The sequence below is a fragment of the Pseudoalteromonas sp. Of7M-16 genome, from assembly GCF_022347805.1.
Classification (GTDB): Bacteria; Pseudomonadota; Gammaproteobacteria; order Enterobacterales; family Alteromonadaceae; genus Pseudoalteromonas; species Pseudoalteromonas luteoviolacea_F.
In genome coordinates, this window is sequence record NZ_JAKRFY010000010.1 from 115,343 (window position 1) to 173,013 (window position 57,671).

The 57,671-nt window shown below is 42.7% G+C and carries 41 protein-coding genes (2 of these 41 running past the window's edge); 21 read left to right on the top strand and 20 right to left on the bottom strand.

The window, feature by feature from the left end:
• Positions 1 to 18: the 5' end (the start) of a cytochrome c peroxidase gene (locus MHN81_RS12540; RefSeq protein ID WP_023398976.1), read on the bottom strand. 1,479 nt of this gene lie to the left of the window's left edge; the window shows 18 of its 1,497 coding nt (coding positions 1-18); its start codon is at positions 16 to 18; its stop codon lies off the left edge, out of view.
• A gap of 1,400 nt (positions 19 to 1,418) precedes the next feature.
• Between MHN81_RS12540 and pabB the strand changes: the two genes are divergently transcribed.
• The 10 genes from pabB (at position 1,419) to MHN81_RS12590 (ending at position 17,278) form a co-directional block, all read left to right on the top strand.
• Complete coding sequence (gene pabB / locus MHN81_RS12545; protein ID WP_239425854.1) at positions 1,419 to 3,566, top strand: aminodeoxychorismate synthase component I; 2,148 nt, start codon at positions 1,419 to 1,421, stop codon at positions 3,564 to 3,566.
• Positions 3,567 to 3,733: 167 nt separating this feature from the next.
• Positions 3,734 to 4,567 (top strand): aminotransferase class IV, encoded by an 834-nt coding sequence (locus MHN81_RS12550; RefSeq protein ID WP_023398974.1) that lies wholly within the window; start codon positions 3,734 to 3,736, stop codon positions 4,565 to 4,567.
• Positions 4,568 to 4,724: 157 nt separating this feature from the next.
• Complete coding sequence (locus tag MHN81_RS12555) at positions 4,725 to 5,459, top strand: SDR family NAD(P)-dependent oxidoreductase (RefSeq protein ID WP_239425855.1); 735 nt, start codon at positions 4,725 to 4,727, stop codon at positions 5,457 to 5,459.
• Between the two features lie 279 nt (positions 5,460 to 5,738).
• The gene (locus tag MHN81_RS12560) at positions 5,739 to 7,340 is read left to right on the top strand and encodes an AMP-binding protein (protein ID WP_239425856.1); all 1,602 of its coding nucleotides are present in this window, start codon (positions 5,739 to 5,741) and stop codon (positions 7,338 to 7,340) included.
• Positions 7,341 to 7,370: 30 nt separating this feature from the next.
• A complete protein-coding gene (locus tag MHN81_RS12565) occupies positions 7,371 to 7,694 on the top strand; it encodes a hypothetical protein (RefSeq protein WP_239425857.1) in 324 nt (107 codons plus the stop codon).
• A gap of 37 nt (positions 7,695 to 7,731) precedes the next feature.
• Positions 7,732 to 13,326 (top strand): beta-ketoacyl synthase N-terminal-like domain-containing protein, encoded by a 5,595-nt coding sequence (locus MHN81_RS12570; RefSeq protein WP_239425858.1) that lies wholly within the window; start codon positions 7,732 to 7,734, stop codon positions 13,324 to 13,326.
• Positions 13,327 to 13,627: 301 nt separating this feature from the next.
• On the top strand, positions 13,628 to 14,947 hold the full coding sequence (locus MHN81_RS12575) for an MATE family efflux transporter (RefSeq protein ID WP_239425859.1): 1,320 nt from the start codon (positions 13,628 to 13,630) through the stop codon (positions 14,945 to 14,947).
• A gap of 510 nt (positions 14,948 to 15,457) precedes the next feature.
• Complete coding sequence (locus tag MHN81_RS12580; RefSeq protein ID WP_239425860.1) at positions 15,458 to 16,012, top strand: hypothetical protein; 555 nt, start codon at positions 15,458 to 15,460, stop codon at positions 16,010 to 16,012.
• Positions 16,013 to 16,023: 11 nt separating this feature from the next.
• Entirely contained in the window at positions 16,024 to 16,197 is a 174-nt protein-coding gene (locus MHN81_RS12585; protein WP_239425861.1) for a hypothetical protein, read from the top strand.
• A 301-nt stretch (positions 16,198 to 16,498) separates the two neighbouring features.
• Positions 16,499 to 17,278 (top strand): class I SAM-dependent methyltransferase, encoded by a 780-nt coding sequence (locus MHN81_RS12590; protein ID WP_239425862.1) that lies wholly within the window; start codon positions 16,499 to 16,501, stop codon positions 17,276 to 17,278.
• A gap of 536 nt (positions 17,279 to 17,814) precedes the next feature.
• On the opposite strand, the gene MHN81_RS12595 is transcribed toward MHN81_RS12590, so the two are convergent.
• The gene (locus tag MHN81_RS12595; protein ID WP_239425863.1) at positions 17,815 to 18,354 is read right to left on the bottom strand and encodes a hypothetical protein; all 540 of its coding nucleotides are present in this window, start codon (positions 18,352 to 18,354) and stop codon (positions 17,815 to 17,817) included.
• Positions 18,355 to 18,361: 7 nt separating this feature from the next.
• Entirely contained in the window at positions 18,362 to 18,655 is a 294-nt protein-coding gene (locus MHN81_RS12600) for a helix-turn-helix transcriptional regulator (RefSeq protein ID WP_239425864.1), read from the bottom strand.
• A gap of 794 nt (positions 18,656 to 19,449) precedes the next feature.
• Between MHN81_RS12600 and MHN81_RS12605 the strand changes: the two genes are divergently transcribed.
• Together MHN81_RS12605 and MHN81_RS12610 are read left to right on the top strand one after the other, a co-directional pair.
• Positions 19,450 to 19,722: an XRE family transcriptional regulator gene (locus MHN81_RS12605; protein WP_239425865.1), complete on the top strand. Its 273-nt coding sequence runs from the start codon at positions 19,450 to 19,452 to the stop codon at positions 19,720 to 19,722.
• On the top strand, positions 19,722 to 20,555 hold the full coding sequence (locus MHN81_RS12610; RefSeq protein WP_239425866.1) for a hypothetical protein: 834 nt from the start codon (positions 19,722 to 19,724) through the stop codon (positions 20,553 to 20,555). Before MHN81_RS12605 ends, MHN81_RS12610 begins: the two co-directional genes overlap by 1 nt.
• Positions 20,556 to 20,563: 8 nt before the next feature.
• On the opposite strand, the gene MHN81_RS12615 is transcribed toward MHN81_RS12610, so the two are convergent.
• From MHN81_RS12615 to MHN81_RS12625, 3 genes are read right to left on the bottom strand one after another with little or no spacing between them, the layout of a single operon-like run.
• Complete coding sequence (locus MHN81_RS12615) at positions 20,564 to 21,220, bottom strand: 7-cyano-7-deazaguanine synthase (protein WP_239425867.1); 657 nt, start codon at positions 21,218 to 21,220, stop codon at positions 20,564 to 20,566.
• Positions 21,153 to 22,397: a PfkB family carbohydrate kinase gene (locus MHN81_RS12620; RefSeq protein WP_239425868.1), complete on the bottom strand. Its 1,245-nt coding sequence runs from the start codon at positions 22,395 to 22,397 to the stop codon at positions 21,153 to 21,155. Before MHN81_RS12620 ends, MHN81_RS12615 begins: the two co-directional genes overlap by 68 nt.
• Positions 22,394 to 22,708 (bottom strand): hypothetical protein, encoded by a 315-nt coding sequence (locus MHN81_RS12625; RefSeq protein WP_239425869.1) that lies wholly within the window; start codon positions 22,706 to 22,708, stop codon positions 22,394 to 22,396. Before MHN81_RS12625 ends, MHN81_RS12620 begins: the two co-directional genes overlap by 4 nt.
• A gap of 376 nt (positions 22,709 to 23,084) precedes the next feature.
• Here MHN81_RS12625 and MHN81_RS12630 point away from each other — a divergent pair, with 376 nt between their 5' ends.
• The 3 genes from MHN81_RS12630 to MHN81_RS12640 are packed head-to-tail and all read left to right on the top strand — an operon-like array spanning position 23,085 to position 31,535.
• Positions 23,085 to 24,512, top strand: coding sequence for a hypothetical protein (locus MHN81_RS12630; protein ID WP_239425870.1), 1,428 nt, complete (start codon positions 23,085 to 23,087; stop codon positions 24,510 to 24,512).
• Positions 24,509 to 28,204 (top strand): hypothetical protein, encoded by a 3,696-nt coding sequence (locus tag MHN81_RS12635; protein WP_239425871.1) that lies wholly within the window; start codon positions 24,509 to 24,511, stop codon positions 28,202 to 28,204. Before MHN81_RS12630 ends, MHN81_RS12635 begins: the two co-directional genes overlap by 4 nt.
• The gene (locus MHN81_RS12640; RefSeq protein WP_239425872.1) at positions 28,182 to 31,535 is read left to right on the top strand and encodes an RNaseH domain-containing protein; all 3,354 of its coding nucleotides are present in this window, start codon (positions 28,182 to 28,184) and stop codon (positions 31,533 to 31,535) included. The genes MHN81_RS12635 and MHN81_RS12640 overlap by 23 nt, the downstream gene beginning before the upstream one ends.
• Before the next feature lie 132 nt (positions 31,536 to 31,667).
• On the opposite strand, the gene MHN81_RS12645 is transcribed toward MHN81_RS12640, so the two are convergent.
• The 10 genes from MHN81_RS12645 to MHN81_RS12690 form a co-directional block, all read right to left on the bottom strand.
• On the bottom strand, positions 31,668 to 32,291 hold the full coding sequence (locus MHN81_RS12645) for a GIY-YIG nuclease family protein (RefSeq protein ID WP_239425873.1): 624 nt from the start codon (positions 32,289 to 32,291) through the stop codon (positions 31,668 to 31,670).
• 448 nt (positions 32,292 to 32,739) lie between these two features.
• Positions 32,740 to 34,158: a hypothetical protein gene (locus tag MHN81_RS12650; RefSeq protein ID WP_239425874.1), complete on the bottom strand. Its 1,419-nt coding sequence runs from the start codon at positions 34,156 to 34,158 to the stop codon at positions 32,740 to 32,742.
• On the bottom strand, positions 34,148 to 35,551 hold the full coding sequence (locus MHN81_RS12655) for an SMEK domain-containing protein (RefSeq protein ID WP_239425875.1): 1,404 nt from the start codon (positions 35,549 to 35,551) through the stop codon (positions 34,148 to 34,150). Before MHN81_RS12655 ends, MHN81_RS12650 begins: the two co-directional genes overlap by 11 nt.
• Positions 35,552 to 35,689: 138 nt before the next feature.
• Positions 35,690 to 36,136, bottom strand: coding sequence for a hypothetical protein (locus MHN81_RS12660; protein ID WP_239425876.1), 447 nt, complete (start codon positions 36,134 to 36,136; stop codon positions 35,690 to 35,692).
• Positions 36,137 to 36,139: 3 nt separating this feature from the next.
• On the bottom strand, positions 36,140 to 38,224 hold the full coding sequence (locus MHN81_RS12665) for a site-specific integrase (RefSeq protein ID WP_239425877.1): 2,085 nt from the start codon (positions 38,222 to 38,224) through the stop codon (positions 36,140 to 36,142).
• A 1-nt stretch (position 38,225) separates the two neighbouring features.
• A complete protein-coding gene (locus MHN81_RS12670; RefSeq protein WP_239425878.1) occupies positions 38,226 to 40,496 on the bottom strand; it encodes a hypothetical protein in 2,271 nt (756 codons plus the stop codon).
• A complete protein-coding gene (locus MHN81_RS12675) occupies positions 40,483 to 41,103 on the bottom strand; it encodes a site-specific integrase (RefSeq protein WP_343224732.1) in 621 nt (206 codons plus the stop codon). Before MHN81_RS12675 ends, MHN81_RS12670 begins: the two co-directional genes overlap by 14 nt.
• 53 nt (positions 41,104 to 41,156) lie before the next feature.
• Positions 41,157 to 41,747, bottom strand: coding sequence for a hypothetical protein (locus MHN81_RS12680; RefSeq protein ID WP_239425879.1), 591 nt, complete (start codon positions 41,745 to 41,747; stop codon positions 41,157 to 41,159).
• A gap of 157 nt (positions 41,748 to 41,904) precedes the next feature.
• Complete coding sequence (gene glmS / locus MHN81_RS12685) at positions 41,905 to 43,725, bottom strand: glutamine--fructose-6-phosphate transaminase (isomerizing) (RefSeq protein ID WP_239425880.1); 1,821 nt, start codon at positions 43,723 to 43,725, stop codon at positions 41,905 to 41,907.
• Positions 43,726 to 43,755: 30 nt separating this feature from the next.
• Positions 43,756 to 44,532, bottom strand: coding sequence for a DeoR family transcriptional regulator (locus tag MHN81_RS12690; protein WP_023398964.1), 777 nt, complete (start codon positions 44,530 to 44,532; stop codon positions 43,756 to 43,758).
• Between the two features lie 259 nt (positions 44,533 to 44,791).
• On the opposite strand from MHN81_RS12690, the gene MHN81_RS12695 reads away from it, so the two are divergent.
• Positions 44,792 to 45,688 carry an aspartyl protease family protein gene (locus MHN81_RS12695; RefSeq protein ID WP_036975935.1) on the top strand — a complete coding sequence of 299 codons (897 nt, stop codon included), beginning with the start codon at positions 44,792 to 44,794 and terminating at the stop codon, positions 45,686 to 45,688.
• Between the two features lie 36 nt (positions 45,689 to 45,724).
• Here the strand turns inward: MHN81_RS12695 and MHN81_RS12700 are convergent, their stop codons facing one another.
• Genes MHN81_RS12700 through MHN81_RS12710 form a run of 3 tightly spaced genes read right to left on the bottom strand, consistent with a single transcriptional unit; the run spans position 45,725 to position 50,140 of the window.
• Positions 45,725 to 48,136, bottom strand: a complete 2,412-nt coding sequence (locus tag MHN81_RS12700) for an ABC transporter permease (protein WP_239425882.1) — start codon at positions 48,134 to 48,136, stop codon at positions 45,725 to 45,727.
• Between the two features lie 15 nt (positions 48,137 to 48,151).
• Complete coding sequence (locus MHN81_RS12705; RefSeq protein ID WP_023398961.1) at positions 48,152 to 48,853, bottom strand: ABC transporter ATP-binding protein; 702 nt, start codon at positions 48,851 to 48,853, stop codon at positions 48,152 to 48,154.
• A 24-nt stretch (positions 48,854 to 48,877) separates the two neighbouring features.
• Positions 48,878 to 50,140: an efflux RND transporter periplasmic adaptor subunit gene (locus tag MHN81_RS12710; protein ID WP_023398960.1), complete on the bottom strand. Its 1,263-nt coding sequence runs from the start codon at positions 50,138 to 50,140 to the stop codon at positions 48,878 to 48,880.
• A 211-nt stretch (positions 50,141 to 50,351) separates the two neighbouring features.
• Here MHN81_RS12710 and MHN81_RS12715 point away from each other — a divergent pair, with 211 nt between their 5' ends.
• The 4 genes from MHN81_RS12715 (at position 50,352) to MHN81_RS12730 (ending at position 56,028) form a co-directional block, all read left to right on the top strand.
• The gene (locus MHN81_RS12715) at positions 50,352 to 51,731 is read left to right on the top strand and encodes a sigma-54 dependent transcriptional regulator (protein WP_023398959.1); all 1,380 of its coding nucleotides are present in this window, start codon (positions 50,352 to 50,354) and stop codon (positions 51,729 to 51,731) included.
• A gap of 3 nt (positions 51,732 to 51,734) precedes the next feature.
• Positions 51,735 to 53,039, top strand: a complete 1,305-nt coding sequence (locus MHN81_RS12720) for an ATP-binding protein (RefSeq protein ID WP_239425884.1) — start codon at positions 51,735 to 51,737, stop codon at positions 53,037 to 53,039.
• Between the two features lie 86 nt (positions 53,040 to 53,125).
• Positions 53,126 to 53,878, top strand: a complete 753-nt coding sequence (locus MHN81_RS12725) for a LytTR family DNA-binding domain-containing protein (protein ID WP_239425886.1) — start codon at positions 53,126 to 53,128, stop codon at positions 53,876 to 53,878.
• Positions 53,879 to 54,036: 158 nt separating this feature from the next.
• Complete coding sequence (locus MHN81_RS12730; RefSeq protein WP_239425888.1) at positions 54,037 to 56,028, top strand: hypothetical protein; 1,992 nt, start codon at positions 54,037 to 54,039, stop codon at positions 56,026 to 56,028.
• Between the two features lie 33 nt (positions 56,029 to 56,061).
• On the opposite strand, the gene MHN81_RS12735 is transcribed toward MHN81_RS12730, so the two are convergent.
• The gene (locus MHN81_RS12735) at positions 56,062 to 56,358 is read right to left on the bottom strand and encodes a DUF6482 family protein (protein WP_023398955.1); all 297 of its coding nucleotides are present in this window, start codon (positions 56,356 to 56,358) and stop codon (positions 56,062 to 56,064) included.
• A gap of 177 nt (positions 56,359 to 56,535) precedes the next feature.
• Between MHN81_RS12735 and MHN81_RS12740 the strand changes: the two genes are divergently transcribed.
• On the top strand, positions 56,536 to 57,671 hold the 5' portion of the coding sequence (locus MHN81_RS12740; RefSeq protein ID WP_239425889.1) for a LysM peptidoglycan-binding domain-containing protein. 148 nt of this gene lie beyond the right edge of the window; 1,136 of the gene's 1,284 nt are visible here — the first part of the coding sequence; its start codon is at positions 56,536 to 56,538; the stop codon falls past the right edge of the window.

Below are 57,671 nucleotides of genomic sequence, written 5' to 3' on the forward strand. Positions count from 1 at the left end.
TTTTTTAGTTTTTATCATAATCAACTCCTTAATTAGCACCTTTCAGTACCTACAAACGCTATCCTTCATTTATCCGCAATATAACAATATCCATTAACAAGCTTGCATAACCACAGATCCCCATTAACAACTTCGCGTGACGGTTAAGTATTTATGGCTCCGTTGTTAAATAAACATGCATAGTACCGCTTTAGGATAATTTTTCAACCCCTATAAGGACACAAGGTATACTAAGATATTCCCTTTTTAATTTTTTATTCCAACCTATTAAAGCCAAAATAAAGACCATTAACACGCAACAATAAGCAACAAAAACACACCTTATTTCACTGCAAAGAACTTGATTTTAACCACACCACAAAGACAGAACTTAAAAACCTCAAAACCACACAAAACAAAAAATCAAAAAACATAAAATCCAACTTTAAAAACTTAAAATAAGCAAAGAAAAAACTATACAAAAAAAGCCACAAAATAAAAACTAAAATAAAAAACAAAAAGCAATCAAAAACAACAACTTACAACCAAAGGTTATTAAACAAAAAATCAATTCAAATAATGTAAAACCTTCTTGAAAATAACATTGATATTGACGTAAAAACACGCCATAGAAACACCTAAAGAATAGGAAATCACCACTTCAAAAACAGGGAATAGAGCGCCAAAACCATAGAGATAAAATCGAGTTCAAGCCAAGAAAAAAATAACAAACAAACATCCACATTTCCAAAACAATTATCAAAAATAATAAAAAACTCTAGATTAAAAATTTCATACAAAAATAAAATTACGGGTTGTCATCCTTATCAAGTAGGTGCTACATTAATCTTCCTATTATCCTGAACAAAAGAATAAATTAATTTAGCAGCATCAAAGCTAATATCGCTTAAAAAGCTGCACCTGAGTGGTAATGAACAGCGTTTTTATTGAAGCAAAATCTTCAGTAATCTTGGCGATAACTGCAACTGTCAGTTGTGACAGTTGAAGGAGGTAAGGTACTTCTGGTCAACTATTTTACCGTCAGCTATTGGCGCTAATGAGGTGGTTTTAACTGAGTGATGATTGCAAGATTTTTCACAATATCAATGCTTATTCTCAGGCAAATTACAGCGAAAAAGTGTGGACTTAAAAGCTAAGCCATTGATTTTTATTAGTTTGCATTTGTGTCAGAGACTTTCATTAATAGTAAGTTCAATAAATTAATGCTGGGTATTAATCAAGCTTCTATATTTTTTGAAAAGCGAGCTTTTCGATTGGAGTTTTTTGACCGTATTTAAGAATGTGCATAGTACTTGTTTAGTGTGTAGGAGTGATGAAAGGACATGGCATTTCTCCTGCCCCTAAAAATAAAATAAAAACAATAACTTTAAAATAATAAAAAAATAAATGTAACAACGTAAATAAAGGAGTATCTAATTTTGCACTGTCTTCTTATTGATAACTATGATTCTTTTACATATAACCTTGCTGATTATATTGGGGAAACTTTTGGTGAAATGCCAACGGTAATACGCAATGACCAATATTCTTGGGATGAAGTATCTCAGTCAATGGATTTTGATTGTATTGTAGTATCACCAGGGCCCGGTAGTGTTACCAAACAAACTGATTTTCAAATATCACGAAATGCGGTAGCTCAAAATGACATTCCGGTGTTTGGTGTTTGCCTCGGCTTTCAAGGTATTGCACACCAACACGGCGGTCGAATTCTGCATTGCCCAGTGCCATACCATGGTCGAACTTCAAATGTTGTTCATGAAAATGACCCTATGTTTGCCAATATATCGCCAAACTTTGAGGTCGTACGTTACCACTCATTGATGGTTGAGCTGCCAAAAAATGGAGATTTAATCCAAACGGCTTCAACGGACTGCGGCATTATTATGGGTCTGAGGCATAAAACACTACCTAAGTGGGGCGTGCAATTTCATCCAGAATCTATTCTTACTGAAAACGGTCATCAGTTGATCACCAACTTTAGAGACTTGGCGCACGAACATAATAAAAAAGCGCGTATTCAAGTCCCGGCTAAACTAGATTTAAATAACATTGAAAAAACAGAATCAAAGCCTGAAATAAAATCAGAAACAAAACAAATAATCAGTAAAAAATTGCGTTTAAAAAGTGCGCCTGAAGACATTTTTTCTGCACTTTTTGCAAAAGAAAAACACAGTTTTTGGTTAGATAGCCAATCTGTATCTGATTCAAAGTCCCGTTTTTCTTTTATGGGCTGTGTTAATAAAGATCAAATCATCAATTATAAAATTAATGAAGATGATAAAGACTTTGCGCAAGGCCATACCAAGCTAAAAGAGATGGACGAGCTGCTGTCATCGACAAAGGTTGAAGGTACAGAAGCCTTACCTTTCAGTTTTGTAGGTGGCCTAGTTGGCTATTTTAGCTATGAAATGAAAGCCCTTTTTGGTGCGAGCAAACAGTTTGAAAATAACATCCCAGACATGATTTGGATGCATGTTGACCAATTCATTGGATTCGATCATCACACAAATGAAGTTTATTTAGTGGCCAACACCGCGCCTGATGAACGCCATATAGCTCAACTTTGGTTAGAAACCATGGAAGGAAAAATAAACAAAGTTGAATTAAGCAGGCATAAAGAATTATCCACTTCAAAAGTTTTGATGGATGAATTAGAGCTAGAAATGGACGCCAGTTACGATGAGTACATATCGGCAATCAAACGTTCTCAGGACTCCATCGTTGAAGGTGACTCTTACGAAGTATGCTTAACAAACCACTTTTCATTTAAAGCAGATTTTAACCCCTATGATCTGTACAAAAATATGCGTAAAGGCAATGCAGCCCCATTTGGTGCCTTTATTCAAAGTGACAGCACGTCCATTTTGAGTACGTCACCAGAGAGGTTTTTATCTGTATCGTCTGAGGGACGTGTGCAAGCAAAACCTATCAAAGGTACCTGCAAGCGCTCATCAAATCCAGAGCGAGACAAGGCGTTAGCCAAACAGTTGTCAGAATCACGAAAAGATCGCGCAGAGAATCTTATGATTGTCGATTTGATGCGTAATGATTTAAACCGTGTTTCAAAGCAAAACTCTGTGAAAGTCCCCGTATTAATGGGCATTGAGAGTTATAAAACCGTACACCAGATGGTCAGCACGGTGGAATCAGATTTAGCAGATGATCAAAGTTTAATGGATTTAATTAGGGTAACTTACCCCGGCGGTTCGATCACCGGAGCTCCCAAATTAAGAACCATGGAAATCATTGATGACTTGGAAAAAAGTGCTCGCGGTGTCTACTGTGGTGCAATTGGCTACTTAGGCTACAACCGAGTAGCAGATCTCAATATTGGTATCAGAACCTTGTCCTATGACGGAGACAAAGTGCGTTTTGGTGCAGGTGGTGCTATCACATACCTATCTCAACCTGATGCCGAATTTAATGAGATCATGCTCAAAACAGAAGCATTGCTAAAACCTCTATGGCAATTTTTCGGTGGAGCAAGTGACAATATTCGCAGCGAAGTGAATGGCAATAAATTGAAGATTTTCAATTTAGAAGAAGCTTTGGAAGCTGTCGAATAGAAGTACAGCATATTGCGTCGTTTTGAGGTTCATTGCCTAACGGTTTTAGGTGGATAAATTTTTAATGTATCCCAAAATCGTTAGGTAATAGGATTAACCAGAAACTTAAGCAATCATTAAAAAATAAAACATGGCACTGTCTCGTAGCAGCTATTTGCAGGCATTTTATGACAACAATACTAAATGAAAACACATTGCATCCAGATCCAGATACCCTGTCTCTGGCTTTATATGGTTATGCTTGTTTCACTAGCTTTTTAGTCGAAGACAGAAAAGTAAAAGGCCTGTCGTTCCACTTGCAGCGCTTGCTCGGTGACTCATTGGCAATCTTTGGAAAAAGTCCGAATGAAGAAGAAATATTAAAAAATATTTTGGCTTTTTTGGACCAGCAAGACGCAGACTACTATGGCGGTGTTCGCGTAACTATTTTTCCAGCAAACTTTTCCCTATCAAACCCAGGGGATTTTCAGAAATTCAATATCTTGGTCACTGGGAGAAAAGTTGAACGTATCAATGCTACACCTATCCAGGTCGCAACTATTGAAGCACTGCGCACGTGTCCGTTACAAAAAACATCAAACATCATTGCCAATCTAAAAGCGCGAGTTGAAGCCCAAAATGCGGGCGCGCAAGATGCACTTATGTTGTGCGATGGCATAGTAACTGAGGGTGCAACGTGGAATATATTTTTTGGTAACGGCAATAACCTTGTAACCCCATCGATACAAACAGGAATTTTACCCGGTATCACCCGGAAATTGCTAATAGAGAGCGCAGCTGCTGCTAATTACAAGGTCATAGAGTCCGAAATAAAAATAAATGAAATTGAAAAATACGAATACTGCTTTATTAGTAACGCCATGATTGGCCTTCGCGCAGTCACTAGTATAAATAACGTTACCTATGATGCGCAGCACAGCAGTATCAAACAGCTACAGAAGAAGTTTCAAGAAATACCTTCAGATGGTCTCGAACAATTTCTTGAATTAATAAAAAAATAAAACCAACTCTCTGAACCCAATATCAGCCGAGTATAACTTAAATCTTACTTTGATAATAAATCGTCTTATAGGCCATTTAAATAACACCTGTTAGATGTGCTGAAAGAAAAGATTTTAAATACAAAGAAAATAGTAAGGAAAGTATTAGGTAGTCATCATGGATTTATCAGGAAAAAAAGTATTAATCACCGGAGGAGGCTCTGGTATTGGCTTGGAATTTACACGAGAACTTGCTAAACGCTCGAATAACATAGTCATCTGCGGTCGCAATCTAAGTAAACTAAAAACAATAAAAAAAGAACTTCCTAATATTGATTACTTTCAATGTGATCTCACCAAAGATGAAGAGCAACAAAAGTTAGTTGAGTATATTCACACTCACCATCCAGATCTCGATGTGCTTATCAATAATGCAGGCATTCAAAGGAACTACAACTTTACGCAGCTAGAGAGCCACATTGACTTGATCGATGAAGAAATGAATACCAATGTGACATCACAAATGAAGCTGATCGACCGCATGCTGCCTGTACTTTTGCAACAGCGCGAGGCGGCAATTGTCAATGTTACATCCCTACTGGCAGCCGTTCCAAAACAGTCTGCACCCGTTTATTGCGCCTCAAAGGCCGCATTTCGCATGTTCACTAAAGCGCTGCGCTACCAATTAGAAAGCACCTCAATCAAAGTTTATGAGGTTGTTCCACCCTTGGTCGATACAGATATGACCAAAGGGCGAGGCACAGGCAAGATGAGTGCAAATGAGCTCGTACTAGAGGCATTGCAGGGTATAGAAGCTGATACCCCTGATATCCTCGCAGGGATGAGTAAAAAGGTATTTGATATGAAACGGGTATCCCCCGACGAAGTATACGCAATGATCCGAAACGGGTAACACCAAATAAGACTAAGCAATTGTAATATATTGATTTTAATTTGGTTAAGTGGCTATTACAGGTTCACTCAGGCGGCTATCCACCGCTGTGTAAAACACACTGCATTAACGAACGCTACATGGACACACACCTATTTAACCAAACAAACATTGCAACACATTTTGCTAACCAGCGCTGTGCAGGACAAGTCAGTACCACAAATAAAAATACATTTTATTAACCTGTGATGTGCAAGAGAAAAATTAAGAACAAACAAACTTTTGGACTGGAACATAATAATGAACAATAAAGAGCTGGCCTATCGTGATAACTTTATTCAAGAGAATAGCCCTGATGAAAAAGATCTACCTGATATCATCAACTTAGATAAATTCGATTTACCTGAGAACCTCAACTGTGTGACTCAAATGCTGGATAATGCAGTTGCAGAAGGCTATGGTGATAAGGTGGCAGTCATTACTGCCGATGAATCTTATACTTACCAAGCACTGCTTGATAAATCCAACCAAGTCGCCAACTACTTGGTAAATGAACTAGGCGTAAAGCCAGGTAATCGAGTATTACTGTACTCACCAAACAACATCATGATGGTTGCCTGTTGGTTGGGTATTGTTAAAGCTGGCGCGGTGACAGTGGCCGTCATACCGACCCTGGAGCCAGAAAGAATTGTCAAAGTGGTTCATAAAGCTGAGATTAAAGTCGCTTTATGTGATGACAGGTATGAAGAACGTTTCACCACGGTTCAAAACATGACCGACATGCTCTGTGAAGTCACCGCGTTCGATGCCAAACTGTCAGATCATGAACAATTAAATCATCAACCTACCGAGTTCCACAATGTAGAGACAGCCGCCGATGACTGTTGCTTGATAGGCTTTTCTTCAGGAACTACCGCCGACAACTCCAAAGCGGTCATTCATTATCATCGCGACATGTTGATCGCGTGTCAGGCTGCGGGACAGCGAGTTTTTAAAATCACTGAAAATGACCGCTTAATAGGCAGCCCTTCGCTGGCGTTTGGATTTGGCCTAGGTTCACTTTTACTTTCCGCGCTCTACTGCCGGGCTTCAACAGTGTTATTGGAAGGCCCAACGCCTATTGAGTTACTAGAGAATATCGAACGTCATCGCCCAACTTTAATGTTTACCTCACCACAGGCCTACCAAGCCATGGAAGCGCAATGTGACAATTACGACATTTCCAGTTTGAGGTTTTGTACTGCCAGCGGTGAGCACGTAATGCCTTCCATTTGGCAGTCATGGAAAGATAAGACTGGCATTGCGCTTTTCCATGGCATTGGCAGTACTGAGATGCTGTTTCTCTTCTTAGGTCCTGATATCGATGACATACAGCGCGGCCGAATAGGCAAGCCAATTTACGGTTACGAAGCTAAGGTCGTTGACAAAAATGGACATGAGTTGCCCATCAATACCGTTGGGTTACTCGCAGTTCGCGGTCCACTAGGTTGTCGCTACCTCTCAGACGAGCGACAAAAGAATTACGTGATCAATGGCTGGAATGTCACCGATGATTGTGTGCTCAGAGATGAACAAGGGCATTACTGGTTTCATGGTAGAGCTGAAAACGAAGTTATCACAGATTCTGGACGTCTTAATTTGCTGGAATTGGAAAATGCACTGTCTACCCATGACATTGTTGCGGAATGTGCGGTGGTACAAGATCGAGCAAAATCATCGATCCACGCACATGTCATTTTGGATAAGTCTGCTGAAATTGACCGCTTCGAATTAGAAATCAGTCTCAAAGAACATATAAAAATGACAATCGACGCACAGTATTGCCCCGAAACCATCACATTCATTGATGCGTTCCCGCGTACGCCGTCAGGAAAAATACAACGTCATAAGTTACAAGCTTAAGTGAGTAGATAGGCGTAGGTAATGGTATCCATGTATAGCCAACTAAAACATTGGTATTTGAAACAACAGCGAGGTCAAAGCGCGCTTGTACAGTTTCGCATAGCGATGCTAGCAACCATGGATGCCGTGATACGTCTTTTTAACGCTATTCAGGGTATATCTCCCGGCGTATCCGCACATGGGCAAGGCAAAAATAAAAATGACTCAACTTCGGAAATAGCGACTCATCACTTTAACAAAAAGCCACGATATCGCTCGACACAGTCGATAAGTATTCCGGTAAATATGTCCACCCGCACTCGGATGTTATTTAGCACTTACCAAGTTAAAAATTGCGCACCTTTGGGGTCTTAAAAACACCGCCCCACATGTCGTATTTTAAGGATAAATAATGAAACAAGAACAAGAAAAAAAACAACTCATTGACACATGTGGTGCTCCTCTTTGGGAGTCTGTGATCGACTTTATCGCTCCGTTTAAGAAAAAAGAGCTCTTTGCTACACCAGCAGATGACAACACCTTAGACGTCATCACAGGAACCAACTTAATCGAACACACTCAGCGACTTGGAAGTGTGTTATCCAGTATGTTGGGATCACAGCAAAAAATCATTATTCTATTTCCGCAGGGGATGGAGTATGTCTACAGCCTTTTGGCGTGTTGGTATGCGAACCTAGCCATCATCCCAATCCCCCTTGGTGACTTGACACAAAAAGACAAGCTATCCGAAACTCTAGACCGTATCATTGCTGATTCAGCAGCAACTTGCATTCTTACCAATACGGAAATATCTCAACAACTTGCTGAATCTGAAAAGCTAAAAGATACACAGGTATTAGACATCAATCAGCTCAATTGCGATGATCAAAAAATCACTCTCGAGCGTCCTAAGCAACCCGACGATCTCGCAATTTTACTCTATAGCTCTGGATCAAATTCTCAACCAAAAGGGGTGCAAATTCCCCATCAGAGTTTAGAGTCACAAATAAATATCGGCGCGCAGCAATGGGAGATCAACGGAGATAGTCGGATCACTTCATGGATGCCTCAGTTTCATAGCTTTGGCTTAGTGTTTGGTATTTTAGCGCCGCTATCAAGAGGCGCTTTTAGCGTCATATTTGATGCCAAATACTTCTTGTTGCAGCCAAATTTGTGGTTTGAACGTATTTCACTGTACCAGGCAACCCACACCGCAGCACCTAACTTTGCCCTTGATTACTGCGTGAACAAAGTAAACATCGATGCATTTTTATCATCAGAGCAAAAGCCTTTGGCATCCCTCAAGGCCATTGTCTGCGGGGGCGAGCCTTTTAACTATGATAGCTATGTGAATTTCAATACACGCTTTGAATGCCTCGGCCTCAACCCCAATGCCGTGACTTGTTGTTATGGTCTCTCTGAAGTTTGCTCAGTCGTGTCCGGCGACATCAACAGCAAAGAACGTTTTATGTCGTTAGACATAGAGTCTTTGGAACAAGACAAAGTCCAACCCACTGAGCGCGCCAATAAGGCTAAAACGGTGGCCAGTTGCGGCAAGATAAGTGGTGACACGTCTGTGACGATTGTCGAAAAAGGCACGCTGACACCATGTAAAAAAGGCATGGTAGGCGAAATATTAGTGCATTCACCGTCTATTGCTGCTGGGTATCTCAATAGACCAGATGAATCAAGCTCGACCTTCAGTGCAAAAGTGGCTAATTCAGAGAAAAACTTCCTTAGAACAGGTGATTTAGGCTTTGTAGAAGACGGCTACCTCTATGTAGTTGGCAGGGAAAAAGACGTCATCATTATCAATGGTAAAAACCACCACCCTATTGATATTGAAGCTTCAATTAAGCGCCACGTAGACTACCTAAAGCTTGCCATGATTGTCTTTTCACAAGTGATCGATAACGAAGAGAAAGTCATTGTGGTACAAGAGGTCAAGGATGGATTAAGCCAAGCAGACTATCACGCCATCGTCGCCGATATTAAACAGGCCATAGCTCAAAATCACAGTATCAGAGCCCATGAAATTCATTTAGTTCCTGAAAAGACAATCCCCAGAACGGGCAGCGGAAAAATCCAAAAACAGGCATGTCGAAACTTGCGCAAAGCCGATACACTGCCTGCATATTATTGCGATACAGCGCACCAAACGACAGCAACAAATACTGCAACAGCGCCTGACAGTGCTAACATCGCAGCTATCATAGAGACTTTGAAAAATACAGTTTTTGCATCAGAGCTAAACCTAACTCAACAGGATCTTGCCAATGTTGATGACTTAAGCGCCATTATGTTGGATTCAATTCAATACGTCGTCATTGCGAAAAAAATTGAAGAAGTCTTTAAAACCGCATTTGCTCCGGTCATGCTGTTTAAATACCCGAGCTTTAGCCAGCTTGCTGGCCACTTGCACGAAGCGCTAAGCTCACTTAGTCAATCAACAGAGGTGCAAAACGATGTCGTTGAAGGCCAGCATCAAGAGGCAGATCAGCACAAATATAACGAACAGGACAAAGACGCGATAGCCATTGTTGGTATGAGTGGCCACTTCCCTGGCGGCGCAACCGATCTCGACCTCTTTTGGGACAACTTGATCCACCAAAACGACAGTATTTCAGCCATACCAACAAACAGACAAGCGTTCTCTCGAGATAAAAAAGCGTCTGAACTCAATGGTTTTCCAAACCGAGGCGGCTTTTTATACGACATAGATACCTTTGATGCGGAATTTTTTGGCATTTCTCCTCTTGAAGCCAATAGTATGGATCCGCAGCAGCGTAAAGTGATGGAGATGACATGGAGCGTGTTCGAAAGTGCAGGACACAACCCCAAGCAATTAGCCGATCAAAATGTCGGGCTATTTATCGGTGCCCATAACAATGATTATCTAGAGTTGACCTTGGCGCAGCCTGAACTTACCGAAAAATATGGAGCCTATCTAGACTCAGGTGTACACATGAGCATGATAGCTAATCGCGCTTCAAGGTGGTTTGACTTTAACGGTCCAAGTGAAGTCATCAATACAGCTTGCTCAAGCTCTTTGGTTGCTGTACATCACGCCGTGGAGTCAATTAAAAACGGCACCTGTAACCTTGCTGTCGCCGGGGGGATAAATCTAATTTTAACACCGCGCGTCTACAAAGCAGCCCACAGCGCTGGCATGTTGTCGGCTGATGGTTCATGTAAAACGTTTGATGAAAAGGCCAATGGATTTGTGCGTGCAGAAGGATACGGCGCTGTATTACTCAAGCCTTACCATCAGGCAATCAAGGACAATGATACAATCTATGGCGTTATTAGGTCCGCTGTGACCAATCATGATGGCAAATCTAACTCGTTGCGCGCGCCGAATCTCGACAGCCAAACTCAGCTGATAAAGTCAGCCTACCAAGCTGCAAATATAGCCCCGGAATCTGTGAGCTATATAGAAGCCCACGGTACAGGCACGCCTTTAGGTGATCCAATTGAAACTGAAGCATTAAAAGAAGCATTTAACGCTTTATCTGACACTTTGCCACATCAATATTGTGGCCTAGGCACTGCAAAAACCAATATTGGCCATTGTGAGTCTGCCGCTGGGATCGCGGGGTTAATCAAGGTGTTGCTATCAATGAAGCACCAGACGCTGCCCGGTGTACTGCATTTCAACCAACTTAATCCATCGATTTCACTGCAACAAAGCCCATTTTACGTGGTTGATAAAACGCAACCTTGGCAGCGTTTGACAGATGCGAGCGGTGAGCCGATCCCCTTGCGTGCAGGGATCAGCTCATTCGGTTTTGGCGGTGTCAATGCCCACGTAGTCGTTGAAGAGCCAATAGCAGATAACGTCGTGGCAAGCAGCAACCATGAAGCTGCTGCACAGTTAATTTTACTGTCGGCTAAAACCCCTGAGCAGCTGATGGAGGTTGCCAGTGGATTGCATAGTCATTTGATCAGACAAAGTATCAATGACACCTTTAATAGCCAGCAAACACTGCTTGATATTGCCTATACCTTGCAAGTAGGCCGCCATGACATGCAAGAGCGCCTGGCCATCATCGTCGATACGCCAATTAAATTAATGGATGCCTTATATCAATTTTTATCCGGCACATCGAAGCGCGGTAACTTCTACCGAGGGGCGGTAGATAAAGAGCTAGAGTCGCTCAATTGGGATTCAGATGAAGGACTAACAACAGCCTTTAATCATTGGTTTGAAGTCAAAGCGCTGCATAAAGTCGCGAGCTTCTGGGTACGCGGTGCAACCCCTTCTTCATGGCACTCACTGCATAAAAACACGCGCCCTAAACGCATCAACTTGCCGTCGTATCCATTTACGCAAAGTCGTTATTGGCTACCAGATTTACCCAAGCTCAGCTCAATGCAGCCAGATGCTGTTAATGCTTCGCACACCCAGAAGCCTTTACCACAGGCAGCCCGAGTAGCGGTCACTGATGACATCACGCAGAATGTTCTGAGTGCCGTTTCAGAGAGTACCGAACTGCCAATTCAAAATATCAACACATCTGTGGACTTGGGCCAACTTGGTGTTGATTCAATTCTGCGTTTAAAGATAACCAATCAATTGATCAAGATGTACCCAGACTGTTCGATAGAGGTCACTGAGATATTGGTCTTGCAAACCATCGATGACATAGTCCAACTGCTTCAAGAAAAAACCGGCAAAACTGGTGTCACTGTGACCAAAAAGTCAGTGGTTAAGTCATCAGCCAAGCAGCAGAGCTCAGCCCAAAACGGCCTCAGCCACACCATAAAAGAGATGGTCTCCCGTCATACAGATCACGCCATTAAAGCGTTGGATCCGTCTCTCGACCTGACTGAGTTAGGCGTGGATTCCATTACTCGACTCAAGCTCACAAACGACATTATCCAAGCGTTTCCAGCGCTGTCGTTAGAACCAGCTCAGCTGTTACCACTATCAACCATCAATGAGATATCCGAGTTGCTAAACAAAGCGACTGCACAAACGGCTATACAGAGCGAGCGCGCAGTCACACAAGTGCCAGAGTATGATGAAAATGCCTATAAAGCCCTGCAAGAGATCAGCCACAATCTTAAACAGCACGCTGGCAACATCATCATCAAGAACGTCAAACCTGATCTTGACGACGCCAATACATTGCGAGCTGACACCATCGTTTGCGAGGACCACCCATTTTTTAATGATCACCCGCTCGACCATATAACAGGCGTGCAATTAATTGAGTCAACGATGCAATTAATTAAAGCCTCAGAGCTGAACCGCACAAATGCATCTGAGTATTATACTCAGGCTTTGACCATTCAATTTGATGCTTTTTGCGAACACGATAGCGCAGAGTTATTCTGTACCGAGGTGAATGATGACCAGATCACCGGGTCAAAATCCTTCTCAACTCGAGTAACCCAGTTTGATAAAAATATTTGTCAGGCCAAGGTTACCATTCAACAGATTTCCTCTTCTGCTGATGCGCCGTTGTCTGACTCTGCCTTGGCTGATGATGCCAGTCCATGTGATCGCAGCACCGTGAATAAACACAATGGTGATAACGTATTTATCAGCACTGCGACATCTGCCTGGGATCAGTCCGGTGTATGGTTTATGCCGAATCATTCGGACACTATTTTCAACGACAATAGTGCAGGCGTCATTGATGTGACACACCTCATTGAAGGGTGCAGACAGCATCAGCGCTCAATGGGCAAGTTGCTGTCATCTCAAAGCACCGCACAAGATAGCGCTTCCAATGCATCAGCCGCTCTCAAAGAGGGGGTGGGGATCTTGAAATCGCTTGAAATTCGCTTACATAGAGCACTACAAAAACACGAGTCTATCTTTATCACCAATGGCGATATGAATGTGCTTGAGGTCGGCGGTAACCGCATCATTAATTGGCAAAGTGATCTGCTAGTTAACGGCGAAGTAGTAGGGATTTACAAAATGGAATCTCTCGCGCTCAGCAATGAAGTTTACCGCTCTTGGAGATCAGCAGAAGAAGAAAAAGTAGCAAGTTAACTGCAAAACCATCAACCCATCACTGATAAGACAATGTCTGTCTTGCTTGGTGGGTTGATTTAACAAACGGGCAAAAAATAGCTTTTTCTGTGGGCTTTTAGGTGTTAAAAAAACAGCGGCTTCTAGCACACACTTTTGGCGAGCGCTTCGTAGCCACAAGACAATAAAGGTTATTTTTCGCCCTTGATTATTTTAGGTGCGATAGCGCTATTTCGTACCAACCACCCTGCTCGGATTGCTCCGCGTCAGGCATGTTATAAATCACCCTAAAAACAAACTCGGGTGATAGCTGGAGATCGTTTTGCTAGATCGAGTAAAAACAATCGTTTGCTTTGCAATTCCTATCATTGCAGGCATGGTGTCTCAAAATGTCATGGTTGTGATTGATATGGCCATGGTGGGCACACTAGGCACGGACGCCTTAGCGGCCGTCGGTATTGCTTCTCAAGTTAACTTTGTGTCCTTTGCCCTACTGATCGGGCTCACCAGTGGAGTACTGACAATTTCTTCTCGTTTGCACGGTAAAGGCAATGACTCTGAAACCGCCATCCCACTCAATAGTGCGCTGCTTATCAGTGGTGTTATTGGTATTCCATTGTCTATTGCTCTGTATAATACGGTTCCATTGTTTTTCCCATTATTACATGATGATCCCAATGTCATCTTGCTGGGTAATGACTATTTGCAAGTGCGCGTTTTAGCCATCACAGCTGTTGCCATGACCTTGTCATTTAGAGGCTACTGGAGCGGTATTAAACGCCCGAAATTGTTCATGAACTCATTGTTTTTAATGCTTGTCTGCAATGTCGTACTCAACTATTTATTGATTTTTGGCAACTTGGGTTTTCCAAAAATGGGCGTGACAGGGGCTGGTGTGGCAACCTCCCTATCTCTGCTTATTGGCACCATTTACTGCTTTTATCTCGGGTTTAAGCACTCGAAACCAGCTGGTTTTTTCCAGCAGCTGCCAACCAAGACGCAGCTCCAACAAATTATAAATTTTTCGTTGCCACAAGGGCTGCAACAGCTTTTTCGGGCAATTGGTTTAACAGTGATGTTCATTATCATTGGAACCTTAGGCACTGACGAATTGGCAGTAGCGAATGTGTTGGTCAATGTTACGCTGGTTATGATCATACCCTGTATCGGCTTTGGCATAGCTGCAGCCTCTTTAGTTGGACAGGCATTAGGCCAAGACGCACCTGAAAAGGCGAAGCGCTGGGGGTGGGATACTGCAATGATAGGGGTACTGTTTATGTGCTCTATGAGCTTACCCATGGTGCTGTTTCCCGACCTCGTGTTATCCGCCTTTGTCCATGAGCAACATTTAGTCGACATGGCTAGGCTGCCTTTACAACTCGTATCTTTGCTATTGGCTGTTGATGCGGTCGGCGTGATCTTGCTTAATTCACTGCTTGGCGCAGGCGCCAGTAAACAGGTATTAAAAATATCCTTTAGTATCCAGTGGCTGGTTTTCTTACCGGCAGCTTGGATAGCCAGCCATCACTTCGGCATGGGACTATTGGCAATTTGGTGTTTGAATATCGCGTATCGCGCAATTCAAGCAGGTATTTTTGTCAAAATATGGCATCAAGGGCGCTGGAGTACGATCCAAATATAGGCAACGTACTGGCTAATAAACTCTTTTTAGACGTATTGCTTCGCTGTTGAATTTGAGTAAATACGTCTTCTTATTTTGTTATGCCTCAAATAAATAAAAATAAATTAACTGTGTAGACAAACCTCAAAGTTCAGATAAGTATATTCCTTGGCTTACAATTAAACAGGCCAAGGTATTACAGCACCAAATTTATAAACAAACCTTACCTTCTTTCAATGAACTCATCACTTCTTAATAAGCCAACCAAAACAGAGTAAAAAAACCAACAACACCAATTTAAAAAACGTGAATATAACGGTCAAAAAAAGCCCACACACTGAGCTAAAAATGACATAAAACTGAAACAAAATCAGATAAATAAAAAATCACTGTCAATATTTACAGCTTGAATATAATTATTTTAAATCAAATTAAAAATAATTATAAAACACACTTTACAGCTTAAAATTATTGAATTAATCTTTGGAATAAATAAGTGAGCAAACAACATTATTAATAATAAAGTGGTGTATGGAATATTTTAATGAGGTTCCCTTTGAGGAACTTAGTTTCAATAAAAAAGGATTGCTACCCTCTTTAATACATAACGAAGACGGAGTATTAAAGTACAGCTCTCCTTACGAAATTTCATGGCAAAGTCTAGAGTTGTTATTTTCACATAATACTCTAAGAAAAAGATTATCAGATAATTTATGTCTTTTGATAAGCGATTTGCAAAACAGTGAAATCCATATTGCGCGCATTTTTATAGGTGGGTCCTTTATTTCAACAAAGCCTGATCCAGATGATTTAGACATTTTGATCTTCTGGCATCCAAAAGAAAGAATAAATAATAGGCAAGAGTTAGAAGGTTACTTAGAAAGTAATGCCCATTTATTTGATAAAGAATCAATATCTAAAAAGTACAGGATTCAAGTTCATTTTCATGGACTTCTTGGTCCACTGGATACAGCTATTAATATAGCGTCAAAGTGGACGATACTAAATTCTCACTCTAGAGAATATGATTGCATGAGGGGTATTGTTAGCATTACCCATAGCAATTTAAATAATATTAATAATTAAAGGAGTTAAATATGTCATTTTGTTTTGGTAAAGATACAAGCACTTTAGTTTCACAAGAAAACGCTGTAGAAGCATGGGGCGGTGAACTAAAATCAGTTAAGAACGTAGAGATCAACAACGAAGCACAAAAAGATAATCAACGTTCTGGCACGCTTGACCTAAGTGTTAACACTCTAAACGTATAGAGTCTGACTTTACACTAATTATGGTGTAAATAGCTGCACTATCACATTCATATAAAAACAAAATGTGATAGTGCTATTTTCTTACATACCCTTCTTTTAAAACTACGAAGAAACCACCTACCCCCATTAGCCACAAAATTTATTAAACAGCTAAAGCACGGTTAAATATTACAGTAAAAAAGAAAGTTAAATTATATTAAATTTAAAACACACTAAAACCAACACAGCAACCAAACCAATATAAAAACATCATTGTTTTTAGTAGAGTAAAAGTTCTCTTTAAAATAAAAAGGGTAATTAAATGCTTAATAAAACTAAGCTTATAGATGAGATTAACAACATAGATGATGTCCAAGAGCACATTCTGTCTCCCCAGCTGAACACGCAACAGCAGTGTGATTATTTACACCACCTTTTTTCTAAGTTTGTTAACAGTGAGCCGACGACAAAACTGCTTGATGTAGGCTGTGGATATGGTCGCCATGCACTCATCCTCTCTGAATTTAATTACGATATCACGGGTGTTGACTTGAGCGAGTCAGCTATTTCAAGAGCAGTGAGTAAACTGGAAGGACGTGCCAACCCAACTTTCATTGTGGATAACATCGCATCGTTTAAATCTGATACCCAGTTTGACGGCGCTTATGCACACAACTCCGTTTTATGTTACGTAGATCCAGAACTTGTTCCCACTGTTTTGCAAAACATATCTGATCATTTAAAGCCCAAAGGGATATTTATTTTTGATTACTATTACCCAATTAACTTGTTGGCTCAAGGGGACTACTTGCATGATATTGAGCATGCCTCAAGCTTTGAAGGCATCGACTTGTCAATCAACATCAAAAACTCAATTGACACCGAAATACAGCAACACACTTCAGATATTCATTACGTATTAAAAACGCAAGATCAGGAAAAGTCATTTACTTTAAAAGACGCTCTCCATTACTGGGAGCCTGAAGAAATGCATGAGATGCTGCTAAATAACGGCTTTAGTCGAGTCCTCCTAGTAGACCGAGAGACAAAACAGGCAATATCCCCAACCACCAAAGGCATTTTGGTCCTTGCTGAAAAGTAGCTTTCTTTACGCCTCACCGTATCGCTACTAGGCTCAGTTAAGCCTGATAGCGATAGTCACTCAACCCGACAGCCATAATTACACAAACTTTGTCGCTAACACCCATGAAAAGTCATACTTCAAAGCGCAGCCAATCAAGGTAGCAATTTTCGACCTGTTAGTTAAACGACACTGAAAGGAATTGTGGTTCTGAAATTTACAGGCTTTATTGTATTTCGCAACTTAATAAACTGCTTTACGTAAATCAGATCTCGTTTGTGCCAGTCGACTTTATCTAGTCATTTCGTACGTTGCTGGGTATATGATTGATTAAATGACAAAAGCCACTTTATAGTGAAAAAGTAATCTAAGGCTAAATGCTCTAGAGCAGACTTGGAAACTTATGTATAAATTCATATAAAGAAACACGATTAATGATTCTTTATATGAAAACGCGTATTACTTTGATTTTAAAACCACCCAGACAACCTGTTGAGATTGAGCCCTCTCAGAAAGGTCTGGCGCAGTTACTTAACTAGCGTTACGCTTGACTACTTTTATTCGACTGAATCATATTCTAGTCCCTCTTTTTCTCGTTCTTCTGCTTTTATTGCATAGGTAAAAATTGCGCCGCACATCACAACATGGAGCAAAAGCATAGTATTATCACGTACATAGAGTTTGAAATAAGGGACATCAATCCAGAAATATTTATAAGCCAATATTTCCAGCCAAGCGATTAAGTTGATAAAACCCCCAAAAACCATAATGAGTATGATCCCGCATTCTTGCATTGAGAAGGTTTGCCTTTTATACACTAGAAAAAAATATTCAACATTAGTCTTTCTGTACAAAAATAACGCAAGCTGTCTGCGATAAACAATGGGTAAAATAAAGGCAAGACACATCACAAGATCAGCCAAATAAAAATGAGTTTTCCACTGCATCTTTATAGGTGTAAATGATATGTTCAATAAATCAATCACCGCATAACATATTAAAAACCATCTCGCCGTAGGTACTTTCCAAGTTAAAACCAAAGATAAAGCAATAACCGTCAGGGGCATAAATTCAATGACTGCGTAAATTTCTTTCATTACAAAGCTACTCCTTTTTTTGCTTTATATCTGATGTGGATTTGATGTCAGGTGGGCTCGTTATATCAAAAACAGCCGAAAGATCTTTGCCAAAAATTAAAAATAGCTCAAAGAGTTGCGTAAAAGTCATATCTGTTTTACCCGACTCATAGTTTGATATGGTCGCTTGATCGACCCCAAGTTTTCTGCCTAGCTGCTCTTGAGTCCATCGTTTTTCTTTTCTCAACCGCCTCATCGAACGCTGAACATATGCTCGGAAATTTTCAGTTTTTATCCTTCGTGAACTAGATCCCACACCCATTTCTCCTCCTTAATACATTTTAATAAATTATCAGTCCCCTCGTTTAAACTCAACACAAAATTAACAAAAACCCTTAAAAATTAGCATTTTATAAAAACTTTCATAAATAGAAAAAGGATGAGAAGTACAACAAGCACTCATAACCCTGGCTAAATACCAAACTAAAACTCTATTTTTTGGAGTTTGAAGGGACTTACAGTGAAGCTTTGTGGCTAGCAAAACTACAAACACAAAAAAAGGCGCTTACGCGCCTTTTTGTGGGCTTAAAATTTAGTATCATCATATAGTTAGCCATCTTCTTTGGCTAACAACGAAGATATCAAAAAATAAGTTTCATCACACACCGATTTATCAGATTCCAAATCTGGTCAATTTCATAAATTAAAGTATCATCGCCTGCACCAAAACCATACGAGATATAAATAAAATCTAGTGAAATTCCGATAAGAATTATGCACCAATTCATACTAACTGAAAGGGTTCGTCAGAGCTTGATGCCTAAAATCAACTATCGCGCTCGCGATGACATAATTGCGAAAATGATCAAATAAACACTTCGGATAACCAATCGCCCCACTTTCATTTTTCACTGGACACCCACTAAACACCAACTGCTTTTCCATGCATATCCGCAACTAGCAAAATGGACACTCCTGATGAAGTCCTATTGTAATCACGCCACAACCCTTTCACTTCTGAATATTACATCCACTTCCAAACAAAAGCACATAAAGTAATGTGCTTAACACATAAAGTAATGTGCTATTTTTGTTTTTGTGATATAGTTCACACTAATGAAATACCAAGAATTTAAACGTCAATTATTAAAAGCGGGACTGACAGTCAGAGCTTTCGCTGAACTGATAAAACAATCGCCAAATTCGATTACAAACTATGCTGGCATTGACAAAGTTCCATCGCACTTATCCATCATTGCGGTGCTATTAGCTGAAATGAAAGAGGCAGGTATTGATTACAAAACAGCTATTCATCGGCTGGAACTACAAACGAATAAACCCCGCGGTCGTAGCATCAATAGAAAGTCAAAAACTGGAGAGCAGGATTGATGAATCAAATAGTTAGTTACTGGATTGAGGATAAGCATTACATCCGCGAAGTACCGCCAGCAGATGGTGAAGTTATGCCAGGATTAAACTGGGGAAAACATGGAAACCTATTCACACCTGCATATTGGCTATCCCAGTATTGGATGGCAAAGCTAGATGAAGCGGATTTTTCTCCCTATAAAACAACAAACCTTATAGATGAAATTGTATTTTGTATGTTGGGTGGCTTTGGGATTACAGCGGATCTATCGATGGCAGCCTTCCAGTGTTGTAAATCGAAAGGATTAATTGACAACAAAGTTACCGTAATTTCGGAATGGGAAAATGCATTAAGTGAGAAACTAGAAGTCAATGGGCGTCTTGTTAAGTACCGATATCCAAAGCAAAAATCCAAATACCTTGCTTCAGCGATGCAATTTATAAGTAACAACGATGTTATGTCATTACGAGGTAAGCAGCTTAGAGATGAACTGTTAAAGATAAATGGTGTTGGCTACAAAACAGCCGGTTGGATTGCACGAAATTTCTCTGATGCTGATGATGTGGCAATACTTGATATCCATTTGGTCCGCGCTGGCGTAATTTGTGGTTTTTTCAATAAAGAACAACGAGTAGAACGCGATTACATGACTATGGAAAAACAATTTATAGATTTTTGCCATGCAATTGGTACGCGGCCATCTGTGCTAGATTGTCTTATTTGGGATCAAATGAGAGATTTTGGTGGATTTGCACTCGATATATATAACTCGATGTTAGGCACAAAAATAACTGTGAAAAAGCCGATACAAAATACACCGAGTCAACTTCAGTTGTTTTCAAATGCTATATGAATTCGGTATTACCTCAATACACCAAACTGAGACAACACTCTTGAATGTTTGTAGCATCCCTGACAATGACCGCAGCTCAAATCTGCTTTGTGGCATGAATGCGACCATCCTAAAATGTCCATAGGTATGTTGGAGTGTTCAATTAACTCAGCTGTCGTCATGTGTTGGGCTGGAGCAACAACAGACAAAGCGCCCTCTTGAAGCATTAATAGGTGATTCATTGCTTTAACAAACTCCACACTACCATCTTTGTGACGACAATCAGTAGCCACACTGCCTATAAGAATACGTTGAAATCCCATTTTCATTGCAACCATCGATGCAATAGTGATTAAGTACTGATTCCTGAATGGCCAAAACTCCGGATGCTCAGATTGATATGCATAAACGCCATTTGGCGCCATATCGCCAAAACCAAATTTACTAATATCAGCCTGGTAAGCTAAGTGTTTTAAGCCTAATAAATTACTTATTTCTATTGCTGAAGCGAGCTCAGCTCTTGCTGGCCTTTGCCCATAATCAATAGTCAAGCAAAGATCCGGTTTACAAAGAGAGGCTAATGCAGCAGAATCCAGTCCACCGGACATCAAGAGTAAGTCAGACATCGCCCATAAGGTGCCAACAGGTTGAATAAATAGCCGTTGCAAAGTCATCAGTAACTTCACAGCCAGAACCTATTATCATGGTGAGGTCCGATGCTGAAACATTCTCAGCCACAACAACTACAGGAATATCTAGTGCGCGAGCATAACCTATCTCAAAAACGGTCCCAGGATCGAGGCCATCAAGTATCGCGAAAACAATACCCGATTCCTGCAATGCTTTAAGATCAGCAGAAGCAACTGTATTTACATCACCTTCTCCCACATCGTGAATAGGTGAGAATACATTAAAGCCAAAGTCTCGTAATATACTTCTTGCCTCATCAACTAACCATTGCTGAGCAGTATTGAAAAATGGACCTGCAAGATAAATTTGAGTTTTGGGAATAGCTCGAATGCCTTTTTGAGAATAACTTAATTTATTTTGCAATGATTCAGCTAGCATGCGCTCCAATAAAGCAGGAGAAATCACGTCTATACCTGATTCTACATACTTAGAAACGGCACAAGAGGCAAACCATGCCGCATCAAAAGGATCAACATCCTTAAGCAACCAAGCATAACCAAATGAAGCGGTGAAAATATCACCTGAACCAATTTTGAAAACCCTTTTAGATGGAAAAGGCGAAATCCATTGTTTTCGTGTGTTCGTAGCAACTATAGCGCCTTGTGCTCCACATTTGATGATTACAACGTCTGCTCTATCAAGTAGCTTGGAAGCAATTTGTTCTGGCTCTGATTCGCCAGTTAAAGCAATACCTTCAGATATTGACGCCACTATTGCTAAAGACTTAGCAGTAGAGCCATTGATTTCAAATGCCGTGGCATTACTTCCATCTTGAGGATCATAAACAACTTTCTTACCGTGTAATACTGATCGGCCTTCAAGCATACCAAATACTATTGCATTAGCTGTATGAACTGCTGGAGATTTTTGACGGGGAGAAAACGAAGTTTTATTTAGTTTAAATATCCGAGGAGATGATAGTGGATGTCGATATCTGAACCAAAAGTCATGCTCCGCAGACGTGTAGTTCAACTGAAATTTGAACGCCTCTGATAGTCTTCGAAACTCAGGTTCAAGCTGCGGACCTAAGTGGGTGTTCAATGTTACAGAAACACCTCCACTCGCCAAAAATATAGCAGCCCTACCGCCACTACCTCGCGTCAATGTTATCCGAGGATAACCGCATTCCTCACCGTAGACGCCACCAACTACTGTAATATGACCAGCATTCATACAGAATGAACCTGTACAGTACAAATGCCACCATTTAGTGCAACAACATCTGCTTCATAAACAAAACCTTGCATCATACACTGTATTAAACGAGGTACGTTAGGCCCTGTTAAAGTGCCGGCAATACTTCCTTTATTCAAAACATGTACAGACGGAGGGGGTCCCTGAATGAGGCTAAGCAGAAGCTTTTGGCCTACTTGCAATGAGCTAATAACTGCAGGCTGCGGCGAAGCAATATCCGCACGAAAAGCTAATCTCTCACATGGATTACTCGGTGTTGTAGGTGTCCAACCACCACCAGATCCGCCCATAAAACTGTCCTTATTAAAATATATAGCACAGTCAAAATATCTGATTTAGGTAGAAAATGCAATCTTCAGAATAAGAGCAATTATTGACAACGTGTTGTTTTACACGGTGTTTGGCCGCCTGAATTATCAACGATAATGTGATCTTCTTATTTACTAGCCAACAAAAGTTTGGGATAAAAATTTAGTTTGAGATTTTCCGCCATCTATGTAACTCTAGCGGTGGTATTGAAACAATTAATTAACTTTGCAACCCACTAAATATTCTAGGCGCGTAAGGTGAATCACGAAGTTGTATTCTACTGAATATATAATATTCGCTGGATAGCATAGGGTTATGCGTGTGTTGCAGTCCATCTAACAAATAGGACTTCAACTCTTGTATACCGAAGAATTAAATCAATTACACCAGTGGTTTGACACGAAAGAGCAAAATGAGCTTCGAAATGTCTGCCGGTTTTTTGCCTCCCCACTAAAGCTCGAACCTAACGACCCACTATTACAGCAGTTAGAGTTAAAAACTGATATTAATTGGTCAATAGTTCTACATGAGCTTAGCCGATTTCCAGCCCCCCCCGAAATGCGCCACTCATTGATGCGTTATCTCACAGGAATTCTCGCTTTCATGCGGCGTGCCACTGAACCATGTGGAGATTGGTTACCTGAGCCAAGCAACGCCTATTTGATGATGCAGCGTCCCGCGGAGAATGCCTCGTGGCTTAATCTTTTTCTAAAAAAGCCGTTACCTGAAACACCGGAGAAATGGACTAATGCAGCTTCGTTGCCGTTAGGCGAGTGGATTCCATTTGAACTTTTGTCTGGCGATGAAAAAGGGCTGGCAGAGCTAATCCCCGTTTTTTCTCATGCTCTGTTAATTGACAACCAAGAACTTCAGCCAGATCTAGACTACCTATTACGTCTGCCTCTAATCCAGGAAATATCAAATCTTCGAGACCAGATCGAAGAAGAAATCTATCAGACCCTACAAGCTCAGTGTGATTCGCTTTGCAGCGAAGGCCTCACAACAGAACAAATTGAACACTATTACACCCAAGTTAGATTTTTCTTTAGCTCACAACCTGTATTTACTAGTTGGCAGCAAGCTGATAATGCTTTGAAAGCCTATTTATTAGATGGCGATGCAGCACTAATGGTCGTACCAGCAGAATACCGACGTCGTCTCCTGAACAAAGCTCTTGTGCAGGTACCTCATGATGGAAAAAAACTGCCTCTATGCCCCTCTACAGGTATCCCCCTATGGAAAGATTATCAACACCAGTGGCAAACAATAAGTCGCGATCCCCAGATCAGACAAAAAGTAACCGCGGAAATATTGTTGCCAATAATGGATGAGGCTTACATTAACTTGACTAATTATTATCAACTTCACCCACAAATAATTCGTGATTGGTACCTTCCTGGCCAACTGGAATTAAAAATAGCTGAGGTTGCTGAAAAAGCTGGCTGGATAGTTACTCTTTGGCCTAAACGGGATCAGGTTGATGTGCTTTGTAAGCACCCAGAATCGAGCCTGTCACTTGCTATTGATGGAAAAGATTGGCGTAACGCTTATTTACTTGGACGTAGTTTCAATGGTTTTAAATCATATAGTGACCCATCCCAATACTTGGGATTAGTAGTGGTACCTGATTATCAACTTGCTCAGCCAAAATACAAAGAACGCTTCAGAGGAGGGCAAATCCATCAAGGAGTTAAAACTCTAATGGTGGATTTGAAAACATTCAGCAAGTTAGTTGAGGAACCAGCGAAAATTAACACGGCACTGAAAGCTGAAGGTGTGGCATGAAAACAATAACCTTTATTCGTGATGCCCACCGCGACTTCTTACCGGATGATATTGGTAACGAGTTGAGTGCGAGCCAAATTCTACAGATCGAAGCCGCTTTGCAGTTTTGCTCACAATTTCTATCACATGAAAATGGTGATACTCGGCTAGTCCCCATATTAAGTGAAAATTTGCCGCGGCTAGTTGATTGGCGAGAGACGGGCGGAGCTTCTCGACTTCGCAGTTTATTACTGTTATTACCAAAAATGAGTAACCAGGCTTGGCGCAATAGCTTGTTAACTTATCAGAAATTACCAATTGAGCATCGCTGCTTTGATATCCTAGATGATGGTAAGCGTTTTTCTCTATTGGAAGTGGGGGATGATGCCCGAAAGGAGTTTCTAGCATCTATTTTTGACACAATCATTGATACTGACCCTGTTTTGGTGAACTACCTAGAAGAGGAACGTGACGGGCTCGAGAATAATAGCGTGCGAGTACGCTACTTTCGCTCAGGCAAACAGCTTGAACTGACTTACCGCATTCCAAAGGCACTGTATCGACGAGCTAGCGAAGTAAATTTACCAGAGCCCCGCCCGCGGAAAATGCCCCGTGAGCGTAGAGCAAACATTACTCTGACGAAATCGGAATTAGTTGCTCGAGGAGAACTTATTGATGCAATAGATAGAGAGGCAGGAAGAAAATCTCTTGAAATCGGTAAACGATGCGCCAATCTGGATTTGACAGGGGTAGGTAAAGCAGACGATCAGATATCACTTAAGCAACAGCCAGAACACATTGTGGGAAAACCCTCAGCAGGAAAATCAACATTAGTTCGCAGTATCGTACCTGAGTTAGCTGCCCGCGGGTACCGTATAGTAGTGTTAGTAAACAGTACAGCTCAAGCACAGATACAAGCAGAAGCCTTTTGTGCTCACGGAGTTAAAGCTACAGCTTGGTGTGGATGGCGTAACCGCGAGGAGCACGCAATGCGCCGCTACTTGAGTCAAGAAAAACGCATCCCTATTCGTGATGGTTTTCCAGATGCGGGTAATCTAGCTGGAGGATGCTTATTACGGGCATGTCAACAAGGTGATGAGGCAGAGTTATCACAGTTAGCAGCTTCACAAGAATTGCCACCGCCCGGCGCAAGCGATGGGATCTGTCAAGCTTTACACGATCCACGTAGACCTAATACCACCCCAAAAGCCTGTCCATTCCACACTATTTGTCCAAGCTATGCTCAAGAACGAGCAACCCTCGATGCTGATGTTGTGGTGATCACAGCACAAGCTCTGAATAGCATGCGACCTTCTCCTTTCTATTATCCTCAGTGCAGTACAATCATGGAGTGGATTACTGAATACATAGATGTCGTCATTGCTGACGAAGTCGATGGTATTCAGCAGATCCTAGATGATGCTCAGAGTTTAGAGCAGCAAATGTATGCTGGCGAGGCGTATGGCAATGTAATGGCCGAAATGACTAGCAAGCATAGTCGATTGAGGGCTGATGGCGGAGGTCACCAACAGCTCGAAGCATGCCTAAACGCTTCGACTACTCTAGAGCGCTATGTTAGATGGGGTGCAAATCTGATCGCAGACGCTAGTACACGAAATCTGGGAGCGTCTGTTTTCAAATATGGATATAATGAGCACACAATTCTCGCGGCTACGGCTTTAAATCTATACCGCAACAACAAAGCTCTTATGGGTAGCTGTTTGGGCCCAGCCTATCGCTCAATCAGTGACATCTTAGAGCTAACGACTGTAATTGAGCGAGAGTACGAAAGCCGCTTTAAAAACGATGTCGAATTCAGTTTTTATCAGCAAATCCCCCCTTGGCTTGAGAAAGAGCATGGAAGGTTCCCCACTCTGCACCTTGCCGCGGGCTGGTCTTTAGCTAGGTTAGCACATTATATTCAAAGCCATCTTCGCTCAGTAGAACGCCCAGAGTTAAACGCTCTTGAGTATTGTGCCAAATTGTGGAATGAAAGTTCAGAAACAGGTTCTCTCTGTGGCGGTCTTGAACTGTTTTTCCCCTGGATAGAGGCCGCTTTAACTGAAGGAGAAAAAAACGCTCGAGAACAGCAACGCCAGCAGTTAGCCAAAGATCTGCAAACTCTGTTGGTTATAGCGGTTATGACGCGTTTGGCTATACGTACATATGAACGGCTGAGCTACCCTGCTCAGCAATTGGTGGCAGAAGAGTTAGCGATGCCCGCGGCTATTGGTCAGGCCGCTCGACTTGAGCGACTCTACCGCGCCTCACTGCCTTCAACACTGATACAAGACTCTAGTCAGTTTGAGTACCGGCGGGAAGAGGGTAATCAGCACTCCATTATGTTCCGAAGATTGTTAGCCCCAGGCCGTAGCCTTTTATATCACTTACCGTATCTACGTGAAGCCGAGGGGGTATCCGGACCACACCTTTTAGTCTTATCAGGCACTAGTTATGGTGGTCGAAACATGCGTTACCCTGAAGGACATCCAAGTGCAAAGCAAGCTTATGAACCTTCGCTTGCATCTCCAGACTTCGATGTTGATATTCCAGTATCAGTGATCTTGGAACAACCAAAAACAGAAAGAGAGGCAATCACTGAGCGTTCAATTTTCGAACCACTGATGCTTGAGAACGAAAATGGCAAGGCTATACGTGTATCAGGCAGTGGCGCTTTTCGTGAAAAAAACGCAGTGCTTTTAGCTGCAGGTTTGCTTTCTCCAGCAGTAGGTGAAGCTAATTCTATGGTTGAGGGGCACTTTGCTGATGCTCAGCTACGGTGGGGAGATGAATTCAGTGGGCGACGTCGTGTGATGTTGGTAGCCAGTTCATACGACATGGTGAAAAAGTTAGTGCAAGAATTACCTGCACACCTTCCACCAAATCGTTGGACCTTAGTTGGTGTGCGCAAAGATGAATTTAAAATCCGAGACAAAGCTGGCTTATCAGATAACTGTTATTGGTTGAGCGCAGCCGACGTCGAGGCTTTTGGTGATTTCCCTGAAAATAGTGTATTGATTGCTCCGTTGTCAGTCATCAGTCGAGGCCACAATATTCTCTGTGAGAGTGTGGCCTTAGGTCGTAAGGTTGCAGCGATATCACATATCTATTTCCTAAATCGACCACATCCTCATCCAACTGATCAAAGTGCTTTGCGTGGTCTACACAATAGGAAGATAAACGCATTAAGTCTCTGTAGCTTTGAGCGACAAGCTAAGCCTGGTGAGAACACAGTCCAGTTAATGTCTCGATTGCGTAAAGAAGCGAAAATTCGTTATCAGAAGGCACTGCACCAACAGCTACCAATTACACAAATGGATGAAGAATCTCGATTACGAATTCTTTATCGTCCACTAGTGCAACTGTGGCAAACAATTTGCCGCGGGGTACGCGGCGGCGTACCTGTGTATGCTGGATTCACCGATGCGGCCTTTCACCCACAGAGCAGTACAGGGAGGAAAGATAATACAGCTAGCTCTCTACTTCTTGGTATTGATGAACTTCTTTCTCGCTTACTAGATGAAAAATGGAACCCTGATGCAGAGCTTGCAGAAAGGCTATTTGATACCCCGCGGGTAGCCTTTACCAAACTAAGAGGTGACTTAGTAAACCTTGCGGAGTCAATAAAGGACGATTGTATTGAAGAAAATAAATCGCCAGACATCGAATTACTCGATGACGGATATGAGGATGAAGATGAATATGTTGTGTAAACAAAACGAGGCTATCGAACGACTACAGCGCCCTAGCAATTTGAAACTAGATCTAAGCAAAAGAAGAGTTTCGCAGTTAAGACTTATGTCCTTTTTAGCTCCTCACAAGTCTATACAATTGGTGATTTATCGCCTTGGAGGTAAAGTTCTAGATCAGCTGTTACGACCTTTATTGGTTGAGGCCCGTTTATCGTCGGGCAGTGACAAGGAAGGTGATAAACGCTTTAAGTATCTTACTTATACATTGAGCAATGCATTGGCTTCACATGTTGATATGGCATGGCATAACACTACCCGTTATCTACCGACAGAAGATCGCTTTACAGATATAGAAGTCTTGGTTCTAGCCGAAAGCGATGCATCTTCGATACAGCAAAGATTGGTTGAAGCAGTGGTCAGCTGGCTCTCAGCAGATCTGTTACGAGATAGGTTAGGTGAACTGTTTAACGGTTACAGAGAGTGGCTAAGTGATGGTGTTGCACGAGAAGAAATAACCCTAACTCCACCCGCGGGTGGCGATCTGGTCGCTTACCCAGATGATCATCGCTATTTTCGAGCGATGGTTCTTACTACTGCTGAGAGATTAAGGCTATCCCCTGAAGTTGCAGCGTTATTGTCTCCGCGGGTGGCATTAGAGGAAGGGAGAGCTCCACTTCCAGCATTACGTGTCTCTTCGCAAGGAGTTGACCTTATTGGTGAACCAGAAATGAGGACCAGTGCCCGTTGGGTAAGTAATGTATTAAGAGTTCAACCTAAATCAGAAGTAGGGTACGGGCAATTATCAGTAAACTGCACTTTACATAGCCGGGTGTTTGGTGATCTAAAACCCCTGACTGCAAATGAAACCGCTCAGACCCGACAATTGATGCTGTATCGTCGTCAAAAAGATAAACTTATTATGCATCAATATCCATTTACGCTATCTGAGGATGGAGCTAATTTCGAGCAAGTTTATCCTAAACATGGTGAAGACTTAGCTGGTCGCAGTATCTGCCGACTATATCGAGCTGAAGCAGGCCCTGTTGCAGACCGAATTCCTTTGAAAGCTGGGCGATACCAAGACGTTCTAGCAATGCCCTTGTTAGCACAAGGACTAGGAGACAACGAAGTCGCTATTTATACAGGAGCAAGTGCGCCTGAAAGATATGATGTGTTTTCAGTTGTGATGCGAGCTCTAGCATCTGAAAACTATCATCCGTTACCAGAATTGTCTTTGTTATCGCAAATGATGCCAAGAAACTGCTCCAAGAACCTGCACGGGGTGAGTGTCTTTCGCCAGACTGCAATCACCGGCGATATCCAAGTATCACGAAGTCGGCGCAATTTGCTTACTGAATTTCTCCGCCAGAGGGGAGGTGCTATTAGTCTTCCTATAGTGTTAGTTGAAGGTCGAGCGCAAAATTTTGCTTGCTCAGGTAATGACTGGATGGTCGCTTTATCACGCTGGTCTGGTTTACAAACAGCTGAGCGATGGACAACTCCCCGACTTAACCGTGAATTCAAGTTGATGGAAAAAGGTCTAGCTAGTGTTGATCGATATGGAACCGGTAGTTGGACACTCTTCACTGGCCGTAGTGAAGATAACTCTCACTTACAGATACGAGCTGAGCTCCATTCACTACGAACTTTTGGCGATGATACATGCAAATTATTAATTAATGAAAGTGATTGGGACAGGCACTGGGTATGGACTATACATGCTGAAATCACTGATGAAATTGAGCACAGATCTACATTACCTCCCGTAATAGTTGATAGCACTGACAGTCTTAATTGTGTCTTAGACGAGCAATTAGCCTTCGAATCTCCAACTCCGGCAGCGCTCAAAATACGTCGTGAATTGTTGGCGAGTCAACTAGGAGTAAAAGTGGCCATTCCCGTATTTACCCTTCGTGAAGACTTGCGAACCGTCGTTTCTGAAGTATTGCGAGAGATCTTAGGTGAACCGAAACAAATTATATCAGATGCTCGTGGTGTAACATGGGAGTATGTCGAACTAAAAATTTGGTTAGGTTATTGGCCACAGGGTTCTGGAGATGTAGGGATTGGGCTAAGCTCACTCTTACCAAAAGTGTCAGGCTCTAAATGGCGCGAAGACCTAACAATGCATGGTCAGCAGCGCCAGCGTAGTTGGTTAAGACAGTTAGAGCCTTTAATGCAAGTAATGGATGGTTGGCAGGTTTTACCATTGATTGGACTACCTTGGGGTACACAGAATAGTTATACACGGGACCCAAAACCGTGGTTAAGAGATTTGTTCAACCGCTTAGGTTGGATGGCCAAGTTCATGCTTCAAACCAGGGAGGCTCCAGCAAGCGACAAACGCATGAAAGAAGAGCGGCAAAAGATCAGAGCTTCATTATTAGCCCAGCTAACCAACCATGGGGTTGCACCTCTAGATATCTCAGGCTTACTCCGTAACCAAACAGCAATAAGCAGCCTAGCAGGCCTCACTGTAATGAAGCACATGGGAGAGGTTATCCCTGTTGTATGGCGAGTCTCAGAAAAAAATATAACACAATTTGGTTTGAGGAATTCAGACGGTGGTGTTTGTTGGTTAAGCACTGTTGAGGCTGCCGAGAAATTAGCCTCTAGAGGTCGTTCATCTCCATTATCTTTGTCACGAGAGCGCAAGGTTCAACAAGAGCAGGCCTCTGTATTCTGGGAACAACTAGTTAATGAATTAGATCAAACCTCAACGCTGTTGTTAGTTAATGGCGAAGCAGTCCGCATGAGTTTTACACACTTCTTGAATCGCAGTTTTTCTTTTGATCGAACTAAAACCAAAAAGCTAATAGTAGTTAGGACCGATGCGGCGGACTTGCCCCAGTATTTCGCAAACGAGGAAGAGAAGTCCAAAGTATTAGTTAGTGGTTTCAGTGGTTTTTACAGCCACAAAGGGGAGCCACGGCGAAGTCTGTTACTAGCAGGTAAAGGAGCTAGTTCAATTCCATATAAGCGAAGTCAATTAGAAAATCGTTTCCTAGAATTAAGTAAACAACCGGTGCAATGGCCTGAACTCGAACCACTTCCTTTACTAGACTCAACGAATAAAGAAATAGAGCGAAAGACTGGTGCAGGCCAAGGCGCACAAATGCGCAAGCTGGTAGAATGTGTAATAACAGACTTACCCGATTCGATGAAGGACAACACTGAATTACAACAATACATTCATGGTTTAGTAAAGTCACTTCAAAACGCTCATATTGAATATCCTGAATGCACAAACCTCCCATATCCACTGCATGAACTTAGTGACTTTGCGGCAGATATGATAAAAATCACTCCTGTTCATGGAATAACCGCGCAGTTTCAGAAACAAAGGCCTTAGGAAAATTTTCTCAATATGGGAATGCAGATTATGAGTGTACGAGTACATATCGTCATCTGCATTTCCATGGAACAATAACGATCTTCAACTACAAACTGTTTATGCTAGGCATTCAAAGAATTCCCATGACAATCAATTTTCATTTTCCTGAAACACCCCAATTTTAAACAAGTAATTTATTCCCTTACTGCTTATTGACCACATACTTGCTTCATCACCTCGATTTCTTCGTTCCGATACCAGGGATTTTTCTTTCAACCTGTACAAAAGATTTGTGATATATAATTCGTTGTCTTTGAACCAGGATTTATCAAGACTATAAGAATCTGTGCCGTAACGATATTTTATTGCCAGTTCAACTAGGATATCTTGTTCTTCATTCGTTAGAAGCTCAACACGCCCTAATTCTCTTTCCGCTTCACTAGAAACAGATACCTCTTCCACTGGCACATTCATAAGATTCTTGTGACAAAGAAACCCCGTTACGACATCACTAACTTTTTGAATTGCTTCTATTAGACTTAATGAGAAAAACTCTCGTGAGTCATTGACTCTAACATCACGTAATACGTCATGAACCTTGGCTTCACACTGTTGCGCATGACTAACGGCAAAACAGGCTAAGAGCTCAAATGGAATAGGTACTCCGGTAGTATTTAGCTGCTCCATCCTTTGTTCAACAGATCCTGCGGTATACCCGATCTTAACTATCCCCGGCATGGCTTTGTTTTGTAATATGTAGACAAATCCTTTCATTGGTATCCCTTAAAAACTTAGTAACTCTTTCAAAAGACGATTTTTCCAACTATCCATCTGCTCCTCGGAAAACACGTTGTCGGTACTTCGCGGGTGAGCCACCTCTGCACTGGCGGTACAGTACTTGTTAAAGAATGTTTTGTCCGGCCAATGGAGGGACTTCCTAACCGTTTCACCCAGTATTTTCTCCAATGCATCTGAGTGCTTAATCCCGGGGCCGATGCCGAAAACCTTCGTCGATAAGGAATCACGATCCGATGTATCTATAACCTTGGTGAAAATTATTACCAATTTTGTGATTATCCGCTAAATTCCTTCTGTAACGAGGGTTTTAGCGGCGTTTATCACTTGTCATACTTTAAGTCATAATACATAAGTAACTATGATTAAAATGCGCCCAATTAAGTCATATTTTTAGGCGACATAACCACCCCGTTCATTGGTGAGTCTACATATAAAAGCTGTAGCTGACTTGGGGCTTTTCGTGTTCATTAACGTATTTCATGATTTCCCCTACTTTTTTAGCGCACTCAATTGTAATCGGTGTTCGCCCATCTAATTGGGTGTTATTCCAATTCATTTTAGTAAGACCCAACACCTCTTCACATAGATCTTCAATAGATGAATCATTTTCGCTCGCTATTATTCTTAGTGGGCTTGGTATATACATCCCTGGATACGTTTTGTAGAAATCCACGAACCCTCGTGTGTACAAAAGCCCTTCGTTTTCACTTATAGTGAGAAGCGTTCCCCGTTTAGGGGGATAGTTGGTTTCACCAAACAACCTTAAATCAGTCTCAGTTATTGAAACATAGTCCTTCGTCCTGATTGATTTTTCTTCAATTGCACGATTAAAACCTGCGATCTCACTAGCTCTGAATTGACTAGATTTATGTATTACGACACGAGCGGGCATCTGCATAAGGGCTTTGTCATATTCTGAAAGCGCATTATTTAAAAGTTCATATGCCTGCTCTTCCGTCATAAAAGGTCTTTTGTCTTCTTTGTCCAACGCTACAGGAGTCCCCCTAAGAATTACGCCGTGGCCAAACTCATCGAACACCTGCGCGAGACTAGTTGAAATGGTCTCTCCGTCACGACTCTTATAAAAGCCGATACCAACATAACAAGAGCGAGGCTTATAACGCTCTTCTACTAACCTCCAAGGTACCGTCCTGTTCCCCTTATAGTAAAGAGCTGTGCAAAAATTCCATGCTTTGGTGGCATCATCTTGTTGGTCTCGGGCTACTTTATCGTCATCAATTGTATTTTCTAAAACCAGTTGAAGCGGCACCCCAAGATGCATAGATTTGGCTTTCAATAACCGCCTAAAATTATGCTCCATGTAACTGTCTAGTTGGTCATTATCTTCAGAGTTTTTTTCAGTTAATTTAGTAACTTGTTCAAAGAGATCTTTGGGAATCACGCAAATTATTACGTCTACAGCCCTATTCTCGGTCAAAAACCTGATCTGGTCATAGTACAGCTCAACGGCTTCATTTACTCTATCCTCCCGGATCTTGGTGTTACTGATTTTGTTAAGAAGAGATTTTTGTAAAGTCCTGGTATAGGCTGTTGAAGAAAGTAACTTTGTATGAAAACCATATGATTCCGTAATACCACCAAACCCCTTGAAAAGGTTTGCCAGCTTTGACTCTTTGGGCAAAATTCCTGTGCGACACTTTTCCAACCATATATCAAGCTTGTCTATACCATCGCCTCTGCCTACGATACCTAATCGAAGCTCTGTTTTCCTAAATTCATCTTTTTGGTCATATACCCCAAGTCGTTCAATACCACTTCGAGGACAAATGTGAGTTCCTTTACCAAACTCAAGCAAAGGTTCAGATAACACTTTAACTTTCATCACTATCTTCCATTACATCGTCAGCATCAAAGTCAGGGTATTCACACTCCAGCTGTACAAGCGGTGATATTGAAAAATTAGAACCTACATTCGCCAGCTCATTGCCTAAGAAGTAAACAATGAAGCGAGTTAGGTTTCTTACCGTTCCAGATGTATCTAGCCTTTTTTGCTTAGCCAGAAATTTATCATGTGAGTATGATTTTTTGTGCAAGTTGTAAGTAAACAACCAGTTAGGAACAATTAAGCAATACCAATCATCTCCAATATTATAGAAGGACATGCCGAAGCTTAAGTGTTTAAAATAGAGTACCTTGCTAGGATCTTTTGTTTGCATTTTTTTCTCAAAAACAGTCCTTGTTGCCTTTTTCTTTCCAACCCAATCAATTTTCCTCGTTTCATCTTCTTCTTTTTTAGGTAGAAAATAAAAATTGTTCTCAATATTGTGGTAATTTATCGACATTTCCCTCAAGTCATCTTTTAGGCTGTTTTTCATCAGCTCCTTGAATACATTTGTATATTCAACAAACTCTGACTGAGTAAGGTCTCGTGTGTCTAATGGCTCAATAGTGCCCGGATCAACCAGGCTTTTTAAACGCGCATCATATTCCGGGTTTATGAAGCTGAATATTTTTCCCTCATGGAAGACCCAGCCATCGAATACAGAGCCATTCAAAACCATCGCCAATTTGATTAATGTCTTTTTATTGTGCCTGCGCTTTTTAAATCCGAGTCCAGCTTTTGCTCTGGCCAATACATCCTTAAAGTCTACAATTACTTCAGCAACAAACACTTCATCAGGAAACGTGATATGAGCCAAGTTCGTAGTTAGCAATTTCTGAACCGGTTGATCGACATTGGTGAATTGTATATATCCGTCAATGTCACCGAGAATTAGCTTAAACTCATGCAACATACGTTTTTGGGCCGGTAAACGCATTGACGTTATTTTTGCGAGGACATCAGACAAATCTACAATATGTGATTTGGCAGAAAAGTTAATTTTTCCACCGGTTACCTTGTCTATTGCATCCTGTGAATATGATTTCTGTTTCTGCGACAAAACCAGAATAATCAACTCATCAAAGTTGCTCTCAAACCCATGTTCTAAAAACACCTTTATGGACTTTTTTACTTTCTCAATATTAGTTGTTGAAGTTACTTGAATCGCGATACGATCATGTTCATCACCAAGGTCAATACCAGGATAATTCTTCTGTTTTGCATTCAAATTAACTAACCGGGGCAGCTGGAAAACCTCTTTGAGAATAGGTATAAGCGCATCTTCCAATGTCAAATTCACGTCTAGCCGGCCTTGTTTTGTGGCCAAGTCAACCTGAGTAATAATTCTGCTGACTACCTCTCTTAATTCATTTTCAATGGATATAGCTTCCAAAGTTAAAATTCCTGCTTGTTATTTTTGTCCAACTGCTGCCTTGAATCTCGAAACAGCATCTTTATCAATACATTAATGGGGACGTTTGAAAATTATACAATGTGCAAGTAAGCACTATGTAGTTCGTATGCAAATAAATTATTTAATCCTAACAACTTTGGGTTTGGAATCCTGTAGCAAACGAGCTTTGTCGTCGATATCCAGGAGGTTAAACATCGCCATCTGCTGCATGGTTTGTTCAGCGTATAGCCTATCTAGCTTTTCTTTGGCCTCTTCAAGCGCAGAACGGTACTTCTCTTTCAGGGCCTTCTCTTTGGCTTTCTCTTCTCGTAGTCTTTCTAAGTCCGTTTTAGCCGAGCGCTTCCTGATATCACGCTTAGCAATAGCAACCTTTTGCTCTTCAATCGCATCCATCACTTCAGGATAGCGATAAGCGGAACCAAGGCTTAAGCCAGCCTCTTCCTGAACTGACTTTACGTTAATCTTGTATTTACCTGAGAGGCGCTCAGGCTTCTGATCAAGCAAGCGCTGCAAAGCATCCAATAATTTTTTCCTGGTTACTTCAGGATTTCGAGTTTTGGTCATAAGTTACACCGTTGAAGAAATTAGTCCGCAGTTTTCATTAACCTGTAATTGGTATCGTTCAAAATCTAGGCCCATGTCTGCCATGATCTTTTCTGCGGCCTGTATACGGACCGTATGGAAAGCGATAATATCCGGTGACAAGGAATTCTGAGTCTGCAAAGTTTCCAAGATCGTAACGCTTTCCGATCTGGCAGCCTGTGCATAGGCCGAGCTTTCGACAATTGACCAGTCACAATCCGAACATTCGGATAGCTCGATACCAATCCTCATACTGCACATACGATTGATACAGTACATACCTGGCGCCAAAGCGTGAATATGCTTTCTGCCCGACTTAATTTCTTTCTCGAAATATTCGGGTGATATGTCTCTTCCTGAAAGACTTTCTGAAAACATGTTTTTCCCTTGACCGCCCCCCAACTTGATACCGTTCATAGCCTTTTGCGTAAGGGCGGAATATAGCCGACCTTGTTGCCTGGCTTTTTCTTTTTCCAAGTCATGATGCATCTTACTGAAAGAGCTGGCATTTCGAGCATAATACATGGTCATGGCTATTGAGTAATGGCTAAATTGTTGTTTCAGCTGGGGGTAATCCGCCAGCTGCATACCAACCAGGTAGTATGCCAAAGACCGCCTGAGCTGATGTGGTGTAAGGTGCCATTTATCACCGATGTTGAATGTCTTTTCAGGATCGCTGCGGCGGAGCATTTCAATGTCGTCTGAATTCAATTCAACAGAAAAGCTTTGCACCTGATTGGAAAATAACTGGCTCAGGGAGCTAAGAACATTTCCTGCTCTGTGGACACTTCGAGGCTTTCTGAAGTGAGTGAAAGCGTTCAACAGCCAGACTTTACTTCCTTGATTCTCAAGCCAAGTACGAACCGGCCGATTAAGTGCGTTCAGAAGGTCATACGCAAGGTGGCCATGGCGCGTCGTTACATAAACATCATTTTGTCCTTGATAACCTAATGTGATTTTCTGCTGCTTAGTATGAAAAAGACGGATAGGCAGACCATCTAGTTCAATCGTCTGCGCGCCATACTCTGGGGTGATTTGTAGTAATTCATTACTTCTCATACCACTCAGGCAAAGAACCAGATATCTACATTTACTATCAAGCTTTCTACAAAAATCCTTCACTTCATGATGAGAGCCAAACCGCACATTCCCAATTACTTTGGCAGGGAACGGTTCATAGAAATCAGTTCTAAGTGTTGGATTGCTTTTCTCCCATATGTCATCCCATAGGTCGTTTTTTCCATAGTCGACTAATGGAACCTTATGCCTTTTTAGCTCAGAAATGAATTCAAAATACTTTTTATCAGCATTATTAAATAGTTGGCCAACACCACATTGTCCGTGGCGTAGCTTCTGGATCATCCTTCTGGCCTGAGACATTTCGTATTTTAAAGCTGCTAGAACAGCTTCCTCTAACTGCCCTTTATATTTGTGCCAGTACTGTATTTCTTCGGTGAAAGCGTTTAATGCTGCCAGGTAAATTCTCAAAGGTATTACCGGGTGCTGTTCTTTCTCTGGCTGTTTTACATTGAGCTTTCGTAGCGTTAAGCGCTCAGACAAATTAACATTGAAAGGTAAAAAATCGGCTAAATCGTTGAGGCTGTTAATCACGCCAATATCAAGTTCTCGGGGAATAAAAGCACCTGTTTTAATGAGGCTCTTCAACGTTTTAATCGTCAGGCCTTCAAACGAGGATGTACCAGATTCGTGTAATGAATAAGCAAGTTTTTTCAAACAATCAATCTTGGAGCGTACCGAATTGATGCGATAGGCATCACGTGAGTGGTATATATAAGCAAGTGCAACTGCTTTAAGTTCCTGGATAAGTCGAATGGGTACCGCACAATCTGGAAATCTAAAATTCACCAACGTTAGTTCCGTCCCGACCTTATGGGGCTCAAAGTCCCAAACATCATCGTCAAATAACGAAATAGACGTGCCGTCTAGTTCGAAGGATACGGCTTCCAGTCCTAAGTCTTTCCATAGTCCATGTTGCGCTAAATAACGCAATCGTTCCACAGATGCGTCAATCGTATTGGTGCTTGTTAATTGCTTACTTCCAAAAATCATCCTAAATTCCTTTTACGCCAAGAGAAGATAGTTCCAGATTATCCCAGAGCATATGTCGACCTTCAGTATCAAGCCTAAACTGAGCCTGTTGAACGATATCAGGAGAAACGCTGCTAGAAATGACCTTTTTATACAGCGCAACAGTCTTACCCAGGTTTCGTGAAAACCGTTCCGGATAGTAAAGCCAACTCTCTTCCATGCATTCTAAAAAGGATAACAGCCGATATAGCGGCTCGACATCATTAACGAGCTTTGCGTGCTGGCATTTGATACAGCTTTCATAATCGAAGCATGTTTGGCTGCCAGCAGATTTACTCTTTTCAATCTGCTGCTTCTGCTGAAAACACGCAACCCCAACACCATTCACGTTTGCATCGCTGCCTATCAACTCATCAAACTTGATAACTGGAACACCAAATTCAGAGACTAACTCAGCTTTCGATTGCTCCAGGGAAGCTCCTGCGCTCATCTTTTCAATTACAGCCAGCCCTTGGGATATAATCAGTTGGTTGTCGTAGCGGTTACCTTCACTGTAATGCTTGAGCACTGTGCGGTATTGATTGTTTAATATCTGTGAAACGTGTAATTCAGTTCTATTGGCCTTTCGCCTTGCAAGCTTTGCAGCGGTTTCTCTAAACCGGCTGGACGCCAAATTTACAAAAAACTGCCCGACATGAATCCCATAGTCGCCTAATTGCCCCAAATTAGGCGCTAAACCTTCCCACTGGCTGGCCTCTTTTTCACTGCCCAAAGGCAATAGATAATGTATCTTTGATACGTTTTTACGCTGCCGAGTTACTGCATACGCAGCCAAACGTTCTAAGAAGTTTTCGTATTTAATATCAATACTGAAGCTACCTTGAGTTCCATTTTCGTAGTAAAAATCAACTCTTAAGATTCCGTCCTCTAAGTTCTTTTTTAACGGCAGAATTATGTGCTTTAAATTCACGCCTTCTGAGCTATTTTTCGGGTGAGCAACAATGATGGCATGCAATATAGCAAAGCTAAGTGTCGTCACTCGTCTGTTGCAAAATCGACGTATAACTCTTTTGTTTTTTACAACCGTTCTTTTTACCAGCTTCACCTCATCGAACTCGATATACCCTTTTGAACTTGTCTCTATAAAGTGAGCATGGATACCCATAAGATATGGGATGGATTTGAATACTCCGTCTGACATTAACAGAAGGCGGCCGGATAGCTGGGTATTAATAAGCAATGTCGAATTTAAAGCTCGCTGCTCACCATCTCTATCTAACCAATAAAGCAATTTTTCATTTGTCCCAGTGGCATATTTAAGGGATAGAGCCAATAGTGTTTCGATGAACTGTAAAGACTTCTTATGCACCTCCCCACCAACGAGAGAAAGCACTTCCTTGTTTGCTCTTCGTTTGAATGCGGTCAGTCTGTAATACTCAACATTTTTATCCTCTATCCAGGTAATAGGGTGGCACAAGTCGAACAACTGGCTTGTATTAAATGCGGTAAAGTAGCTTAGGAGGTAATACCCGCATGCCATAGCCTGGTTAAATGCGGTATCGACATTCATCATCGCGTGCTTGGCTCGCCCCTTTTTATTCTGGGCCTTTACTGGGACATCAAAAAACGCCTGTTTTATTTCAACCGATATCACCCCGGGAGGCGATTCACTTAACAGTGGAATAGCCAATTGAAAAAAGTAAGAAGATAATCGGTTCAGGATTATTGGCAGTTCCCGCTCTGAATAGGCTTCATAGGACTTAGGCTTTCCAGAGCGAAACCGTCGCAGTTGTTTCCCCCACTGAAAAACATTTTCACCACACCATGTTAAGGCTTGCTCAGTTGCAGAAAATATATAACCTGCCGATCGCTCCTTTAATCCCGTATCTTGCCCTTCTGACATCTGCCATATAGGAGCGGAAGAGTTGCCAAGTAAAACAAGTTCCCACAGATGGCGGTGATATTGTCTCCAAGTAGTTTCAGAGAAAGGGTATAAGCTATTTTGGTCGCACCATACCAGGTATTGTTTGAACTTTAGAAAACTGTTGTACAGTGTAGCATGGGCCGTTTGGCGATTTAGTTCCTGCCTAAAAGCATAGGCATATCTGGTGACTTGCTGTTGTCTATCCTGTTTTTTCTTTGTCGGATCACATAAATAATGCGCCAGTCCTTGGAGATCAACTGATGTGACGAAATTGTCGATTAGTAATTCATAGCTCCAGGTAGGAAAGGTTGTAACCGCACTATCTTCTGGTCGCCTTAAGCGTGAACCGCTTAAACTACTTTTCGCCATCGGATCCACCGAACAACTGGAAAATGTCACTCATGTGATCCGCATGCTCCAGCATCAAGGCATTGGATTCGATGAACTCGACATACTTAAAAGTTGAAGTAAAGCTGTTATGGCCCATCAGTTCTTGAAGTATTGAAGCAGCTGCCCGCAAGCTACCTTTTTCCTCCCAAAGCTTATGTAGGGTATAGGTTGCATAAGTTGATCTCAAGTCATGAATGGCATAGTTAAAATCTCTGTACCGCCCAGAAATCACCTTTCGTATGTCTGAAAATGACTTCTCTATTGTATTGGAATTAAACGCTTTACCCTGGCGGCTAATAAATAGCTTTCGCTCGTCATTTTTGCCCTTTGCGGTATATTTTTGTCGGGAGGGCGACCATAAGTATTGATAGAGTTTAAACATCAGCGATGCTGGGAATTCGACATGACGCTGTTTACTGAACTTTGTTTTCACCCCATTTTTAGGCCCTATAGACACTGGAATTGCATATGAACTATCCGGATTAAAAATGACCGACTCAGGTATGGTGAGAACCTCTTGCAACCTCATTCCTGTGGCCAATGCGACCTCAAAGATTAGCGCCTTATCTTCTGGGATTTCTTTTATGTGCTCTAAAAATGCCGCAAGGTGCTCTTGAGTTAAAGGCGATAGTGTCCGAGTTACATGTTTCTTTTGTTCCCTGGAAGTTTTTTCATTAAATTAGTCGTCTGTACACTAATCACCCGTTGGGAATGAGCCAGCATCCCCAACTGACGCAGAGACACGATTTCAAAATCAAACGGCTTGTTCCTTTCGGAAAACTCGATGAGGTTGTTCCGCCCAAGAAACTTGTAAAAGTTTACAATGACTCTTAAGTACGTCTTGGCAGTGGATATTGCAATATCGTCTGACTGGATAGCGCTGACGAGGAAATCTGCGAACCTAAATGTTTGTTTTCGGCTTTTTGAATGGGGAAACTGCCAATAGTTTAAGTTGTTCTGATGGAGAAACCTAAAATATAGAAGCAGCGCTTTTGCATCCGTTGCAGTGCTTTTAGCCTGCTCTTCATCTTTCTTCCAGAAGAGATATAGGCATACGGGTTTGACAAGTGAACCATCAGGATCAACCAATATATGGACGGCTATCTCTTCTAGGTTTTCACGATCAGCAAGCTTTAAGGTTTCTTCGCCAGTTTCTTTGTCTATAGATAGAGACAGTTCGGGATCTCTATAGACATTCACTTCACGGATATAAAAATCGTTATCAATCATGGTGACTGAAATATCTCCTCATTTGACTTGCAGCTACAGCATAGCTAAGTCATATTAATTTGAAGTTACAATCACCAAGGTTAAGGGGCTACTCCATCAGCCCAAGGATAGAGACTTTATTTTAATCCCACACTTTTTTGAACCCCTAAATACCTAATTACTCAACCGTAACCGATTTAGCTAGGTTGCGCGGTTGGTCAACATCCGTGCCTTTGATCACGGCAACATAGTATGACAACAGCTGAAGTGGGATTGTATAGACAACTGGTGCGATGATGTCTTCAACGTGGTTCACGTTCATTACACGCATTGTATCATCTGATGAGAACGCGGAATCTTTGTCTGCAAATACATAGATAATACCGCCGCGAGCGCGTACTTCTTCAACGTTTGATTTAAGCTTTTCAAGCAATTCATTGTTTGGTGCCACAACAATGATTGGCATGTCCGCGTCAATCAGTGCAAGTGGACCGTGCTTTAATTCACCCGCTGCATACGCTTCTGCGTGAATATAAGAGATCTCTTTTAACTTAAGTGCCCCTTCCATTGCGATTGGGTATTGTGAGCCACGGCCAAGGAATAGAGAGTGGTGCTTGTCTGCAAACTCTTCCGCCAGTGCTTCAATGCCTTCAGCCATGCTCAGCGCTTCTTCTAGCTTGTTTGGTAAAGTCTTAATAGCATTAACAATCACACTTTGGTCACGACCTTTTTCTTGCGCGATCGATGCTGTTAGCATCAATAAGCCAACAAGTTGCGTCGTGAAAGCCTTGGTAGATGCAACGCCAATCTCCGCGCCTGCCTTGGTCATAAATGCCAAGTCAGACTCACGCACCAATGAAGAGCCTGGTACGTTACAAATGGTCATTGACGCCATGTAGCCCTGCTCTTTAGCTAAACGTAATGCCGCTAACGTATCCGCCGTTTCACCAGACTGAGAAATAGTAACAAGTAGGCTATTTTCGTGAACAAACGACTCACGATAACGGAACTCTGATGCAATTTCGACATTACAACTCACACCTGCAAGTTGCTCAAGCCAGTAGCGCGCAACCATACCTGAGTGGTATGACGTACCACACGCGATGATTTGAACATGTTTTACATCTTTAAAAATCTGATTCGCGCTGTCGCCAAACGCATCGATTGCAACGCGATCGTTTTCAAGGCGGCCTTCAAGAGTGTTACGCACGGCCAGTGGCTGTTCGTAAATTTCTTTTAGCATGTAGTGGCGGTATTCGCCTTTACCAGAAGCGTCTTGCGTGATGTTAGACTCAACCACTTCACGTTCAACTGGGTTGCCTTCAATATCAAAGATTTCAACCGTATCACGCGTAATACGTGCAACATCACCCTCTTCTAAGAAGATAAAGCTGCGTGTCACTGGTAAAAGTGCTAACTGATCCGAAGCGATAAAGTTCTCGCCAAGGCCTAAACCAATCACTAACGGGCTGCCTGAACGTGCAACGATGATTTCATTGTCGTTTTCTTTATCGAATACAACTGTACCGTAAGCCCCTTCTAGCTGTTTTGTTGCCGCTTGAACTGACTCAAGTAAGCTGCCATGTTGCTGGCGTAATTGGTGGATCAGGTGCACCATAACTTCCGTATCTGTATCCGATAAGAAAGCATAACCATCTTCTGTTAACGCATGGCGCAGCGCTTCATGGTTTTCAATGATGCCATTATGTACCAGCGCAATTTGCTCATTTGATAAATGTGGGTGAGCGTTCGCTTCGGTTACACCACCATGTGTTGCCCAACGTGTGTGCGCAATACCCGTTGTGCCTTTTACTTCTGCGCGCTCTAGCGCTGCAGCTAAATTTGCAACTTTACCAACTGCTTTTACCGTATTAAGTACACCCACATTGCTCAGCGCAACGCCCGCTGAATCATAGCCACGGTACTCAAGACGTTTTAAACCTTCAATTAGAATTCGGTTAACTGGGCGCTCTGCCACAGCTCCTACGATGCCACACATAATCTCTCCATTTGTTGCACGTTAGTGTGTTTATTTTTGTGTGATCTCTGCACAGATCACGTTTACGCCATGAGCCTCGATCGCTTGGCGCATCTCAGGTGCCAAGGTGTTGTCGGTGATCAAGGTTGTGACTTGCTGCCAAGGCAGCTCTAAATTTGGAATTTTGCGACCAATCTTTTCAGATTCAACCAGCACAATGACTTCTCTTGCGGTCTCTGCCATTACCTTGCTCAATCCAATCAACTCATTAAATGTGGTGGTACCGCGCGCCACATCAATGCCATCGGCACCAATAAATAGCTGATCAAAGTCATAAGAGCGTAGCACTTGTTCGGCAACTTGACCTTGGAAGGACTCCGAATGTGGGTCCCATGTGCCTCCGGTCATCAAAAGAGTGGGTTCATTTTCAAGTGACAATAAGCGGTTAGCAATGTTGATGGCATTGGTCATTACCACCAAACCGCGCTTTTTCGCCAGTTCAGGGATCATCGCAGCAGTTGTTCTACCACTATCAATAATGATTCGATTGTGGTCGCGGATCAACGCCGCTGCGGCTTTTGCAATGGCGACTTTACGCAATGGATCTTGCTTATCTATATCTGTGGCAACAATCTCTTTAGGCAGTGCCACCGCCCCGCCGTAGCGACGCAGTAGTAAGCCACTTTTTTCAAGAGCGGTTAAATCCTTTCGAATCGTAACTTCTGAAGTTTCAAACTCAGCAGCCAAAGCCTCTACACTGACTTCACCCTCGTTATTTACACGACTGACAATGGTGTGTCGGCGCTGTTGAGTGTTACGTTTGGTCATTTATCTTTCACATAAGTTTCGTTTCGAAATTTACGTGTATTCTAGACGAAACATTGAAGATTATTCAAGTTTAAATTTGCTTAAATAATTTACAATTTTATGAAGCTGTCCTTAACTGCGATCACACAGCACATTTAAATGGAATTGAATGCCAATGAAACAGCTCCCCAGTAAGCACAAAAATACATTGATACACGTCACAGCAGTACCTAAAATAGCAATAATGAAAATAACTAAATATTTATATAAGCATCATCAAATGAAATTTACATTACTCTCACTTGGGCTATTGTTTAGTGCGTTCTCTCACTCAGCAGTGACACCTTGGTTAGACTTTACCTATCAAAATGGTCTGGTCACCGTGCCTGTAACAGTATCAGGCATTGAAAGTTACGCGGTGCTGGATACCGGAGCTTCAGGCAATTCAATCAATCAAAGCTTTATTGAGGCGAATAAACTTACCTATACCCACAGTGGCAATATGAATATCCAAGGGGCATTCGATGTCAAACGCAACAAGGTATATCAAAAAGTACCTGTGTCGTTTTTTGGTATTGACACCCAGCTAGAAAATATTGCAGAAATAAATTTAGGCGGACCAGAAAAATCGCTCCTATTTGGTCGCGGTTTTTTTAAGTTATTCAATACCCAAATTGATTACCCAAACCGACGTATAAGGCTGCTTACACACGATCACCTCGACTTAAAAAAGTTTGAAAATATCGGCTTCAAAATGCAAAAAGGATTCGATCAGCCCATCGTTAAAGTGGAATTAGAAGGTGAATCAGCTTGGATGTTACTCGATACTGGTTTTTCAGGTGGCATTATCATTGAGCGCCGCTTTGCGAAAGAATTTGGCTGGCTAGACACTGAAAATGAGCAAGTAGATTTTGCAGGTGTTAATAGCGTAGAGTCAATGGAAGTTGTAAAAGCAAAAGAAGTAAAATTTGGTCCTTATACGCTCTCAAACGTTAAAGTCGCTTTTCCAGAGAAGGGCAGTAAAGTCAAGGTTTCCAGCCAGTATAGTCACTCAAGCAGCCATGTTAAAGGCGCTAAAGTCAAAGGCATTATCGGCTACGATGTGTTTAAGCATTTTGTGATGACAATGGATTTGAAAAACGGCAACTTACATATCGGTGTGCCAAAAGAATCATAATAAAAAAGCCAGCGCCCCGGCGCTGGCTTTTTGCCATTACTCGTAACGTAAAATCAAAGATGGTCTTATACTTGCTGCTCGAAATGCCAGCGTTGCAACAGTTAGCCAAGTGCTCATCGCCACAAAACTTGCACTGAACAGATATACCCAAATAGCCTGTGTTATACGCTCATTAAAATGATTCAGCCACCCGTCCAAGAACCAATAACTTAACGGGAATGACAACACCATTGCCGCCACGATTAATGCTAGATATTCTTTCGCAAGCAAATTAACAATACTAATGCGAGAAGCACCAAGCACCTTTCGAACTGCAACTTCTTTTTGCCTACGAAGCGCAGAAAACGATGCAAGTCCCAGCACACCCAAACAGGTTAAAAACACCGCCAACGAGCTAAAGAACAAAACTAGCTGCTGTACACGATGCTCACTAATGTGTGCTTGCTGATATTCATCTTCTATGCGGGTGACAGATACCTCATGAAGCTTTAATTGTTCAGTCACTACTGTTTGCAATTGCTGCGCTACATCAGATGCTGCCACCGAGCCATCCAGTTTGACCACGATATTTGCAGACGAGTGACTAACGACGCCAGCGCGAAATGATATCGGCAGCTGAGTTTGTTTCGCTGAGCCCAGCTTCACGTCGGCAACAACACCCACTATGTTCACTTGAGTGCGGCCTCGGCGCGCTGTTGCTTGTTTACCTATGACCTCTTGTGGATCCGTATAACCTGCAAGTCGCATCATACTTTCAGAGATTAATATTGCGTAACGGGTAATGCCTTGCTCATCTGTGTGCGCCCAATCCGTACCATACTGAGGAGAAAAGTCACGCCCAGCCAAAATCGTTAGGCCTAGTGTTTCTGCTGCATAAAATCCGGTTGAAACGGTCGGTTGTGTGCCTTCCACTTGCTCACCATTTGGCCAAGTTAAGTGCAATTCACCATTCATATCAACGGTTAGATTGGTATTACTGGCAGTTGCCTGAGAAACGCCAGGTATGCTGCGAATAGTCTCGAATAGACGGTTATTGTCGGTTTTGAAAACTAACTCCGCAGGTAGATCTTTGACCAATAATCGTTCTGTTTTGCCATAACCTACTTCCAAATCATTCACTAACGCCATTTGTTTGTAGATGGTCACCGCTGCGATGATCAACGCAATTGACAACACACTTTGTAAATATAGCGTCAGTTTACGTACCCAGATTGCGGTTTTCCCGCGTTGCAGATCGCCACTCAATACCCTTTTTGCACTATAAGAAGAAATAAACAGCGCAGGATATAAGCCAGATAGCACGCCAACCAGTAAAATCACCACAATAACGCCACTTAAAAACCACATAGAAAAGTCTAAGCTCAATTGCCTATTCAACAGTTGGTTTACGCTGGGCAGTGCAATCTCCACTAGTGCAAACGCAATTAAACCAGCGACACTCGCAACCAGTACGGCTTCAGTCAAAAACTGCTGAACAAGTTGCAAACGACTCGCGCCCAAGGCTTTTCTCACACCAACCTCTTTGGCACGTTTGGCCGCAGCAGCGATATTTAGGTTAATAAAGTTGGTGCTCGCCACCAATAACAAGACCACGGCCAGTGCCACGCTCACCCACATAACTTGTTTCGAGCCACCTTGCTTCATTTCAAATGGGCCACGGCTATTAAAGTGCACATCCAGCAGCGGTATCATATGCAGTGATAAAGTTTTTCTACGACCTTGCTGGCGCTCGGTAAAGGTGCGATTAAGTTCTGTTTCAATCAACGCCGCATCAGCGTTCGGTGCCAAGCGCATATACACATAGCCATGAACGTCCGGATCGGCGTGTTTGGGCAGCGCTGTCAGCGTCTGAAAATAAAAATGCGTATTGTCTGGTAAATCTTCAAATACAGCAGCGACAGTATAACTGCCTGAGCCATGGTTCAGCTGTTCGCCCACTATATTCGTGCGGCCAAATAAGCTGATCGCCGTACTTTGACTCAGCGCTAATTGGTCTGGCAATGAAATGGCATCTTGCACTGATCCCGACAACACATTTAGAGTCACAAAATCGAGCAGATTGTTGCTAACAGAATAAAAATCTGGCAGCTGCACTTGTCTATCCGCGACTTTAACAGTCAAAGCCAACGGCGCATTATAAAACTCTAAACTGTCGGCATCGGCAAGCAACAAGACATCTTCAACCTGAGTTTGCTGCTTCATCAAAAATGGCGTATCTGTGCCTGCCGTCCCAACTAATTGCAAACCCCAACTGCGATAATCGGTATGAACCCGATACACCCGCTCGGCATTTGGCTGTGTGCGGTCAAACGAGAACTCATAGACTGCAAATAGAGTCACCATAATGGCGGCAGCCAAGCCTAGACTCAGCCCCAACACATTTAGCGCAAAATGTTGTTTATGCTTGGCAAATGCACGCACAGCAGTGGTGATATAACTTGAAAACATAACGCCTCCTATTACTTACGCAACATGGCTTGGTTGAGTTACTTGACTGGCTTTGTCAACCAAGATCCGACCGTCTAATAACCGGACCACCCTATCTGCATAGTCTCCTTCTTTCTCAGAGTGAGTCACCATGATCACGGTTGTGCCTTCTCGATTTAACTCACGAAGCATCGCCATCACTTCTTGAGAGTTTTTCGAATCTAAGTTTCCGGTTGGCTCATCGGCTAAAATCAGTTTCGGGTTGATCACCAATGCCCGGGCGACAGCGACGCGCTGTTGTTGACCGCCTGATAGCTGTTGCGGTAAATGCTCGGCTCGATGATCAATACCTACACGTTTTAAAATCTCTTCAACACGCTGATTTCTTTCTGCTTTTGATACATTTTGGTATTGTAGTGGCAGCGCCACATTCTCAAACACCGTCAACTCATCGATCAGGTTAAAGCTTTGGAAGACAAATCCGATTGACGCTTTTCGCAAGCTTGCCATCTGCTGCTCTGAATAGCCCGACACTTCTGTGCCGTCAAACAGATAGCTACCACTTGAGGGACCATCTAGCAGACCTAAAATCGATAATAAGGTAGACTTTCCACAACCAGAAGGGCCCATAATGGCCACAAATTCACCATCACTGACGGTTAAATTAATACTGTCGAGTGCAGTTGTCTCAACTTCATGGGTTCTAAATACGCGATTTAATTGTGAGAGCTTAATCATTTTCCTGTCCTTTAATGCTTTTTATTAGTTACTTAGATTTAAAACATGGGCTTTATCAAAGTTGCCATAATGAGAGGTGATCACTTGCTCTCCCGGTGCAAGGCCTGATAATACTTGGTAATAGTGTTGATTCTTTTTGCCCAGCCTTACGTTGCGACGCTGCGCTTGGGTGCCATTCTCATTGAGCACAAACACCCAGTGACCGCCGCTGGTGCTAAAAAAAGCCCCTCGCGGCAGCAAGGTCGTTTGGCTTTGCTCAGTACTAAACATCAGTTGTGCATCAAGCCCCTGGCCACGTTTGATATCCTGTGTCCCAGACGGCAATTCAGCCTCAATTTGAAATTGTGCATTCGTGACGCGACTATCAATTTTGCTTACTGTTGCGCGCAACATGTGGTCGCCATGTGCAATCTCGATAGCCATGCCTAACGACACCTGATTGAGATAAAATTCATCCAAACTGACCGCCAGCTTGAACTCGCCTGGAATGTCTATCTGACCAAGGCGCGCACCCGCTTGTTTGGACTCGCCAACCTGCACATCCAACTCGCTTAAATAACCTGACACTGGCGCTGTGACCTGCAAACTTTCGAGGTTTTTACGCGCGAACTGTAAATTTTCTTGTAACATTTTTGCACTGTCCTCCAGCTGTGCCAGTTGCACTTTGCGAATGCTGCTTTCCTGTTTCTGGCGCTCTATGGTTAGCGCATGAATATCACGGTTGTATTGTAGGTTTTCACGCACTTCATCGACTTCCTCTTGGCTGATCAAACCTTTACTCAAAAGGGTTTCTGATTGCGTTAGCTTTCTTTTTAAGTGGCTGATCTCCAATTCAATATCCAATAAATCACGCTTTAAATTAAGCGCATTGGTGGTCATGGTCATTTGCGTATTGCGCAAAAAGTTTAATTGCTCAGTCACCTGCGCTTCACGGCTCATTACGTCCAACTGCAAATTGGTATTGGAGAGCTGTACCAAAGGCTGCCCTTGCTCAACATAGGCACCTTGCTCTAGCAAGCGTGCTTCAACACGACCACCGGAAACAGTATCTAAAAAAATGGTCGTTTTGGGGACCACCTGCCCACGCACACTCAACGCATCTTTGAATCCTCCGCTGACAACTTTATTGATCGTCAGGCCAGCCATGTTCACAGTTTGAGACAGTCCTTGTTGTTGCGCCGATTGACTCATGCTGTATGCACCAAACCCTATCAGTAGAGCAACAGCCGTTGCGAGCACAGGTTTTAAAAATCTGCGGCGTGTCGGTGTAGTAATTTTTTTGTCCATGGTATCAGCTCCTTTGGCTTAGATACCTTAGTTAAAACAAGTTTAATGCCAAAAATTAATTCTTTATAAATCAATAAAGTATGGGTTTGGTTTAAATGCTCTTTTTAATAAGTGTCCGAAAACAGAACAGGTTGATGTCCATAATTGGACAGTTAAACGGGTTTTACGTTAAGCTCTAACGGTCAAAAAATAACTATAACGAGCTCATCGCATGGACAAGCACGGCACCATTCTTATCGTCGACGACAACACAGACGTCTTACTTGCAGCAAAATTACTGCTGAAAAAGCACCATAAAAAAATCATCACGACAAATAATCCGTTTGACGTTGCATCACTGCTTGATAGTCATCCTGTTGATGTTATTTTACTCGATATGAACTTTGATCGAGATGCCATCAGTGGCCAAGAGGGGTTCTACTGGCTAAAAAAAATCCACGCCCAAGATCAGAGCATAGCCGTGGTACTGATGACCGCATATAGTGACGTGCAGCTCGCCGTCGAAGCCATCAAAAATGGCGCAACCGACTTTGTTGCCAAGCCATGGCAAAACGATCAACTCCTGACGGTTATTGCCACCGCGCTCGCACATGCGCAAGACAAAAAAGCACTCAACCAATTATCACGACAAACACAAGGACTCAGTCAGGCCCTCAGTTCCCCCCAAAGTGAATTTTTGGGCCAAAGTGATGCCATGCTGCAAGTGTTTGATACTTTAGAGAAAGCAGCGAAAACCGATGCAAATATCTTAATTACAGGGGAAAGTGGCACAGGTAAAGAGCTCACGGCACACGCCATTCATGCCCAAAGTCCACGCGCGCACATGCCATTTATTAGCCTTGATATGGGTGCCGTTTCGGAAAACTTATTTGAAAGTGAGCTATTTGGCCATAAGAAAGGGGCATTTACCGATGCAAAAGCAGATCGTGTTGGTCGTTTTGAACTGGCTCACGGCGGCAGCTTATTTTTAGATGAAGTCGCTAATATGCCTCTCGCACAGCAAGTTAAATTGCTTGCTGCTATCCAAAACAGACAGATCACCCCGATTGGTAGTAATAAGGTCATCGATACTGATATTCGCCTTATATGTGCAACCAATGAAGCACTCCCAGAAGCCGTTGCAAATGGGCAGTTTCGCCAAGATCTGTTATATCGAATCAACACCATTGAGATCCGCCTTCCACCGCTAAGAGAGCGTCAAGCAGATATTCCTCTGCTCGTGCAGCACTATGTCGATATCTATCAGCAAAAGTACCGCCGTGATTTAACCCTGCCTCCCAGTGCTATGCGTTCACTATGCGCATATCACTGGCCCGGCAATGTGCGTGAACTCGCCCATACTATCGAGCGCGCCGTGATCTTATCCGAAGGCAGCGAGCTTGCCATTCATCACGTGCTGGTTGCTGAGAAGCAAACGAATGATGCACAAAATGAGGCTCTGCAATCTGATACCTTTGATTTAGAAATTATTGAGCAGCGCACCATACGTGCGGCACTGAAGCACCACCAAGGTAATGTCAGTCACGCAGCTAAAGCGCTGGGACTGACGCGAGGCGCAATGTACCGCCGCCTAGAAAAGTACGGGCTGTAACCCATGGATATACACTTTAAGGCTATGCTTGGCACTGTCAGTTTACTGTTTAGTGGCGCTTTACTGTATCTATCCATTACTCATTATGGAGTCAGTGCGGTTACGGCGGTCATGCTACTTATTACCATCATGCAAATAGGTTGGATCAGTCGCCTCTTTCAACAAACATTGCGCTATCCTGAGCAATTGTTTCGCGCTTTAGCCAATGGCGATCACACACTCGGTTTGCCACTGGCTCACCCACTGCGCAAAAGTTACGAACAGGCTCGAGCGCATATGCAAGCCGCACAAATAGATGCTGAGCGACAGGTACAGTTTATCAACGCGGTATTCAATCATATGGATCTGCCGATGTTAATCTGTAATGAGCATGAGCAAGTGATTGAGCAAAGCTCCGCTGCGAGCAAGCAACTTGGCATTAAAATCAACCATTTACAATCACTGAATGCAGGAAGTACCGAGGCGTATAAATTCATTTCTGAAGCCACAACAAACCAACATGGCACCTTTACGTGGCAACGTAAAGAGCAGCCAGACACCCTGTATATACAAGTAAGTACCTTGCGAGTGCAGTATCAAGAATACAAAGTGGTGACACTGCAACCTATTACTGAGCAACTCAATGCCAAAGAGCAGCAAGCGTATAAACAATTAACCAAAGTGTTGACACACGAGGTCGCAAACTCAATCACACCTTTAGCATCGATGGCGCAAACTTGCTTAACCTTGCTCCCCGAAGGACAGACATTTGACGAGCTAGACGACAAACAAGACTTATCCCTTGCTTTGACGACTTTGGCGTCCAGAAGCGCACATTTAAGTGAATTTATACAAGAGTTTAGACACTTAAGTAATTTACCTGCGCCCAAGTTGCAACCCACAAATCTGAACGACCTGCTAAATTCGATAAAACAATTATTTACTGCTCAGCACCCCGGTGTGCAATTTGAAGTAGCGTGTGCAGCACACACCATGTGCACACTCGACGTAAAACAAATTGAACAAGTACTCATCAACCTTGGTAAAAATGCCATTGAAGCGATGACCACAACCGCTAATAGTACTCCCAAAATCCAGCTAACAAGCTTAGTTAACGAACAAGGTCAACTGTGTGTCGATATCTGTGACAATGGTCCGGGCGTCAGTGAACAAGCCAGCAAAATGATGTTTGTGCCGTTTTTTTCAACCAAACAGCAAGGCTCAGGTATTGGTCTCAGCTTATCGAGACAGATAATGGTTCAACATGGCGGTGAGCTCATTTATTTAAATCGTCCAAAAGGCGCCTGTTTTCGTTGTGTGTTTGGTTAAGTAACCTGCTTAAAATATCATCACAATTATATAGGCAAATAGAATTATTCTAGTAAACTACTACCGCGTTTCTGATTTAGGGTTACATGATGACTGAACAACTTAAAAAGGAATGGCTGATCTCCTGTGCAGGTTGGAGTGCATTCATCTTCTTCATGACGGCGACCTATATACTCTACGACTGGGCTATGCCACCCGCTGAGGAGATCAACAATCGACCGGGATGGGCTTTGCAAGAATGGGGGATCTGGTATGTGCTGACGCCTATCGTATTTCGTTTACTCAGCCAATACCACAGTGCCAAGCTTTTAACGAAACAAAGATGGATCGCGGTTATTTCACTGATGCTGTGTATTTCTATGACCTATCAAGCCATTTTTGACTTCTTGGTACTGTGCGATCCGATCCCTTATACCATGCTTTATTTCGCGCCGTCACACCCATTGGTATTAGGTGTGATCAGCTATCTTTGGCATACTTTCTTACGCACAGAATTAACCGAACAACACGACGTGTTTGAAGTAGATGCTGGCAGCAAAACCGCATTATTAAGTTATGATGATATCACCCATATTAACTCTGCCAGCAATTATGTTGAGCTGCATACTGAGCATCAGCATTTCCTCAAGCGCATCACATTAAAGCAAGTTGAGCAGCAATTACCCAACTCTCAATTTATCCGCACCCACCGCTCTCATCTGGTCAACTTGAACTACATTGAACGTATTCAAATCAAGCCCTCGGGCAGCGGACTGGTGTTACTCAAAAGCGGCCAAACCGTTGCGCTGAGTAAAGCATTTAAGCCCGCGCTCAAAGCCAAACTCAAACATGTCGCATAGCAGCCAGCACAGCACTCGTCCCGCGCCACTTGGGACGAGTGAACAATACCTGTCCATTCGTCCCAAAAAGCGACCAACTATCCCTAGGTTATTGATTAGCATAGATTGATTTATTCAAATATCGTCAGCAAGTAAGTTGACAAGGGACTCAATCAACCATGACATTTCGTAACTATCGGGCCATCTCGCTCAGTTTTTACTGCCTAGGTGTATGCTATTTTGGTGCCTCAGCCGCAGCAGAAGTACCGCCTCTTAACAGTGAGCAATTTGCCGTTGTAAAATTCACAGACTCGGCACTCGACAGTCTATATGGACAAAATGCACTAGATAAAATCAACCAGCTACCTGGCTTTACTTTATCGCAATCGAACTCACAACGCGGGCTCAGTGCTGCCGCAGGCAATGTGCTGATCAATGGCGCTGCTGCTGTTTCTAAGTCTGAGTCGCTCACCAATATTTTAAGACAGCTGCCAAGCGACCAAATCGCCGCTATCCATCTATACAACAGCGGTCACCCCTTTGGCACTGCAAATCAATTTAATCAATTGGTTAATGTGATCACCCGTGCGCCCAAACTCAGCGCACACTGGCAAGCACGCAGTAAACTCACTTCAGCTTATCAGGCGTATCGACCCAGTGAGTTGGCAGCTCAAATTTCGTTACCCGCAGACGCATGGCAGCATCAGGTCAATATGCACTATCAAGATGACCGCTATCAATCAACCTCACTGTATGATGAACGCGATAAAGTTGGCATGACGCTTGAGCAAGGCCATGAAGATTTCTTTGAGAAACTTAATAGCCGACAAGTTTCATTAACCAGTCAGCGCAATCTCGAAGACACTCGGCTAGCACTGTCAATTAAAGCGACCAATGACGGCACACAAATAGCACAACGCCGCACTAGTGCTCAGCAACTTCCCTGGCTGTTTGATAGCTATCTATCTGAATCTGAGTATGAAATGAGTGTTAATTGGCAACACAGTGGCCAACATAGTCAATGGCAGTTTATTGCGCTGCACAATCGTAATATGACCGATGCCAACGAGGTAACATATCAGCACGGCCCAATTGCAGATTTATATCAGCAACACAAGGTTCAGCAAGAGCAAGTAGTACAATTTAATTTTAGCGCGCCTAACATGCGCTATGCACCAGAAATGGGCATTGAAATCAGCCGCAATCAGTTGCATGCAATAACCTATTACGACGGTGGATTTGAGCAAGGCCAAGTCACCGAGTTACGCTATCAACCTTATGCAGCTATCACCACAGAACTAAGCGATCAGTGGCAATTGTATACTCGCTTAAATACGGAGCGTACAACGTTATCCAGTAGCGCTCAGCAAGGCAGTAAAACCTATTTGGGTTTTATCAAACCTGTAGCAAGGTTAAGTTACGACCCTCAATCGAATTGGGATGTTATTTTTACTGCTCAGCATCACGTAGATCAGCTCGATTTTGATGACTTTGTGCAGAGCCAAGATGCTGAATTTGACCGCACACAATCTGGCAACCTGCAACTGAGGCCAAGCCAATACAGTGAGGTGGCGGCCCAGTTCAATATCCGCCTAGCCGATACCCTAGTGATGAATTTCAATGTATTTCACCAGTGGCAAAAAGACATACATGAATACCTGCAATTACCCGATGGCGACACTATGATAGGCAATGCGGGACATGCGAGTCAGTTTGGCGCCTCTCTCAGTGCAACTTGGCAAACAGAGCACTGGCTTGAAGGGAGTCAATTGAGCGTCAGCTATGATTTCGCGCATGCGCAATATGATGACCCACTCGCAGGAAACCGGCCTGTTGACGGCCTCACACCCCAAAGCGCGAATATCGAGTTTCGTCAAGATATGCAGCAATATAGCTGGGGACTTGATATGTACATCCCAGAAAAAGAGACCAATTATTACGTTGACGAAATATACATAGAAAAAGACCAAGTAGAAGTAAACGCATTTGCAGAATATCAACTGTTCACTGATTTACGGATGCATATCTCCTTGACCGCGCTTAACACGGCCAAATACAGCTATGTGCAAAACTTTTACGCCAACAATCGACATGGTTCGTACATAGGCACACGGCGTTTTGATGAACGTGTCGATCCTGTTGTCACCATTTCGTTACTGGGACAGTTTTAGACTGGGGCATAGCGCCCCATCAAGGGACTCAGGTCAATGCACTAAGGGTAACTTAAAACGGCAGTGGCCATCACTGACGCTACCGACCATTTCATCATAGGCGGTTTCCATGTCGAGGGTGGCTTCTGTGGCACCGAGGTGTGCCAGTTCAACCTCAGCTTCACGCAGTGAATTGTAGGTCACCACTTTACCCTGTTTGTCCGTGATCAGATGATAATTACCTAATACATCTAAACCACCAGCCAAATAATGATTGGAGTCTGCATAGCTCAGAATAATGGGATCCATATAACTATGCTCAAATTGCTCTTTCAATTCTGTGCGATCCATAAAAACACCTCTTGCTAAATGGAACTACTTACTTAAACGCACTCACACCCAGTTTAGTTCAAAAAATAAACAGAAACTATGTAAATTAAGCTTGGTGTACCAATTTTTTTAACTTGTGTATTTATTTCACTAACTTATAAAATAGTGCCACAAGAATAACAACAATACGGCGCTACCATGCTTAAACGATCGCTACTTATTGCTTGGGTCCTATCTCTGACGGCCTGCCAATCTACCCAAGAAGACCCGACAGATCATAGCCAAAGCTCTCTGCCAGAATTACATATCGAGCCATCGCCTTTACCAGAACAGAGCAAAGAGACTGTAACTTCAGCGTTTCCCATTGCGCCAATGCAGGTTGAAGATGTTTGGCAGCGGATCCGCCAACAAATCAGTTTCGCTCCTTCAAGTCACCCTCGAGTACTGACACGGGTAAATTGGTACCTTCAACATCCCAACTACATGGATACCATCAGTCAGCGCGCAGATCCGCTGTTGTACTATATTGTCACTGAAATCGAAAAGCGTGGACTCCCCATTGAGCTAGCGCTGATGCCTTTGATCGAAACCGACTTTGACATGCAGGCCTACTCACACAAACACGCTTCAGGCCTTTGGCAACTCACGCCTTTGATTGCAAAACATTATGGTATCGAAATAAACCCTTGGTACGATGGACGCCAAGATCTCATTGATTCAACCAATGCTGCACTGGATTTTTTGACCTATTTACACAAGCGTTTTGATGGTAATTGGTACCACGCCATTGCCGCCTATAACACCGGCGAAGGACGTGTTTTAAGGGCCATTGAAAACAATCGTAAAGCGGGAAAATCAACCGACTTTTTTGCCCTCAAACTGCCACGTCAAACGCGTCATTACGTGCCAAAGCTCATCGCTGCAACGCAGTTACTTAAACAACAGCTTATGCCCTTTCCAGCCATTGCAAACCAACCGGCGATCAGCGTCGTTTCTTTGCCAGCTGCGACAATTTTAGACAGAGATCCAAACTGGTCTATGTTGGCAAAATTGAACACCGGCTACGCACGTTTTCCGGCCTTGCTCGGTGGGCCCAATCGATTGATCATACCCATAGACAAAACCGCAGAGTGGGCCGCTTATGCGCAAAACCTGCCGACCATGCCTAGTAACCAGTGGCAAACGTACACAGTTCGCCGTGGTGATAGCCTCAGTGTCATTGCCGCCAATTATGAACTCAGCGTCAGTCAGTTAAAGTCATTCAATCAACTGCGCTCAGATACCATACGCATCGGACAGCGCCTCGTATTGCCGGTATTGGCAGATCAACATTA

Excerpts from the sequence above, each read along its gene's own strand:
- MHN81_RS12645 (WP_239425873.1), bottom strand. The coding sequence starts at position 32,291 with ATGAAAGGATTTGTCTACATATTACAAAACAAAGCCATGCCGGGGATA.
- MHN81_RS12565 (WP_239425857.1), top strand. The coding sequence starts at position 7,371 with ATGTATAGCCAACTAAAACATTGGTATTTGAAACAACAGCGAGGTCAA.
- MHN81_RS12625 (WP_239425869.1), bottom strand. The coding sequence starts at position 22,708 with ATGGGCGGATCTGGTGGTGGTTGGACACCTACAACACCGAGTAATCCA.
- MHN81_RS12715 (WP_023398959.1), top strand. The coding sequence starts at position 50,352 with ATGGACAAGCACGGCACCATTCTTATCGTCGACGACAACACAGACGTC.
- MHN81_RS12705 (WP_023398961.1), bottom strand. The coding sequence starts at position 48,853 with ATGATTAAGCTCTCACAATTAAATCGCGTATTTAGAACCCATGAAGTT.
- MHN81_RS12710 (WP_023398960.1), bottom strand. The coding sequence starts at position 50,140 with ATGGACAAAAAAATTACTACACCGACACGCCGCAGATTTTTAAAACCT.
- MHN81_RS12660 (WP_239425876.1), bottom strand. The coding sequence starts at position 36,136 with ATGACCAAAACTCGAAATCCTGAAGTAACCAGGAAAAAATTATTGGAT.
- MHN81_RS12620 (WP_239425868.1), bottom strand. The coding sequence starts at position 22,397 with ATGAATGCTGGTCATATTACAGTAGTTGGTGGCGTCTACGGTGAGGAA.
- MHN81_RS12560 (WP_239425856.1), top strand. The coding sequence starts at position 5,739 with ATGAACAATAAAGAGCTGGCCTATCGTGATAACTTTATTCAAGAGAAT.
- MHN81_RS12605 (WP_239425865.1), top strand. The coding sequence starts at position 19,450 with ATGAAATACCAAGAATTTAAACGTCAATTATTAAAAGCGGGACTGACA.
- MHN81_RS12735 (WP_023398955.1), bottom strand. The coding sequence starts at position 56,358 with ATGGATCGCACAGAATTGAAAGAGCAATTTGAGCATAGTTATATGGAT.
- MHN81_RS12570 (WP_239425858.1), top strand. The coding sequence starts at position 7,732 with ATGAAACAAGAACAAGAAAAAAAACAACTCATTGACACATGTGGTGCT.
- MHN81_RS12730 (WP_239425888.1), top strand. The coding sequence starts at position 54,037 with ATGACATTTCGTAACTATCGGGCCATCTCGCTCAGTTTTTACTGCCTA.
- MHN81_RS12585 (WP_239425861.1), top strand. The coding sequence starts at position 16,024 with ATGTCATTTTGTTTTGGTAAAGATACAAGCACTTTAGTTTCACAAGAA.
- glmS (WP_239425880.1), bottom strand. The coding sequence starts at position 43,725 with ATGTGTGGCATCGTAGGAGCTGTGGCAGAGCGCCCAGTTAACCGAATT.
- MHN81_RS12550 (WP_023398974.1), top strand. The coding sequence starts at position 3,734 with ATGACAACAATACTAAATGAAAACACATTGCATCCAGATCCAGATACC.
- MHN81_RS12720 (WP_239425884.1), top strand. The coding sequence starts at position 51,735 with ATGGATATACACTTTAAGGCTATGCTTGGCACTGTCAGTTTACTGTTT.
- MHN81_RS12600 (WP_239425864.1), bottom strand. The coding sequence starts at position 18,655 with ATGGGTGTGGGATCTAGTTCACGAAGGATAAAAACTGAAAATTTCCGA.
- MHN81_RS12690 (WP_023398964.1), bottom strand. The coding sequence starts at position 44,532 with ATGACCAAACGTAACACTCAACAGCGCCGACACACCATTGTCAGTCGT.
- MHN81_RS12590 (WP_239425862.1), top strand. The coding sequence starts at position 16,499 with ATGCTTAATAAAACTAAGCTTATAGATGAGATTAACAACATAGATGAT.
- MHN81_RS12680 (WP_239425879.1), bottom strand. The coding sequence starts at position 41,747 with ATGATTGATAACGATTTTTATATCCGTGAAGTGAATGTCTATAGAGAT.
- MHN81_RS12555 (WP_239425855.1), top strand. The coding sequence starts at position 4,725 with ATGGATTTATCAGGAAAAAAAGTATTAATCACCGGAGGAGGCTCTGGT.
- MHN81_RS12695 (WP_036975935.1), top strand. The coding sequence starts at position 44,792 with ATGAAATTTACATTACTCTCACTTGGGCTATTGTTTAGTGCGTTCTCT.
- MHN81_RS12665 (WP_239425877.1), bottom strand. The coding sequence starts at position 38,224 with ATGATTTTTGGAAGTAAGCAATTAACAAGCACCAATACGATTGACGCA.
- MHN81_RS12670 (WP_239425878.1), bottom strand. The coding sequence starts at position 40,496 with ATGGCGAAAAGTAGTTTAAGCGGTTCACGCTTAAGGCGACCAGAAGAT.
- MHN81_RS12700 (WP_239425882.1), bottom strand. The coding sequence starts at position 48,136 with ATGTTTTCAAGTTATATCACCACTGCTGTGCGTGCATTTGCCAAGCAT.
- MHN81_RS12580 (WP_239425860.1), top strand. The coding sequence starts at position 15,458 with ATGGAATATTTTAATGAGGTTCCCTTTGAGGAACTTAGTTTCAATAAA.
- MHN81_RS12595 (WP_239425863.1), bottom strand. The coding sequence starts at position 18,354 with ATGAAAGAAATTTACGCAGTCATTGAATTTATGCCCCTGACGGTTATT.
- MHN81_RS12635 (WP_239425871.1), top strand. The coding sequence starts at position 24,509 with ATGAAAACAATAACCTTTATTCGTGATGCCCACCGCGACTTCTTACCG.
- MHN81_RS12650 (WP_239425874.1), bottom strand. The coding sequence starts at position 34,158 with ATGAAAGTTAAAGTGTTATCTGAACCTTTGCTTGAGTTTGGTAAAGGA.
- MHN81_RS12725 (WP_239425886.1), top strand. The coding sequence starts at position 53,126 with ATGATGACTGAACAACTTAAAAAGGAATGGCTGATCTCCTGTGCAGGT.
- MHN81_RS12640 (WP_239425872.1), top strand. The coding sequence starts at position 28,182 with ATGAAGATGAATATGTTGTGTAAACAAAACGAGGCTATCGAACGACTA.
- MHN81_RS12610 (WP_239425866.1), top strand. The coding sequence starts at position 19,722 with ATGAATCAAATAGTTAGTTACTGGATTGAGGATAAGCATTACATCCGC.